We start from the raw sequence: 57,671 nt of genomic DNA on the forward strand, positions 1-57,671 counted from the left end.
GGTTTTACTTCGAAGGCAATGTACTGCCTCGCTTTTGCTGTCAAGCAGCATGGCCACGTGCGAATTTCGGTGGTACTGGGAGCTCCGAGGAAAAGCCTCATGTACAGCGAGACACGGAGACTGTTGCAGTGGTCAAACAAAGTCATTCCCAGAAATTAAAACATCGCCCGCCTGAGAGTAGTTGAAAATTTTTCTATTTCATGCAGACGAGCTGCCGATGCATATCCTGCAGCAACAAGTTTGATTTTGCAGGAGGATGAAATGGATGCAGCGATCTGTCGCCTTGGCGTACGTATTGTGGTTCTTTCTCGGCTATTTTGGGATACACCGGATATATTGTGGACGTGTAGGCAGCGGACTTGCTATGCTGGCATTGACGGTACTCGGGTCGATCACGTTTGTCACGGGCATCGGTCACTTGTTTTTGTTCATCGTTGGCGTGTGGTGGCTGATTGATTTGTTTCTCACCGCGAATATGGCTCTGGGCAGACGCTGAGAGGTGTGCAAAGGAGGATCTTTTGCTGCGAATCGGACGGGGTGAGAGAGTCATCCTGGTTTTCGAAAGCATCATTGTCATCCGACCAGTTTTTTGATAGCCTACCGGGAGATGTGGATACGACTTTTTGTACTTGAGGAGAGTCTGGACATGCTGAACATTGGGGACGTGACCCTGGACAATCCGGCTATTCTGGCACCGATGGCCGGCGTATGCAATCCTGCTTTTCGCATTCTCGCCAAAGAACTCGGCGCAGGGATGGTCTGCGCAGAAATGGTCAGCGACAAAGCGCTTGTGCATGGAAACGAAAAGAGTCATCGGATGTTGACTGTTTTGCCAGACGAGCATCCTGTATCGCTACAACTGGTAGGGTATGATAAGGAATCCATGGTCCAAGCTGCGGAAATGGTTGGAGAGACGAACGCAGATATTATCGACATTAATATGGGATGTCCAGTGCTGAAAATATATAAAAATGGCTCGGGGGCTGCGCTTGCGCGCAATCCGGACTATGCCGCTTCGATTGTGCGAGAAGTTGTGGCGAGAGTCGATAAGCCGGTGACCGTCAAGTTTCGCAAGGGTTGGGATGATGATCATGTCAATGCTGTGGAAGTTGCCAAAGCCGTCGTGGATGCGGGTGCAGAAGCGGTGACGGTGCATGGTCGTACGGCTTTACAATTGTATAGCGGAGTGGCCGATTGGTCCATTATTCGCGAGGTCAAAGCGGCTGTTTCAGTCCCGGTGATTGGGAATGGTGATGTTGCCTCTCCGGCAGACGCCCTGCGGATGATGGAGGAGACGGGCTGTGATGGGGTGATGATTGGTCGCGGAGCCTTGGGATATCCGTGGGTTTTCCGGGAAGTCGCGGAATTTTTGAAAACAGGACAATTGCTGGAAGGCCCAGGAGCGGATGAACGTGTTCAGGTGGCCATTCGCCATCTACATCTGTTGGTAGAGTTAAAAGGTGAAGTTATCGGTGTGAAGGAAATGCGCAAGCATGCCGCTTGGTATCTAAAGGGCCTACGCGGCAGTGCAGAGTGGAAGCCAAGAATCAATGAGCAGACGACGTTACGGGGTATGGAGAGTACCTTGCAACAGTTTCTCTCAGAATTCGAGGCTGTCGTTTGACTGTGGCGAAACGTTCAGCGGGTGGTTTGCGCCACCTGTAGAGCCGCTCTGCGGTTATGGGACGGCACTCTGCGGACGACCCGCGACCCGAAGCGCAACGCTTGTGGGTTGTGAGTATGGCCGAATGAGTCTCTTGACACAAAGTTAGTGGTAGCCAGATGGCAGTATGCCATCCGGCTCTATCTGCATTTCTGTAACTTTTGACCTGACTGTATGGCTGCTAAAAGGTTGCTTCCAAAAGGTTGCTTCCAAAAGGTTGCTTCCAAAAGGTTGCTTCCAAAAGGTTGCTTCCAAAAGGTTGTTTCCAAAAGGTTGTTTCCAAAAGGTCCTATAAGGTCATGCGACAGTCAGTCGATGCTTTGACCTATCGTCTCACGCCCCAGTATCAAGACAACAAGGAAACCGACCAGTGTGACTGCAAAGAAGAGACCAAAAATGATGGGAAAACCTACGCTGTGGGCAATCATCAATCCCGTGACAAATGGGGCCACAATGGCACCAATGCGGCCAAAACCAGCGGCCCATCCCATCCCTGATGCTCTCGCTTGCACGGGGAATTGTTCGACGGTAAAGACGTATGTGGACGCGAATGCAGCGAGCATGAAGAAAGACAATAGCAGTCCAAAAATTAGCAATGAAGCGGTCGAGTGCGCAAAACCAAAACCGAGAGCCGAGCCAGCAGCGAGGAGCATAGACGGAACCAGCGTCCACTTCCGCCCAATCTTTTCCACGAGCCAAGCTGCTACTAGATAGCCCGGCACTTCTGCGAGAGTCATGATTAGAACATATCCAATGGAGTTTACCAAGGAGTATCCGTGCAATGCCATTACGGACGGAAGCCAGAGAAACATGCCATAAAATGCGAAATTCATCACAAACCAGAGAACCCAGGTTACGACGGACTGTTTTGCGAGGCCTTTACTCCAGATAAGACGGAAGGATTCTCCCATCGACAGGCGCTTCTGAATCGACCGGTATTTTGGTGTCTCTGGCAAACTCCTGCGCAGAACCAACGTGTACAGTGCCGGAATGGCACCAATTAAAAAGACAATTCGCCAACCCCAGGTCGGCAAGACGAAGAACGAGATGAGGGCTGCGACAATCGAGCCGAATGCATAAAACATTTCGAGAAAAATGGTACGTCTGGCGCGTACTGCCTCTGGCGACATTTCCAGCACATATGTTGTGGCCACCGGCAATTCACCACCGAGACCAAGTCCGACAAAGAAACGTAGCACGAGAAATACGGCGATACCCATGGCCAGGGCGGACAAGCCTGTTGCAAGACTGTATACCAGAAGCGTGATGAGAAAGATGGATTTGCGGCCGAATCGGTCCGCGAACGCTCCGGCTAATGCGGAACCGACCGCCATTCCGACAAAGGACATACTGCCGACAATACCAGTCATCGTCGCAGACATGTGCCAGACTCGAGCCAAGGACACCAACACGTAAGACAGAAGACCGATATCCATAGCGTCAAACAGCAGTCCTAACCCGGAAGCGACGATGACTCTCTGCGCGCTTGGCGCGCCGCGGCCAACTGCATTGGCTGTGGAGCTTTGCACGGTGGACCTCTCCTTTTGGTGAGTTTCTCGCGGGCGGGCGATAAATCGCCGAAACCCTTAAAATTGTGGATAATCCGTCTATATGCCGCCCGGGATGATTCGGTTCCTAAAGTGGAGAGAGGGATTTTGATGAGGGTAACGAATTTTCCCAAGGACAGTCCATGGGCGGGACAGGTGCGACACACGGTTCGATGAGGAGATGCGAAGAGAAATGGGGAAAGCGGAAATTTGGGTGGGTCCGAGCGGCTCAGAAAAGTCGCAAACGATTGCACGAGAGATTCGACAAGCATCACTGCAACAGCCGTTTGGCCCTCCAATATACTGGGTGACACCGGCAAGTATTGCTTTTTCTGTAGAAAAGCGATTGCTTTCATGGCTTCCCTCAACCATTCGGGTGCAAGTTTTGCCGCTTGAGAGATTTGCAGAACAAATTCTTCTTCAAAGCGGTCAGGTTCTGCCTGAACTTAATCGGACCGGCAAGCGGTTTCTACTCGGACAAGTCTTCGAAGAAGTTGCTCCGAAACTCTCTGTATTGAAGCGAAAACGGCCATCGGTCTCTTTTTTAGACAGTATTCTTGAGGCATTTGAGGAGTTTGCGAACTATGCCGTTCCGGAAGAACAACTGCAGACGATTGTGGAGTCGGCGCCCAGTGTTGCAGAATTGGTGCGGTTCTTGGACTCTCCGGGAACTTCCGAGGATGTGCGCCGTATGTCGAAAGTGCGCGACTTGGCTCTGCTCTATCTGTCGTACCAATCCAAACTACGCATTGCACAGTGGAGAGATGCATCGCAAGTGGTGGCCGATGCCAGTCTGCATCTGAAATCTTCAACCGTGCTCGACAGTGCGACCGTCTATTTCGACGGTTTCGTGGAGTTGCCGTCGACGGGTTTATTCTTTGTGAAGAGTGTCGCAGAGGCAGCAGCGCGAACGGTGGTCACGGTGCGCGCCAATCGGGATGTTATTCAGCATCCTGAGTTTCAATTCTGGTGTGGAGAATACCATGCAAAGCGGGTTTCACCCTACTCTGTGGTCGAATGTGTCGAACGAATGCGAACTGAGCGTGCCGACCTCTATGCCAGCGGACTGAGGTTATTTGCGAATTTAGAACAAATGTTCACAAATGCTACCACTCGATGGTTTTTTCGTTCCGGTACAGAGTGGGACGCCAGTTGCCGTCCGCAACTGGTAGTGAGCGCAAATCCATTCGATGAAGTGGAAAATGCCGCACGATATATCTTTGCCCTGCACGTTCGTAAACGAGTGCCGTATGACCAGGTGATGGTCGTGGTGCCGTCTATTGAAGAATATCGTCCACACATCGAAGAACTTTTTCGTGAACTAGACATTCCGATGTATTTGGAGGAATTTCCATCTCTGGCTACCCATCCTTTAGCTCGTTTCTTGTTGTCGGTGTTGCGCGTAGTTCGAGACGACTTCTCACTGAATGCCATGAGGTGTCTCGGGCCATCGCCGTTTCTTCAAATGGCAGACGCCGAGTGGGATGAACTAATACTTTACGCTGAGCGGCATGAATTGTCCGGACGGGTAACGTGGTTGGGAAAAGAGGCGTGGTCTTATGCTTTGCGGGCGCTGGACACGGATGCCGGGCAGGATGTTCTGGACAGAGCGGTCGCGGAGGACCGGCGTATCGAGCGTGTCCGACAGAGTCTGGTTGGGCTGTTGTTGCCATTTGTCGAGAGTATGGAGGAAGACTTGTCCATAGAGGTCTTTTCGAATGCTGTCTGGTCTTTATTTGAGTCAGCGCGTGCACCTGGCATCATGGCGGAATGGATCGTCGATGCGGGTGGGCAAGGCGGACCGCAAAGTGCAAGTCGTCACGAGCAAGCATGGGATAAAATTGTCGCATTATTAGATAATCTTTCCCAAATTGGAGCTTCCCAATCCATTTCCCGAGATATCCTCTTTCAAATCGTTGTCGAAGACATTCAGCAGGAGACCGTAGCCAGCGTTCCTGCAGGGCTTTCTCAAGTGACAGTGACTACGGTCTCGCGAGTTGCAGGGATGCAGTCTGAATTCCTGATGGTCCTCGGTGCAATTGATGGAAGTCTGCCGAAACACGTGCGGCGCACCGTGCTCTTCGATGAAGACGATCGGGAGTGGTTTTGGAATAATTTATACATTCGAATCGGTCTGTCTGAGGAAGAGTTGCGGATGGACGAAGAAGAGCATGTTCTGGAGTTGCTGAAAATGCGAGGTTCCCAGGTCATCTTGTCTGTTCCCCGCGTCAGCGGGGACGGGCGCGAGACGCGACTATCGACTTTTGTTCAGCGACATCTGTCGACGTGGTCACGCATACCAGAAAAGGCATCCCATGAACTGTCTCAGCGGATGGACGGTGATTTAGAACTTCAGGATTTTTCAAGTCTATCGGTTTCGGACGGAAAGTTGACGATTACCTCCGCCGTGGCCACGCGTTGGCTCGTACAGTCGCTGCGCGACGTGGTCGAAATGAAATCTGCACGGTATTTTGCGCCGCTCATGAAAGCCGTTCATACGGACGCTGGTTTTCGCCAACTGGCGTTGCCCTCCTTGCAAGGATTCCTACACCGAGTAGAGCGAGAGGCTTTACCGGCCGATTTGGCTGAGAAAATGTATGGAGAAGTACTCAGTACGAGCGTTCATTTGCTAGAAGACTATTACAGTTGTCCGTACCGTCACTTTTTGCGAAAAGGACTCGCCATTTCTGAGACGTCGCCTGTTTGGCAAGCGAGTCGCGAGCGCGGAATTTTGATGCACGAGACTTTGGCGACGTTCGCTCGTTACTATATAGAACGGCCCGACCAGTGGTTTCGATTGTCCGAGCCAGAGGCGGTGCGGCAGATGCGGTCTGCACTGGATGAGACGCTGCTTCAGTCGCGGTTTCAACGCTTTGCGAACTCCCCCACTCGCCGGATGGAAGTAGCGAATACTGCGAGGCTACTGGACTTTATTGCTACAGTACAAGCAAACCATGCGCAGAACAGCGCCTTTATTCCGTCACTGGTTGAGGTGTCCTTTGGTTTGGAAGGAGACTCGCGTCAACACTTTCCAGCTTGGACGGTAAGCGATGCAACGGGCCGCGCGGTACGTGTGCGCGGTCGCGTCGACCGCATTGACGTACACTCAAGTCTCCCGATGTTTCGCGTTATCGATTACAAGAGTAGGTCGCGGCCTTTGGATTTGACTCGCATGTTTTATGGACTCCAAGTGCAACTTCCTTTGTACGCAAACGCTTTAACAGAACTATCACCCGACTGGGGAGGACGTTCTCTGGAGGCCGTGGCGCTTCAATATTTCCCAATATCTCTGTCACCCACGTTAGAATTGGCGCCGCCTACAGAGGCTGAGAGTCGGGCTCTCGTGCGCAAGCAACTTCGTCCTTCCGGCCTTGTACTCCAGCGTGCATCCGTCGTGGAGGGGCTTGATGCGCGGCTTAGCCAGGGCCAAGAGAGCGACTTGTATGCGCCGTTCTACAACAAAGACGGCGAGTGGGCCAAGAATGCGCCAGTGGTTTCCAACTCGGATTGGAAGATGATTCAGCGAAAATCGGTCGAACATGTTCAGAATTACAGCGATGCCGTTCGCAGTGGTGATATAGCCGTCGCTCCATATCGCTTAAAGAACGGAGAGATGCCCTGCCATACCTGTGACTTTCAAGCAGTGTGTCATTTTGACATAAAGCACCATGCGCCACTCGCGCGGCGCTTGCAGCCAGTGACGAAAAATCAGTTTTATTCGCGAACAGAGTTTTCAGAGCGGGAGGTGACGGAATGAGGAGCTATCGACCCACACATTATTCGGAGACGCAGCGCATGGCCATGGATACGTGTGGCATGGACGTACTCGTGTCGGCAGGAGCGGGGTCAGGAAAGACATCGGTATTGGTCGAGCGAGTCGTGACGTGCTTGTTTCGTGAGATACCGGTCGACATCGACCGGATGCTTATTGTCACGTTCACGGAGGCCGCTGCGGCCGAAATGAGAGAGCGCATTCTCACGCGCCTGACGGAAGTTCGGAGCATGGCCTGGGCGGCTTCCGATGAAGAGGCGCTGCGACGCGTAGACAGAGTTTTTAGCTTGTTTGACCGCGCCCAGATTTCCACTCTACACGCCTTTTGCATGGATGTTGTACGTAGGCATTTTCTCTTTCTCGGCCTCAATCCCGACCTGCGCCTGATGGACGACGCAGAGCAGTCTGCCATGCGCCGACACGTGGCGGCCCAAACGGTGGCGGCTGCTTTTGATGATGACCAAACCGCGCTGATGCTGGTTGCCGACGCGCTTCATGTGCGTTCGGAGGACATCGGTGACCTACTTCTGCGGCTCGATGAATTTGCTGGTAGCCAGCCCAATCCTACCGCCTGGCTGCAGTCGGCAGCCAGTACGTTTGGAGCGGCGGATCGTCTCTCCAGTGAACCATGGTATGCGGACTTTCTCCACTTTATAGAAGACCGAGTGTCGTTTGTCCGGCAGCTTTTCGACGAAGCGCTCCATCTCGCGGCACAGAACTCACTGTTAGACCCTTATCATCGGTCGCTTGCGCAGGGATGCACACTTCTGGAGGACGTCTTCACTGCGCTGTCCGAGGGTAATCTCCCGAAAATGGTTGCAGCGATTCATCGCGTTGTGGCAGAGAAAGGTAGGCCTGTGGTACGCGGTGAAGTGGAAGGAAAGGCGGAAGTTCAGCGGCTTCGAACGGAGGCCTATCACGAGCTTACCGATTTAAATTTAATTTTATCTCGCGGAGAACTCGCTCTACATGCCGATGTCCTCGAATTACGACGGCCAGTTCAAACTGTGTTGAATCTTGTTCAAAGCTTTCGGGACTCGTTTCAGGATATGAAAAAGTCGCGTTCGCTGCTCGATTTTTCAGATTTGGAGCACTTTGCCCATCGTGTTCTCAGCGACGCTAGTACCGGAGAGGCAGAGCGGCTGCGAGCGCGGTTTGAAGAGATTTTTGTGGACGAGTATCAGGACACCAGTCCGATTCAGGCGACGCTGCTCAATTCTTTCCGGCGTCCGCAGGGAAATTTGTTTCTCGTCGGAGATGTCAAACAGAGCATTTATCGTTTTCGCATGGCCGAACCGACTTTGTTTTTGAATGCTTACGAAACCTTGGGAGTCACTCGTCCAGGGACAGTTATTCCATTGTCAGACAATTATCGCAGTCGGCGAGAGGTCGTCGATTGCATCAATTGGCTGTTTGAATACCTGTTTCAATACGAGACGGTCGGCTACGTCTACGATGAGCGCGCCAAGATGAACGTCAGCGCTCCTTATCAGACTGGTCAAGGCTCCGTCCAGTTGCACCTCTTAGACGGCAGGATGGAGGAGGTAGATGCGGTCGATCCGCCATTGATAGAGACCTACGAGGATATGACTTCGTTTGAGAGGGAAGCCAATTGGCTGGCAGACCGTGTCTTCGAAGCCCTCGGTCATGGAGAACAGCCTCCTTTGCAGGTTTGGGACAAAGCCATCAAGTCCATGCGCGATGCTAAGCCTTCCGACATCGTCATTTTGTTGCGGTCGATGCAGGGCAAAGCAGATGTGGTTCTGGAGGCTCTGCGTGCCCGCGGTATTGCCGCAGAAGCAAAAACATCGGGCGGTTTTTACCAATCTCTTGAGATTCGTTGGTGCTTTTCACTGATGGGTGTTCTTTCAAATCCCCGGCGAGACCTCGACTTCGTCACGCTCATGCGGTCTCCTTTGGGTGGGTTTACAGATGTACAAATCGCGACTCTCCGCACCTTCGCTAAAGGCCCATTCATTGAGGTGCTGCGGAAAGTGGTGCGGTCGGCGGTGCGTTCGGACAAACTTTCAGAGGATGGGGCATCCCTACATCCATCCCTTGGCAATCCCGATGCACTGCGCTCATTCGCCACGTTTCTGGAGCGGTTGGAGCGCTGGCGAGTTATGGCCCGCGAACGTACTGCAGGCGAGACATTGCGACAGATATTTGCGGAGATGCAATATCTCGACTACGTGACGGCCATGCCCGGTGGTACGCTTCGACGAGCCAACGTGAGACGCTTGCTGGAGCGGGCAGATGCCTTGGATTCGTCAGACAAAGGGGGGCTAGTCGCTTTTTTACTGACGGAGGAAGCACTCATGGAGTCGGCTACTCTGATTGGAGAGGCGAGAGATGTGGGAGATGAGAATGCCCCCGTTCGTGTGATGTCTGTGCATGCGAGTAAGGGATTGGAGTTTCCCATCGTCTATTTGCCGGACCTCGGACGGGCCTTTCGGCGTGAAGGCTCCAAACAGAACATTCTCATTCATCGTGAGCTCGGAATGGGGCCGAATTTTTCCAATCCGCAACACAACCAACGCTGGCGGACGGCGATAGCCTTAGCTATTGCGACTCGCGAAGATGCCGACGCCTTGGCGGAAGAGGCGCGCATTTTGTATGTTGCGATGACGCGGGCGAAAGAGCATCTGATTATGAGCGGATCGTCCAGAGATTGGCAGCGCATTGCGGCGCGCCAGCTGGCAGGCACCTCGGTTTCAGGAGGAATGACGGGGACGCTTTTTCGGAGCAGTCGGTCCATGATGGATTGGCTGCTCCGGGCGTTGTCTTCAACGAAAGAGGGATTTGCTTGGTTGGAGCGCGTGGCGGACGGGTGCAGTGAGGGGCAAGTTGCCGTTCGAGCCATGGATGTGTCCTTGTGGCTCATGAAAGATATCGCCAACGCGGTGCCCGCCCGGGACATGGCGGCGGATTCGTCCGACGCCAAGGCTGAGTGGGTAGTTTCAGATATTCCGCAATTTCTCGAACGCATGTCGCAGCGCATTGAGGATAGTCAAGGACGAAATCAGCTATCATTAGAGATTTTTCGACCGCTATCGAGGCCATCGATTCCGGCCAAAGTCTCTGCAACAGAACTTCGGCGCTTGTGGGTCGCTGCCAAAACGCCCGGCACCGCCGTGAAAAATGCGGAAGATGCCAAGGAATTTCAACCGAGCCAGAGAGCTACGGAACGTCTGCTGACGATACCAGCGTTTGTGGACAGTGGCCAAATGGCAGGCAAGCAACGGGGTAGCGTGATGCACCGGATTTTTCAGCATTTGCCACTCAGTGTGGAACCTACGCAGGATAGTGTGACCGACGCTCTGTGGCAACTCTGTGAAGCGGGTCAAGTTCGCCGAGACGATCTCTCGAAAGTCGACACGGAACTTTTGATAGGATGGTTAACATCCGACTTGGCAAGCAGAGTTCGCAGTGCCCGTCGCATTTGGCGGGAACAGCCCTTCTTTTCGCGACTGATGGTTCCCCACGATGCTGTGCAGAGTGACCGTACAGACGTGCGAATGGACAACCACTCGCGATTTGTCACGTTGCAAGGTGTCATAGACGTACTTGCAGAAGAGGAACGTGGCTTTTTAGTGGTCGATTTTAAGACGGATGCGGTGTACAACTCAGATGTGAAGAAGCTTACTCAGGAGTATGAGGCTCAGATTGCAGCGTATCGACAAGTGGTCGAGTCGCTCGCACCAGGAAGACCTGTCTCTGCTTTTCTGTATTTTGTAGAGGTCGGCCAAGCCGTTGAAGTCGGTCGAGTGCCTTTAGAATTGCTGTTTCAACCGGGGGGTTGAACCAATCGGGTGGATGGGGGAAGAAAGGCTGGGTCAACTGCACTCTATGTCGCCTCAGCCACGTCCTTGGGGCCGATGGCAGTGTTCACCAACCGCCCCAAGGAACTTGATTAAAATGCTGCTAAGTGCGTTCGAATGTGCTCGTTCTTTTGTAATTCGTCTAAGATGTTTTCTGCCAACTTGCTGTCGTCCATCGCAAAGGACAGATTGGCTATCAACCAACCTTCCAAATTACCAATGTCGTGCCGCCGGCCGGTAAATGCGAATGCGTCCACGCGACCGTCTCGGGCGAGTACTTCGATGGCATCTGTGAGTTGTAATTCTCCTCCATGGCCGAGTGGAGTTTTCTCCAATGCTTCAAAGATATTGGGAGGCAGGATGTAGCGTCCGAGCACCGCCAAGTTGGAAGGTGCTTCCGACTCAAGCGGTTTCTCGACGACCGTTGCGACCGGTACGCGTGACCCAGTCCCGAGTGCGCCAAGGGGTTGCACAATGCCGTATTTGGATACGTCTTTCTGAGGCACGTGTTGAACACCCAAGAGGACTCGCGTAGGGTCCTCGTACTCTTCAATCAATTGAGCTGTGACTGGAACGGTCGACTGAATAATGTCGTCTCCGAGCAGGACGGCAAAAGGTTCGTTGGCGATGAAAGACTTGGCGCAGAGGATAGCATGCCCCAATCCCAAAGGGGTTTTTTGACGCACATAGTGGATGTCCACCATGTCCGAAATTTTTTTGACCTCGGTCAACATACTCGCTTTTCGATTTTGTTCTAAGTGAAACTCGAGTTCTGGAGAGCGGTCGAAATGGTCTTCAATCGCTTTTTTTGTTCGCCCCGTAATGAGCAGAATCTCTTCGATACCCGCGTAGACTGCTTCCTCTACAATATACTGAATACACGGCTTGTTCAGGATGGGGAGCATTTCTTTAGGCACAGCTTTAGTTGCTGGAAGCATTCTCGTTCCAAAGCCGGCGGCAGGAATGACGGCTTTTCGCACCTTCACGCCTACGTCACCTCCATTTCCATAGCAGACAGGGTCCATTATACAACGACAATCTGCTCGTACCTATCTTTTCGGATATCAATTCCCTGTCTATATCCACAATTCGCGATGCATTTGCAGGATTCCTCTTTCTTTCACATGAACTTCCATGTGAAGACATTGCCATGGACATAGGCGTACCTCATGTAACTCTAAAACGCATCAAACAGAACAGCGACGGGGCCCTCGCTGGTGTTGAGAACCTGCTCGACGGTGTTGCCGCAGTACAGCTCGCCTTCGGAAAAGCGCCAGTCGGCGTGCATCATGATGAGGTCGAAGTGTTCATCGCGGGCAAAGTCGCAAATCGTTGTGCCGACCTGGCCGCGAGAGTAGAGGACCTTTCCTTGTACAGCCATGCCGAGACCATCAGCGAGGGCACAGACGTATTGAGTAGCAGCCTCTGCCTGGGAAGTTTTGCGGTCGAGCTGTTCACGCAAGTCTACTCCGAACGGATCCGACAGTGGATTCGATTCAATGACATGAAGTACGGTGACACTTGCATCACAATTTCGGGCTAAGGCGAAAGCCAGTTCGGCGACACGTTGGTCGCGTGGTATGCCCGTTGTCAACAGGAGGATGCGCTCTGGGTTTCCCGTAAACGCTGTTTCAGGGGGCATGCTCCAGACCCATGTTGGACACGCCGCATGGCGAACGATGCTGTCGACGACTTGGCCGAACAACCCAGCGTGAGCAGGACGTGCAGCAGAACCTAAGATGAGCAAATCGTAGTCCTTTTTGGACTCGGCAATGATGGTCGACGCAACGCTCTCCGTATCCGCTGCTTCGCGAACCTGCCAAGACACTTGTGCGGAAGTTGGAGTGATGAGGGGGGCGATGTCAAACTTGTCCCGTGCCTTGCGCCCTCGGGATGGCCCCACATGAAGGGCGGTGGCGTCAATACCTCGCTCACCAGCTAGGTGGCTCGCGACCCTTGCCGCAATCATCGCGTTGCGGCCGTCGCGAATCGGCACGAGCATCTTTTCAATGCCGTGCAGAAAACTGCGTTCGCGGCGTACTTCTTGCTTCAGACGTGCTTCTTCCTGTGGATTGACAGGAGCTCTTTTCAGAGACCAGCGCAAAAGAGGAGGGGCCATCATGGACGTCGCCACGGCCATAAGGACAATAATCGAATACATTCCAGGGGTCAGCACGCCAATCTGGAGACCGACCGTGGCGACAATGATTTCGACGGCTCCGCGGGCATTCATTCCAGAACCGAGCGCCACGGCTGTCCATTTCGGGATTTTGACCATTCTAGCGCCGATATAAGTGCCAACGAACTTGCCGGCACACGCCACTACAATGACGAGAACCAAGGTCGCCAGATAGATAGGCGACAAAAGCGGCAAAATGTTCACTTTGAGTCCGGCCACGGCGAAGAAAACGGGAGCAAAAATGCCCAGCGTCATGGTCTTTAACTGTTCCCTCGCAGCCCTTTTGACACGAGGGATGCGCGATAACTGGACACCTACGATAAAGGCGCCTAAATAAGCTTCGACGTGCAGAGCTTCGGTAATGGCGGCGCCAATCAATCCGACGACAATAACGGCAGCAATGGTGGCGGTACCATCGCCAAAGTGGTCGTCGACGTAACGGATTAGCGCGCGGATGAGCCAGTACCCAACGGTAAAAGCGAATACTGCAAAGGCGAGCGTTCCAAAGATGGAAATGGCAATCGATGTCAGAGGTAAGGAGCGGGCTGTGGCTAGGCCTGCGACAATCGACAATAAGAACCATCCAGATGTGTCGTTGATGACTCCTGCGGCGACCGTCAATTGTCCGATGTCCCGCCGCATTAAATCCATGTCCAAGAGAATTTTCACAATGACAGGGATGGCGGAAATAGACATGGCTGTCGCCAAAAAGAGGGCGAAGACCGGCCGATTTCCCACTCCTCCCATAAGGGTTGGAGAGAGAACTTGTGCAAGACCATAACCTCCGATAAACGGAACAAATACGGAGGCTAACGCGATGACCGGCGCAGATTTTGCCTTGCTTCGGACGATGGGGATATCGACTTCAATCCCGCTGAGCAAAAGCAGGAAGATGACGCCAAGGTCTGACACGAGTTGTAGCAGCAGGGATTGTGTGGAACTGTTTGGGAAAACGCTCTGATAGGCGCTTGGGAATATCCACCCGAAGAGTGACGGGCCGAGCAGGATGCCAGCGAACAATTCGCCAATAACCTGCGGCTGGCCCAGCCGCCGGGCCAGTTCGCCGAGTCCGCGCGCGGCGATCAAAAGGAGTGCGAATTCCAGTAGAAATCGCAAAATCTCGATGGACGTCATGCGCGCACACCCCGCTCTGCGTAAATTTTAACTTTGCCTAGATTCGTGTTTAACGGAGGCATCCCTGCTACCGCTCTCCGTCGGCGCTTGTTTCAAGGTTGCGCTTCATCGTCGTGGAGTGGAGGAAGCGTAAATTCAGCAAAGCGTGCGCGGATTCCTGGACTTAAAGAGAGAGTTGGTTTGGGTAGTCGAAGCGCGTGAACGTCGTCTCTCTCGACTCGTTGGCCGAACCATTCTGGCGGTACTTTCGTGAAAACTTGTTCGATTTGAGCGACAAAATCGGGTATGCTGATTCCACTGTAGAGTGTGCCAGACTGTGCGACGTAGTCAAGGAGATACTTGCGTGCCCTTGTCCACATGCGCCTGGCCCCACGGACGTTTCCTTTTTCAAGATGATACAGACAGACCGCGCCTTGAATAAATCCTTTGAGGACGGTGTTGCGCCCGGTTGAAAGCCACAGAGACTCGCCATATTCGTGGCAGAGAAAATAATCCCGCAAGACGCAAAAGCAATAGAGGTAGGCGAGAAAGCGGTCATCCATGTCGCTCAAATCGTTGTCTCTGTGGTTCATGGCGGGACTCCTTCGCTTCGTTGTCAGATGCCAATAGGCTAACATGTTTGTCATGGCAATATCGAGTTCCTATCGTATGAGTATGGAGAATGAGCGTCCTTGAGGATAAGAGCGTGCCATTGGTTGAGGAGGTGTTTTCAATGGGGGAATGGACATGGTTGGACCACAAATTCCCATTGGCTGATTTGGAACTGATGTCGCCACCGATTCCAGCTCAAGTAGCCAATGTATTGGTGCGCACGATTCGCGCCTTGCCGCGGACGGCCGAGACAGAATCGGTTTTCTATGAGGTGCGGGTAGCTCCTCATAATGTCGCCAAATTTCGTGGCGGTCCGTGGTTACATGTCTTTGACGAGGACGCCTTGCAGAATCCGGGAGCTGAGGTTGATGCATTTCGCGAGGCGCTGTGGACAGCTCTGCAAAATTTACAAGAACAGTCGTGATCGATGCGGTCACTATTCGGTCACAACTGATTTATACCGCAATATAATGCTAAAAATCAGTGGATTTACGTCAAATAGTATGTCATAATCGTGTTGCATAGGACCGATTTTCGTGGAGGGTGAGGATGCTCGTGGAGAATTCGAAATGCTTACAGCCAGCGGAGCTGGTGGAGGAAGCCATCGTGCGCCGGGAAGGTGTGCTGTTGGCAAACGGCGCATTTTGTGCCGAGACAGGGCAATTCACGGGTCGCTCACCAAAAGACAAGTATTTTGTGCGGTCCGCTTCGTTTGATGTTCAGAGTGAACAACATCAGTGGTTGAGCGAGGCTTCCTTTCAACATTTGTTCGAAAAGGTAAAAAACCATCTCCGCAAGACGGGCTCGTTTCAGTTTGATGCCGTTGTCAATCAACATCCGGAATACGCGGTTCCCATTCGCTTTTATACAGAGTTCGCTTGGCATAATTTATTTGTTCAGAGCCTATTTCAGACTGGGAATTCGGCGGATACACCAAAGTATACCGTCTATGGAGCACCAACCTTGAAAGCCCTTCCAGAAGAAGATGGTACACGCACTTCCACGTTCATTGTTCTAAATCCGGGGCGAGGAATCATTTTGATTGGTGGAACAGAATACGCAGGTGAGTTAAAAAAATCAATTTTCACATTAATGCACCACGACTTGGCGCGGCGGGGCGTATTGCCCATGCATTGTAGCGCGTCGGTCGGTGAAGGCGGAGATGTGGCACTGTTCTTCGGACTATCGGGAACTGGAAAGACGACTCTCTCGGCAGACCCCGCTCGATTTTTGATTGGAGACGACGAACACGGTTGGGCACCGGAAGGTGTCTTTAACATGGAAAACGGATGTTATGCTAAGTGCATCCACTTGAGTGAAGAGCGGGAGCCGGATATTTATCGTGCCATTCGCTTCGGTGCCGTGTTGGAAAACGTGGGTTATGACAGTCGGCGCAACCCACAATATGATGACGACAGCAAGACAGAAAACACGCGCGCCGCATATCCCCTAAAGAATGTGGCGAACGCAGCAGCGGTTTCGCGCGGCGGTCATCCGAAAGCTATCGTATTTTTGTCTGCCGACGCCACCGGAGTCCTTCCTGCGGTCGCGAGGCTGCGGCCTGAGGATGCGCATCGACACTATATGCTCGGATACACCAGCAAATTGGCTGGGACGGAACGCGGAGTCACCGCTCCAGAACCTACGTTTTCTGCTTGTTTTGGAGCTCCTTTTTTGACGGATCGACCCTCGGTTTATGCGGACATGTTGATGCAGCGAGTTCGCCAGTATAACGTGCCTGTCTATTTGTTGAATACGGGCTGGGTTGGCGGCGGCATTGGGCGCGTTGGCAGGATGCCGCTAGCCTGGACGCGAACGTTGGTAGAGAAAATTATTCGCGGTGAGTTGGAAGGGGTTCCGACGCGCCGGGATGAAGCGCTGTTTCTCGATATCCCAACAGACATACCGGGATTCCCAGAAGAGTATCTCTATCCAGAACGAGGTTTTCCAAGTCCGGAAGATTATGAGGCCAGTCGAGATGCCTTGGCGAAATCTTTTTCAGAAGAACTGCAAGCACACGCGGTGGCAGACAAAGTATTGTATCTTCGGGCGTAGAGAAGCAGACGATGCGGTAGACGAGTACGCGTTCACTCGTGTCCACGATTCGACCAAAGGCGACGAAGAAAGTGGGAGGGTGCCAAGACGGCACCCTCCCATTGTTATCTCGAGTTGGCTTTCACTTGCGTCGTCCGATGTTGACGTGATAGCCAGAGAGCCGAGCGTCCGTCGAATCCCTGTGTCGCAGATGCAGAGAAACCGACGCAGGTCAGAAGTCATTGCGAAACGAGGAGACCATTTGTACCGAGAGATGTTGCCCAACTTCGGCGTGGTGACTGTCCATGCGCACAATGGCGTTGGTGTGCGCTAGCCCTTTAATCAAACCGGGGGATTGGTCGCGTGCGCAGTGGACTACCAGTTGACCTTCTTCGATTGCGGCGCGCGCGCGCAAAAAGCGCGTGTGTTTGACGGGTTTGTGTGCAACGTGATCCGCCAACTTTGCAGTCAGCGCAAAGGGCTGGTAGGGCCGTCCTGCCATCGCGGATAAAGTGGGACGCACTAATGTTTCGAATTGAATGAATGCGGCCGCTGGATTACCGGACATGGCAAAAAATACGGTGGACTGGTGGGTCGCGGCGACAAAAGGTGCTCCTGGACGCATCCACACGCGCTCCATCGCCAACGTTTTGCAGATGCGGCGCAGCGTCCCGGGAACATAGTCGTAGTCTCCAGCGGACACTCCACCCGTCAGCAAGACCACATCCACTTGACCAGCCACAGAGCGAACCACGTCTTCCAATTGCTGCGGATCGTCCGGAACGTGTTGGACCAGAGGAACCTCGCACTGCTCGTCCCGCAACGCCAATTGCAAGTAAACGCCGTTTGAGCCGTAAATCTGACTTGGCTCGAGAGAGGCGTCGAGGTTCGTTACGATTTCCGATCCGGTTGTGACAATCCCCACGCGTAACCGCTGGTGCACCGCGACTTGGCGAACGCCAAATGCGGCCAAGACGGCGATATCCTGTGCTCTCAGACGAGTGCCCGAAGTCAGTAAGGGGTCGCCAACGCGACCGTCCTCGCCTCTTTGTTGGACCGACTCGCCTCTTTGCACAGACTCCAAAAATGTGACACTGCGTCCATCGGGCGACGTTTCACACCACTCTTTGCGGACGACTGCCACCGTTCCGTCGGGCACAGGAGCGCCCGTCATGACTTTGACTGCGCTCCCTGCGTCAAGTTCGTAACACTCGGTCTGCCCAGCCCCGATGACTCCGCGAACAGGTAGCGTCTTTCCGGACAAATCAGAGATATCTGCCTGGCTGATGGCGTACCCATCCATCATCGCCCGGTGAAACGGGGGTACGGTCACGCTGGCGAGTGCCGGCATCGCCAGGGTTCGGTAGAGGGCCTCCGTGGTTGGCACCATCTCCGTGCGTGATGGTGGCCTGAGACGGTCGAGTATGGTCAGTGCTTCGTCGTAGGTGACCGTCTGAACCGTAGACATCGTCAGGCGCTGAGAATCCGGTCGATTTTCTGGAGAATCTCTTCACTGAGTGCAACGCCGACACCTTTGACATTCTCGATAACCTGCTCTGGGCGCGAAGCACCAATCAGTGCTGAACTTACGCTCGGCAAGCGGAGGGTCCAGGCGATGGCGAGTTGCGACAGACTTAGGCCGACTTCAGACGCAACGTCCAGCAATCCTTCCACTTTTTTGAGCGTTGCTTCGTTCAAATAGCGTTCCACGAAGTGCTTGACACGTTCGGTATGGGCGCGTGAACCCTCCGGTATCGGCCGACCCAAGCGATATTTGCCGGTCAACACGCCTTGTGCGAGCGGCGAGAAGACAACCTGACCGATGCCCGCGTCGTCACAGATAGGAAGGACGGCGGTCTCAATGTAGCGCTGGAACATGTTATAGACAGGCTGGCTCGCGGCAATGGCGTGCAGGCCGAGTTGCTTCTGTAGAGAAGTCGCTGCCGCAATTTGATTCGCGGGCCACTCACTGATGCCAGCGTAGAGAATTTTGCCTGCTCGAACGAGATCGTCCAAGGCGCGCAAAGTCTCTTCCAAGTCGGTCTCGCTGTCGAATCGATGGCAATAGAAGATATCGAGATACTCTGTACCGAGCGACCGCAGGCTTTCGTCGACCTGCGCGAAGAGGTGCTTTCTGGACAGGCCGCGGTCGTTCGGACCCTCACCGACGGGCCAAAAAGCCTTTGAGGTCAACACATAGCTCTCGCGCCGATAAGGGCGAAGGGCTTCTCCAAGGACCACTTCCGCAGCGTGCGGTGTAGCGCCATAGACGTTTGCACAGTCAAAGTGGTTGATACCCAGCTCGTAGGCTTGCTTGACGCACGCCATCGAGGCTTCCCGTTCCGTCACTGTCCCGTATGTAAGCCAACTGCCAAGCGCAATCGCGGACACTTTCAGACCGCTCTTGCCAAGTCTGCGATATTCCATGTCAAAACACCTCCTCTGTCATTGTAGCGAAGCTCGGGGAGCTAGCGCAAACGACGGAAGCGCGCGGATTTTGCGCGGTGCTTGGGCATGTGGTAGTGTAGGCCATGGAAGCTTGAGGTATCTATGCCCAAGGAGGTCGAATAGCTTGGCAAAGAAGTACAGTGCTGCACCAGCGATGCAACTCCAAGAAGGGTCTCGGTATGAGGCCATTGTGAAAACAAATAAAGGAGAGTTCACCCTGGAGTTGTTCGCCAATCGCGTGCCGCAGACCGTGAACAACTTTGTCGCGCTCGCTCGCGATGGATTTTATGAAAATGTTCCGTTTCACCGAATCATTCAAGAGTTTATGATACAGACGGGCGACCCCACAGGGACAGGTGCGGGCAGCCCAGGTTATCGCTTTGCGGATGAATTGCCGCCCGTTGAACCGTACGCCCCGGGAGTGGTAGCGATGGCTAATGCCGGGCCGAATACCAACGGATCGCAATTTTTCATCTGCACCGGAAGCCAGTGTCAACATTTGAATCGGTCGCCCAACTACACGGTCTTTGGTCGGGTCATTCAAGGCATGGATGTCGTCCTTGCGATAGCCGCAACTCCTGTGGGCCGGTCTCGGTCGGGCGAGATGAGTGAGCCGAAGGAACCCGTGCAGATGAATACCGTCGAAATTGTACAGATGGACGCTTGACTCTGCGGAGGTGCCTCTGTGGACAAAGAGACTTGCATCGCAGACCTAGAGCGTATGCGAGCATCCGGCCTTTTTCTCGATCCGCTCTTGGCCCGCGGCATCTATCTCCAACTGGATGATGACTGTGTTCAGGCTGTGGACCGCTTTGTCCATCGTCTGGAGCTCCGCCACGTGCGCCTGCAAGCACTGGGTGACCATCTCGGTCAACTGCCATACTCCCCGTCTATCGCTTCGCGCTGCCTGCTTGAGGCGTTGGTCAGCACGGCTTGCCAGGTCGCGTATCACCGCTCTGGACAAGCTCGTCCAGAGCTCGAGGACATCCGCGTGGCGCACTCGCGCACCGCGGCCTGCCTCCTCGAACACGGGATGGCTTGCCTCTACAAATTATATTTTCTGATTGCAGGTTATGATTTACTGACGCCGCTTCACTATCATCGGCCAGTGTCCGAGGACGAATTTCTCCAAGGCGCCTGGCATCATCCGTATCCGCCGGACGGATTGGAACAATGCCTGATGATTGCGCTCGCGCACGGAAGCGTCCGCTACAAAGCGTCGTCAACCGAAAGGTTCGAGCGAACCATTCAATTGACTCGAATTGGACAGACGCGATACGAGTGGATGACGGAGGTGCTTAAGGAGTCTGGCTATTTGGAAGAACGGCTGGAGATGTCTCATACATATTTGTTCGATCACGCTTTAGACCTCGAAACTCTGTTTCATACGCTGGAGCCGAACTCGTTGCGATACTACCGAGAGTTTGTCGACTGGATGGATATTTCCGAAGGTTCACAACTTCTGGAGGTGCGTTGCGGAACAGGAACACTCACTTACGATGGCGAACTGTATCGGAAAGTGGGCGAACATGGACGAATCTGTGCTGTGGACGAGTCGGCTGGCCTACTGCAACAGGCAAACCGCAAGATTGCCGCAGTCGATGCTGCGGAGCACGTCCAGTTGTTTCGCGCTTCTGTCTTGCAATTGCCGTTTCAGGAAGGCGTCTTCGATGCGTGTCTTGGGGTTGCTGTTCTGCAGGGCGAACAGCCGCTTAGCGCGCTGGCGGAAATGGCTCGCGTCGTTATGCCCGGAGGCACGATTGGCTTGCTCGAGGCGCTGCACGTAAACGCCGTCACGACGGCGTTTCAAGACTGGTTTGGCCCACTCTTTGACGTCTTGAAGCGGCGCAATGAAAGCTATAAGATGAATATCTTGCCAACAGAGACGCAGGTGTTTCAGTGGCTCCATGAAGTCGGGCTACATCATTTTGAAACCAAGCGTGCCATGACGACATGGGTCTATGAAAGTGCGGAAGAGGTGGTGCAGTTGGCTCTGCGCGCCATTCCCTATCTGCAGCGAGAATTTTTGCGCCTGCCGTGGGATGACAGACGGTCCATCGCGCTTGAATTGATTGACCGTGGGCGTGATGTCTGCAGGCGCTGTTCACTCGCGGAACGAACACTGACGATACCCATGCTGTTTATCAAAGCGCGTCGTCCTGTGGGACGCTGGGATGCACGGAGACGAGGAGGAGCGGAAGAATGAAAGGAAGTCCTCGAGTCGCTTTTATCACGAGTGCCGCCAAGGGTCTTGGCCACGCCACCGTGCGCTGCCTCTTGGCGGCCGGCTACGATGTCTGTTTCACGTACGGACAGAGCCGCGCCGAAGCGGAGGCTCTGGTGACCGAGGGCGAGCAGAGGGGACGGCGTGTTTTCGCACAGTCAGTCGATTTAATGAACCGCGAGGCGACACTCGCTGCGGTCGATGGAGCTATGGAGCGGTTTGGACGAATCGATGTATTTGTCCATAACTTTGGACCGTATGTCTTTGAGCGCATTGCTTTAGCCGAGTATGATGACGAGCAGTGGGCGCGGATGATGACGGGCAACTTAGAAAACTTTTTTTGGATTTATCGCCGAGTCATATCAGGCATGCGGGAACGGGGGTTCGGGCGAATTGTGACCATGGGTTACGATGGTGCTGAAGTGGCCGCAGGTTGGCGCTTTCGAGCGCCGTATGCGGCGGCCAAGGCGGGCCTCGCTTCTTTGACGAAGTCGATTGCAAGGGAAGAGAGACAAAACGGGATTACCGCGAATATGGTCTGTCCTGGAGATGTCCGCGGAGACAACAAAGGTCGCTTGATTTCTGAGGTCAAAAATCCGGACGATTTGTTGGGGAGACCACCCGTTGGAGAAGATGTCGCGCGTGTTATCGTCTTTCTCTGCGCCGAAGACAGTGGACAGGTGAACGGAACTGTGACCGAAGTGACAGGGGGATATGATATTCTCGCTTATGACGACGGAAAAGATGTCTTGGATGAGAACTGTCAGTATCGTGCGGGAGATACGGTTCATGTCATTCCCTGGGGCACCACGGCTCACGTGGTGGACGTGATTCAGGTCAAAAATCGCAACCTCATGTACGTTGTGCAAAATCGCCTTCAGCAGGGACAGTTTACCGCATATCAGTTGGCCCACCCACGAGGAGAGTGAAACACGTATGGCACATGCAGACACTCTGCGCCGTCTTTTTCCGGCAGTGCAGGACCAAGTCTATCTCAATACTGGCTCTTATGGTGCGTTGCCGACGACCACTGCCAGTGTCATGACGTCGACGCTAGAGGCGTTGCTTACGAACGGTCGTCTGCACCATTCTTATCTTGACTCGATTCGCGAAGTGCAAGAGAGCATTCGCGAATTGCTTGGTTCTCTGCTGCATGTGCCACCCGATTCCATTGCGCTGACAGAGAGCACAGGTCATGGACTAAACATTGTCCTTTGGGGCATTCCGTTTCAGCCAGGTGATGAGGTGATTGTCACAGACGTCGAACATGAAGCGGCATTGCTTCCTGTCTTTGTGCAGCGCGAGCGCCGCAGTGTCAGTGTTCGATTAGCGCGAGGGGGCAGAACCACCGAAGAGTGGTTGGCGTCGGTAGAACGCGTGATGTCGGCCCGAACGCGACTGCTGGTTGTGTCTCATGTTGCCCATGGGACTGGCCAGCGATTACCCATCGAGGCATTGACGAAGTTGGCGCATGACCGCGGAGTGTTGGTCATGGTGGATGGTGCGCAAGGTGCGGGCGTTGACCTGGTTGATTTAGAGGCGGTGGACTGTGACTTCTATGCGTTTCCCGGCTATAAGTGGCTGTGTGGTCCGGATGGAACGGGAGCACTTTACATCCGACCGGAACTACACTCGCTCCTCTTACAGACGTTTATCAGTGGCGCATCGCTGGTGTCCCATGACCCGGCCTACACGCTGTCCGGGACGTACTTGACAGCGCCGGGGGCGGCACGTCATGAGCATGCCCGAACGGACCTCGTCAAGTGGCGAGGACTACTCGAAAGCCTCAAGTTGCTACATGTTCAAGCCGGATTTGACTTTATGTCGGCGCGGATTCGTGGATTGACGGCGGAGGTATACGACGGTCTGCTGGAATATAGCGGAGTGGAAGTGACCACGCCGCGGGAAGCCCGCGCCGGACTCATTCACTTTCGGGTACGAGGCCAGCGAGACGTGACGGCATTAAAAAAATTGTTTACACGCCGCAATATTGACGTCAAGGCCTGCGTCGATACCGCGACGCTGCGCGTTTCACCGTCCTTTTACAACAACAGTGAAGACATCCGACGTTTTCTGAATGTGCTGGAAGAGGACTTGCAGCTAGCAAATCCGCCAAAACTTGAGGGGGCCTCGCCCTGATGAACGTTCACCTCAGAGTATTCAAGGTCGTGGTATGATTTGAAACAAGGGGTGGTGCGGCAGACCAGAGTCTGGAAAGCCGCACCGCGCACAGTCAGTCTTCGAGGTGAATGTTTCCGTTCTTTGTCTCGCAGTATACCTCGGTTCGCTCCGTGTCGACGGCTGTACCCAGAGACATAAACTGCGCGACATTCTTCATCTTACCGTCCGGAAACTCGGCGCTGAGCGCTGTCTCACTGATGTGAATGGTGCCACAGTCCGTTTTTGCTGTCCCGCGCAATGCAGCGACCGTCTTTAAACCCGTCACTTCGATGCGCCCATTTTTCGTGGTTAAATAGACACTCTCCGTCTGGTTCTCGATGCTCTTTCGCAGGTCGATCCGTCCATTCAACGTAGTGGCTCTGAGCTTGTGGACGCTACTCTGTTGTACTGTGATGTGTCCGTTTTGTGTGTCAATATCGAGCACGTTTGCGATGACGCCGTAGACGCTGACAGGTCCATTCTGGCTTTTGACCTCGACGCGGTCCATGGTTTGCGGGAGGTAGACGTCCACGTGGCACTCGCTCATCCAGTGTTTTCCACTCGTATCTGAAATACGCAGACTGTACGTACTGTCTGCTTCCGTTGTATCGATGCACTCGAGCAAGTATTCTTTCGGGTTGTCTCCCGCGGCCGTTCTCATCTGAGCTCGGATGTAGACACGAGCGTAGGATTTATCCCACGGCTGCAAATGGACGTTTCCATTGCTGACAAATAGCGCGATGTTTCGAACCGTCTGTGGTAATTCGATTTCGTGTGCTGTCGGGGTGGTCGGCTCGACACCTTTCCATACTCCCACTTGGGTTTCCATGCTGCGACGAACATCTGCGACCGTCTGAGCTACCATAGAGCTCAATTGATTCTTTACAGATTTCCACTCGTTGGCTGCACGATTCCAATGCGGACCGACTGGCGGAATGGGTGGTATGCGTCTCGCACTCGGAGATTCCAATGCACTGAGCAGACGGTGCGCCTCCTCCGCGGAAATTTTACCAGACTCGAGAAGTTCCAATACTTTCATGCGTTCGTCATGACCATTCATCGTTCGTTCTCCTTTCTTAATCGATGGAGCGCTTCTTCTACAGTCAGTTGCCCCGCTTCTAAAGATGTGAGAATTTCCATCGGCTCTGTGGTCTCAACGTCGGAACCTTCTTCGTCAGACAGTCCCATGTCGCGCAAAACTTGATTTAAGCGGGCGCGTACCGTTGGATAGGAAATACCGAGTTCTTTCTCCACTTCGCGAATATTGCCACGGCAGCGAAGAAACACTTCCACGAACTGTAGTTGCCGAGCTTGCAATTGCTGCAAGCCGCTCGCAACAAATTGTCCGCTCACCTTGGTGGAACACTCTGGACACGTCAATTCCGTCACGACCATTGCATGCTGGCAGGCGGGACACTGATGCGGCATGGGATAAGACATGGCCACACCTCCTCCGTGAAACTAAAGGCTATATTTACTTTGTTGACATCATCATAAACAAATTCAATGCCGAGATCAAACTATATCATACACTATTTTAAAGTTCCGCGAAGGTCGTGACTCACTTCTGACTCGACCGCGCCCCAGAAACCTGTCATAATGTCGACGAGGTGTGTGGCCAACGGTTACACCTATAGGACGGTAACCCAGGGAGTTTACGAAAGCCCCGCATGGGCTCGTCCGTGGAGGAGGATGAAGTGATTGACGGGAGAACCTGTTTTCTTAGTGGAAGGTGCACGCACGCCCTTTGGGTCCTTCGGAGGCCGATTGTCTGCTCGAACTGCGACGGAACTAGGAACCTACGCGGCGCGAGGAGCACTTTCGAAAGCGGGCGTGAGTTCCGATAAGGTCGACAATGTTGTTTTTGGTAATGTCATTCAGACCCATGACGGGTCCGCTTATATTGCCCGACACATTGCGCTCGATAGTGGGGTGTTGCAGGAAGTACCAGCACTGACGGTCAATCGACTCTGCGGTTCTGGCCTTCAGGCTGTGCTGTCGGCGGCACAAGATATTCAGCTTGGCGACAGTGACATTGCGCTCTGTGGGGGGGCTGAATCGATGAGCATGACGCCGTACTTGCTGCGCGGAGCGCGTTTTGGGATGCGCATGGGAGACGGTCGCGCCATCGATATGTTGAGTGAAGTTTTGACGGATTGCCGCGGTCATCTGCCCATGGGTATTACTGCTGAAAACTTGGCCATGGATTATGCCATCTCTCGAGAGGAGCAAGATGAGTTTGCTCTGTTGAGCCAAGTCCGCGCTGCTGCGGCATCGGCCAATGGCCGATGCCGCGAAGAAATTGTCGGCGTTCGCGTCATCGAAAAGCGTGACGAGGTATGGGTTGAAGAGGATGAGCACATTCGCAAGGATGTCACACCGGAGGGCCTGAAGAAGTTGCGTCCAGCGTTTCGTGCCGACGGTACCGTCACGGCGGGTAACGCATCGGGAATCAATGATGGAGCAGCGGCCGTCGTGCTCGCTTCCGGACGTGCCGTGGCATCGGGTGGGATGAAGCCGCTGGCGCAGTTACTTGGGTTTTCGGTCGCTGGGGTCGACCCGTCGCGGATGGGTATCGGTCCGGTACCTGCCATTCGCATGCTGCTGCAGAAAACCGGGCTGAGTCTGGACGAGATCGACCTATGGGAAGTGAACGAAGCCTTTGCGGCGCAGTACTTGGCCGTGGAAAAGGAACTAGGTCTTCCCCGCGACCGTACGAATGTCAACGGAGGCGCCATCGCCTTAGGGCATCCGGTGGGAGCAAGCGGTGCGCGGCTTTTGTTGACGTTAGCTTATGAATTGCGCCACCGGGGCTTGCGCAGAGGCATTGCTTCTCTGTGCATCGGCGGGGGTCAAGGCATTGCTGCCTTACTGGAAGTCTGCTCATGACGCGCCCAGGTGGGGACGCGGATCTCACTCAAGATGGTCTGTGCGCAAACCCTTCGGATAGAGATTGTTGATGCGGTCTGCAGTCACTTTGCCAAATCCGAGGGGCAGACAGTCGTTCCATGTCAACAGGGCGATGCCATTCGCTGCCCGGGCGTGGTTCGCGAGAGCGTTTCCGTGAAGATATTCGCGAGCGTCCGCGAGATTTAGAGGAATGTGTCTCGCTGCAGCGCCACAAGCCAACGCCCGGGCCAAAGCGTGGTGCGGCAGCAGACGTTGGTGACGATAGGTGGCGATTGGCAGGCCCTTGCGGAGAATCCGAATAGGGGCCTCTGGCTCGGGTAACTGGGGTGCGGTAAATGCTACGTCGCCCTGCCACACGACTCGGCTGAAGTCTTCGGTGAATGGAGTCGCGACCATCTCGTTCCAGAATTCTTTCCATGCGGTGGCGGGCACTGGCGGTGATGAGTGGACCGCCTGGGCCTTTTTGGGTTGCGGTTTTCTGCTTGGATGCTTTCGTGAGGCTTGTGCCAGACCGGTTTCACCGTGCCGAATTCGTGATGTGCGTGAATCGGGGATGGTCTCGGACGGCGGTGGCACGCGCAGTAAGGCGACGTAGTGGCCTTCGCCACGCGCTCGGTGCGGCCACAGACGCTGCGTGAAGCGGAGTTGTGGCAAGCCATTTGCAAAGTCTGGACGGCCCTCGGACCATCCTGGCAACGACAATGGAAGAATTTCCAGTTCGAATCGCTCCACCAACCATGTGACAACCTGTTCATTTTCTTCGGGGCTAAACGTGCAAGTGGAGTAGACGAGTCGAGAACCCGGGCGGAGAAGTTGGACCGCGCTTTCGAGAATTTCGAACTGACGTGCTTGACACGCCAAAGGGGCATCAGGATGCCATTCCTGCCTCGCCTCAAACGATTTCCGGAACATTCCTTCGCCACTGCACGGTGCATCGACCAACACTGCGTCGAAGAGACCTGACCAAGCGGTGGCTAACTCGGCTGGACTCGCTTGCGTAATGGTCGCTGGTATGCCGCACCGCTCCAGATTTTCCGCCAATGTGAGCACGCGAGTAGGGTGAATCTCGTTGCACACCAACGTCGCTCCGCCGGCCGCTGCTTGGCCCAGTGCGACCGATTTTCCGCCTGGTGCAGCGCACAAGTCAAGAATGGTTTCTCCGGGTTTCGGCGCGACGACAGCGGCCACCGCCATGGCAGATGGTTCTTGTAAGTAGATGCTGCCGATGTGGTGATAGACCGATTTGCCGAGTCGACTGTCTGGTGTGATGTAGTGGCCGTGAGGGTCCCACGGCACGGAATCGCCCAGTTGTTCCGCTAAATCTTCAGGCACGGGAACTTGCTCTTCCTGACATCCTATCCAGAAGGGACTGTGCGGTGGCCCACTGTGCGGCGTTCGTCGCGGCGGACATTGGTTATTGGATGCGCCTTCCGGCGCGGTGGGCAGCGGCGCGAGCAAAGAGGCGTGCGCACGATGGGTTTGAAACCGGAGTACGCGCACCGCGCGCGTGGCTGGTTCGTCCAAACTCTTTAGAAATTGTGGGAATTCCGAGTCGAGCTGCTGCTCCATTCTTCGCAAAAACTCTGCAGGGTAATCCACTTGCATCCTCCCGAAAATGGTTCCGTCGTGATTGTTCTGGCCATTGTTCTGGCCATTGGTGGTGCGTCTCGATGTTTCCAGCCTTGATAAGCGACATTCAGTTGTGCCCTCTTTTCCCTGCGTGTATGATGATGCCGGAGGGATGGACTTGTTGACACAGCCGAGTCGAGAATTAGTCGTGGTACCCAATCCCCATGCTGACCGCATCTACACGGTGGATATGGTGTGTTCGGAATTTACCACGTTGTGTCCGATGACGGGACAGCCGGATTTTGCAACGATTTATATTCAGTATCAACCAGGGCCGCACTTGGTGGAACTAAAATCGCTCAAATTGTATCTCTGGACTTTTCGCAATGAAGGGCATTATCACGAAGATGTCACGAATCTCATTTTGAATGACTTTGTTGCCGCAGCCAAGCCGAGATACGCACGAGTGATAGGCGATTTTCTGATCCGTGGGGGCATCAGCACCAAAGTCACTGTGGAATATCCTGAGCCGTAGTGTTGTCAAGGGACGAGGGCAGTCGAGCCCTCGTCCCTTGACCATAGTGATGCGGTTTTTCGCGCGCAACTCCGTCTTCGCCGAGAGACCACGCGGTTTATGGTTGGGCGTGCGAGCCGTCAACCTCTGACTCAGGGGGCCACGGATGGTGTTTTACAACCGATTGGATGTTGTTTTTTTCATCCACGAAGACAACCTTAGCCTCCAAGGAACTCCACTCGTCGTCGGAAATCCAGGCGGTGGACAGGACGATGATGGTGTCGCCGGGCTGGAAGTGGCGAGCTGGCGGTCCGTTTAGGCAGACCGTACCTGAGCCTACCGCACCGGGTAGAGCGTAGGTGTGCCATAGGGTTCCGTTTTGAAGATTGGTAATCTGGAGCATTTCGTGCGGGCGAATGTCGGCGGCCTCCATCAAAATTGGGTCAAGCGTAATCGACCCCATGTAGTTTAAATCAGCCTGCGTGACGGTGAGTCGATGCAGTTTTCCTTTGCAGACGTGTCTTAGCATCATGTGTTCCTCCTCTGGAATTGGTCGCCCCTCGAGGACGCACCTGCATAGCATAGAGTGCTTGCAGTGGCAGTGCTTAGAGAGATGAGGAGTGACGCACTTGAATCAACAAAAACAGACCATTGGCGTGGCCACCACAACCACGGTCAAAGACCGCGGGGGCACGGAACGGCCCGTCAGATATTACTGTGAAATGGCACAGCATGCAGAGCGCGCGGGATGGAGGTTGGCCATTTTCGACCCGTCTGACGTAAACTGGAAAAGCCAGCGCATGAGCGCATGGGTTCCAATCGCCAGCGACCGCGCCTTTGGACCGTGGCAACGTGAAGAACTTACTTTGCCTAGTGTAGTTTATGAGAATGTCTTTGTCCACCTGAACATTCAGGGCTATTCTCAGGCATTGAGACGAAATGCGCATCGTTTGGGGATCCCGCTCTTTAACCCGGCCCTACCCAACAAATGGAGACTGACGCAGTGGTTGCAGACAGGCGATCTTCGGGCGTTTCTACCGAGCACAGAGCGCCTGCAAAGCACGCATGGGGCGTTGGCTCATCTTGACGATTGGGGAGTTGCTTATGTCAAACCCATCGGAGGGTACGGCGGACGAGGCGTCGTGCAAATTTGCTCTCTGGGACATGGAGCGTATCGAATTGCCTGGGACCGTTCTCTTCACTCTGTGCAGAGGGTGCGCAAAACCGTCAATAAGGAGCAGTTGATGCGTTTTTTTGAACAGAAATTACGCACCCCTCATCTTGTTCAGCGCGGCATCCCGCTGCTCGAAGTAGGTGGCCGAAAAGTCGATTTTCGGGTTGTCGTGCAACGTGGAGCCAAGGGCCAGTGGCACTCGGTTGGAGTCGTTCCCAAACTGGCTGCAAGGCATGGCGTGGTGACCAATTTGGTGGCCGGAGGGGAGCGCTGCTCATTGGAGCAGTTGATCACCCGTGCTGCACTCGAGGGGAAGTCGGTTCCGGCGGGGGATGTGGAAAATGCGGCGCTCAGAATTGCAGACTTTATTACGCGCCGTTGTCCGGACGCGGGAGTTTTAGGATTTGACATGGGACTTGAAGACAACGGAGATATCTATATGATTGAGATGAATCCAAAGCCTGCTCGGAGTTTGTTAACTGCTTCCATGCGTCGAGAGTCGGCAAAGTACAGTACCGACTTTGCTCGCTGGTTGGCACATCATCACTGAGGAGATAAAGCGTTTGAAACCTGTGCTCGGTTTGAGAAAAATGGATGATGGAAGACTCGTCCGAAAACGGCTGAGACTATGGTTATCAGCGTTGGCTGGACTGCTTGTGCTGAGCGTATTTGGCATGACCATCGCCGAAGCTAAGCCACCCGCGGATGTGGTGACCCTCACGGCATCTGTTGGTTTCTCTGGATACTATGCGAATGAAGATTGGGTGCCAGTCACCTTGCACATTCAGCATCGAGGTCCCACGGTGCAAGGCGTGATTGCTGTTCAGGTCGATCACTCTATTGGCCAAGCTGATATCGCGTCAGGAAGTTTGCAGTGGCCAATTCGGTTGCCGCACAATGCAGGGTTGACCAAGCAAATCAGTCTCCCAGGTCTGATGGTGACGGGGGCTGACGTAACCATCTACGTCGGAGGTAATGCCGTCGCCACCACGACATTGTCCGGCAACGCTTTGGGACACGTAGCCTTGGTCGCGGTTATTTCTAATACATTACAAAAAGCCGCTTACCTCACGGGTAGCAGCGATGGTACCAATCCAGTACAGCCCGTGGCCGTGTCTGTCACGAATTTTCCCCAGTCCACGGGAGCACTTGGCGGTCTCCAAGCAGTCACGGCCACGCCGAGAGACTTGAGCCAACTGTCCGCTCAACAATCGACTGCACTGTTAACTTGGATTCGCTTTGGCGGCATTTTGGTCGTGACGGGAACTGGCCAAACTGAACCTACTTCAGTGTGGAGAGGCTACATGCCCATCTTGCCTGGGCCGCAAAAACGCCTGCCCGGGGCGGCCTTGAGCGCCTTCGCCAATGTCACGGATTCGCCTGGAGACATTGTTGTTTCGGCAAAGGGCTTGTCGAAACGGGCTGAGACGTTCGCAAGTGAAGGCAACACGCCTTTGATTGCCAGCATGCCCATCGATCGAGGGGTTATCTGGCAAACGTCCTTTTCCCCAAATCAAGGGAGTCTATTAGAGTGGTCGGGGAATCCGGCTATGTGGACAACCCTCCTACGCAACAGTTCTGGCCATGGGCGCAGTGCCTTAGTCCAGCCACTGAATCCGAGTGGCGTATTGACTCTCACTGCGGTGCGAGATGCGTTGTCACCTCTGCGCGTGCCGTCCTTGAAATTTTGGGCGCTGCTGTTTTTTGCCTACTTGCTGTTGATTGGCCCCGGTGTCTTCACGTTGCTGCGCAAATCGGGTCGTGCGACTCTAGCATGGGTGCTTTTGCCCACGCTGTCGGTTGTCGTGACGGTCCTCATATACTCGTTCGGATTGGCGGTGCGTCCACCGGGATTGCTGAGTGATGCCGTGGGTGTCCTGGAGTTAGCTGGGAATGGGACGGGGGAGTCGTACGGGGTTCAGGCGTTTATGTCGCCCTTCCGCGGAGGATTGACCTTTCGCATGCCTCCAGGCACGTTCGCGTTAACGCTCGATTCAAAAGGTGCTTCTGCCGACAAAGCGAATTTTATTGTACATCGGGCTACGGGAACTGTGGCGTCGTTTGGCACCGCTCCGCGCTGGAGCGTGCGGTATCTTTACGCGGTCAGTTCTCTGTCTGGTCAGGGGCGATTGCACTGTGAACTTTCATCCTCGTTTGGGCTGTTGATAGGAGAGGTGACCAACAGCACGCCATATCCGCTGCGTCACGTGTCGCTGTTTTGGCAAGACCGCATGTACACTCTGGGGAACCTCAATCCAGGCCAAACGGTCGAAGTCAACCGTTCCGTCGGACAAGCCCAGTCGTATCACAGTTGGTTGGCTGCTTACGGAGGGTACAATCACGACATCACACGCGGCATTGGCAGAAATCTCGCGGCTTTCGCGTCCACTGAGGGATGGCAGAATGACGAGGTGGGGGACAACGGTGCGATGTTGGTGGCCACGACGGATGCCCGTATTCCCACCCTTCCACCTGTTTCTGGGTCGCAAAAAATTGCTTCTTCGCAAAGCCTCGTGTTGGTGCGGGAGTTTACGGCGGTAGTCAACGATTCAGGGGGGCCGTTCGTATGATTTTCACGCAACATCTGACGAAGAAATATGGTCGCGTGACGGCAGTGGATCGGCTCAACTTGTCGATTCGCGAGGGGACTGTCTTTGGTATGGTTGGAGAGAATGGTGCGGGCAAGACGACCACCTTGTCGATGCTCTCAACGCTGTCCACGCCCACATCAGGCCATGCTGTCATCAATGGCTACGATGTTGTCAAAAACCCATCGGCGGTCCGTCACTCGATTGGATTTATGCCAGACAGTTTTGGCGTCTATGATGACTTGAGTGTCGACGAGTACCTGGAATTCTACGCCGACTGTTACGGGGTGGACAAGCGCGTTATCGCCACGCGTCGAAGTGACCTTTTGGAGCGAGTCGGGCTGTCCGACAAGCGGTCGACCTATGTCAATGCACTGTCACGGGGTATGCAACAGCGGCTTGAAATTGCCCGTTGTTTGATGCATGACCCTCCGGTCTTGATTTTAGACGAGCCGTCTTCTGGTCTAGACCCGCGCTCCCGCATGGACATGCGGGGGGTCTTGCGGGGCTTGCGGGAGGCAGGAAAAACGGTCATTATCTCGTCACACATTCTTCACGAGTTGGCGGAAATTGCCGATGAAATCGGCATTTTGCGGCGTGGAAAAGTGGCCGCTGTCGCTGCCGTCCAAGTGATGCTTCAACATTCTTCTTCGCAGCGGACTCTCTGGTTGGAATCGAGATCGGACCCGTCTCTGGTTGAGTCGGTGCTCGCAGCAGACGGACACGTGACTTCGATGGAGTTCCGCGACGGGGGTGTGGAATTCGTCTACATGGGGACGTACGAAGGGCAAAGCGAATTGCTTGCTGCTTTGGTGGCGGCAGGAGTAAAGCTGACGCAACTAACCGAGCGCGCGACCGATATTGAGGCGCTGTTTTTGCGTTTGACGTCCGAAGTGGGAGGGTCGTCTCATGATGCGTAATCCAATTTTGCTCAAAGAATTTCGCCAACGGATGCGCACTGTGCGAGCACCGATGGTGGTCACGGGATATGTGGCCAGTATGGCTGTACTGACTTTCTTGTTGTTGTACGAAAATGTGCAGGGCCAGTTGTATCTCATTCAGCCGTCGCGCAGTGAACAAGTCTTTTTTGTGCTGTCTCTGTTGCAAATGCTTGTCGTCGCCTTTTTGACGCCAGCCTTTTCTGCCGGTTCGATGAGTGGCGAACGTGAGCGGCGCACGTTGGCGGTTCTCCTGACCACCCCTCTGTCGCCATTTTCCATTTTATTTGGCAAAGTGCTTGCGTCAAGTGCGCTGCAATGCCTACTCTTGATGGCATCACTTCCACTCTACAGTCTGGTTTTCTTATTTGGCGGCGCTGTGCCTCAAGAGGTTGTTGCTGTGCTATTGTTTCAATTGTTCACCATTTTTATTGTGGCGACCATTTCTGTTATGTGGTCGACGATAGCGCTTCGCTCCGGTTGGAGCACGGTACTTTCTTATGCGACGGTATCGTTCATGATTTTGGTCACGGGCACCGTTGGATTAGGATTGCAGTCGTTGGCGAAAAATCCAGTAGACGGGTTTGCCGCTTCATGGGGACATACACTACTGTCACTGAATCCACTCTGGGTTGAGGCCGCATTGGAGAACGCGGTCCACGGCGGAACGCTTCCCTGGGTGACTTTTGCATTGTTTTATGTCATTATCGCACTTATTTTGACTCCGTTTTGCCTGTGGCGGCTTCGACCGCAATGGCTCAGACGCATCCCCGGCGCAACGCGAATGAATGAACGAAATTACCAGTAACAGACTTGGAATGCGCAGGGAGAAGTCAGCGTTTGGTGTTCGCCGGTTAGGGGTCTGAGAATGGATGGCAGAGAAAACTTTTTTGCATCCGCGTGCGCGTACGTGGTGAATGGGGGAGCCAAGTGCATTTAGGATTCTTTTATGTTGCTGGAGGGATAGTGGTCGTCGGTGCCCTGTGGATAGGAATGAATGTTGCTATTGTCTCGTCTCGCCGCCGGCGCACAGTGACTGGAGACACAATACCTTCGAAGCACGAGGCACAGACAGTGACAGTGCCTTCTTCGGCGCAGATGGAAGAGGCGGAGTCTGCGCCACTGCGCCCAAGTGGCAAAGCGGCGGAGCACCGTTCTGCGGCATCGTCTGCTTCAAGAGCGGAGCAGAGTACTTCCCGCGTGGCTTTGAAGCCAGCGTATCTGGCGCTGCATCCAGAATTCCATGCCGAGCCGTGGCGAGTCCGCTTGAATCATTTGCGGGAGACGAAAGGCGTTCTTGGCTGGGTCATTTTCCGAGACAATAAAGCACTGGCCGCTGATCGGTCTTACGAAGACGCGTTTCTCTCCACGCTTCGTCAGTACTATTTAGCTTCGCTGCATGTTCGCCGGGAGCTCGGTCTCGCTTGGATAGAGGAGGCAGGTGTGTTTGGCTCAGAAGGTGGCGTGCGGATTTTTGGCGGTGAGCAGGGAGCCTGGATTGCTGTCTTCGTCGAGCCTGGAGCACACCTGGAAGCTTGGCTTCATGATGACTGGAGGGCTCCGCTCCGTTTGCCGTGATGTGAGGTCTTGACACGAGCGATGGCATACTGGCGCTTACCTTGTCGTAGACATGAAGGACAGGTCTTCGACAGGGGTGAAAACATTGAGCACGGGCGTGGCAATTTTGTTCGCGTTGATGCTGATTTTGTTTGGGGCGGAGCTCTTTACGAACGCTGTCGAATGGCTCGGAGAATTGCTCGGTCTAGGTCAAGGTGCCATTGGGAGCGTGCTTGCCGCCATTGGGACCGCGTTACCCGAGACGGCCGTGCCAGCCACAGCCATCCTCTTTGGTACCAGTAAAGATGCAGAGAATATCGGGGTTGGTGGAATTCTCGGGGCTCCCTTTCTGCTTGCCACGATGGGTTCTCTCGTGATGGCCATGGCGCTGCTGCTAGCACGGAAACGCCCTTCCGGTCCCACGCTACAGCTGGGCAAATCGGGTTATGGGCGAGACATGAAATTCTTTCTCATAGCCTATGCTTTGGCCATGGCGGCTGGCTGTCTCGCGAATCGGCGAATCCATCATGTCGTGGCTCTTGCGTTGGTGGGTATCTATCTTCTCTTTGTCGTCGTTACTGTGCGGGACAAGTCTGACCTTGGCACCGTCGAGAAACCTCATCACCTCTACCTCTCGTCGGGCAACTCAGAGCGGCCACGTCCCATCTTGGTACTCCTTCAACTAGCCATGTCGCTTGGCATGATTATTGGCGGAGCGCACATTCTCACGGGAGCGGTCGAGCGTCTGTCCGGAAATTTACAGTTACCAGCATTTGTCGTTTCAGCGCTGCTCATCCCCCTCGCCACAGAACTCCCAGAAACGCTCAACAGTGTGGTCTGGATTCGCAAGTCGCGTGATTCTCTCGCTGTTGGCAATATCACGGGTGCGATGGTCTTTCAAAGTACGCTCGTGCCTGCGCTAGGCATCTGGCTCACACCATGGCAACTCACGCCGGATGCAATTCTCACAGGTACGCTCACCATCGCTGCAGCAGCCTTCACACTAGGCGTGGTTCAGCTCACTGGGCAACTCACACCGTCGATGCTCATCATGGCATCCACACTCTACTTTGTTCTTCCGATGATCTCGCTGTCTGCCGCCTCTGGCAAGGTGCTCTATGTTGCGATTTTTGCCGGAGTGATTCTCCTACTGCTCGTGCTCGCCAGCAGGTCGCGGCAGTGGCGCGCGACCTGACGCGTGGCAATCGTCCTCGAGGCGTGTGATTGGGGTTTCGAGCAGAGAATGCGACGCGCTGTGGCGTCCGTTTGTACCGTTCACTCGGTCATCGCTTGAAATGCCGAATCGACTGCCTCCAAAGTTTGCGCAATGTCCTCGTCAGTGTGAGCTGCAGAGACAAACCAAGCCTCGTACTTAGACGGGGCGATGAAGATGCCGCGGTTGATTAGCTCACGGAAGAATCGCGCAAAAGCCCCGCTGTCCGTCTGGACGGCATCGTCGTATTGACGTACCGACCCGCTTCCAAAAAAAACGGTGAACGCACCGCCGATCCGCTGAATGACCACGTTCTGTTGATGCTGTCGAGCGAGATGGTCGATGCCGTCTGCTAGCTCTTTGGCAAGTCGCTCCATGTGCTCGTACACCCCTGGCTGTCGAAGGACTTCTAAACAGGCCAATCCTGCTTTCATCGACAACGGATTGCCAGCCATCGTTCCAGCCTGATACGCGGGGCCAAGAGGTGAGACAAGTTCCATAACGTCGCGCCTCCCGCCATAGGCGCCGATTGGAAGACCTCCGCCGATAATTTTCCCCAGCGCAAATAAGTCCGGATGAACCTTGTAACGCTGTGCAGCCGTCCCGTAGTGAAAGCGAAAAGCCGTGATGACTTCGTCAAAAATGACAAGTGCAGAAGCAGCATGTGACATTTCAATCACTTGACCTAGATAAGTATCGTCTTTGGGAGCGACAATCCCGAAGTTTCCCACAATGGGTTCGACCAGCACGGCGGCGACTTCTTTGCCGTGAACGGACAGCGCACGCTCCAAGGCGTCCAGGTCGTTGAAGGGAACGGTGACAATGTCCGCCGCGATGTGCGCAGGAACGCCTGCGCTGTCTGGCACGCCGAGCGAAGACGGACCAGACCCCGCGGCCACCAACATGGCGTCGGAATGTCCGTGATAGCACCCCGCGAATTTTATGATTTTCGTTCTTCCGGTCGCTGCGCGAGCCACGCGAAGGGTCGTCATGACGGCCTCTGTTCCGGAATTGACAAAACGCAATCGCTCGAGGTCTGGAATGGCGGCCCGGAGCGTCTCTGCGAATTCAATCTCAGCAGGGCACGGAGTACCGTAGAGAATGCCGTGTTCGGTCGCCGCGCGAATAGCTTTCATAACGTACGGATGGGCGTGTCCGAGAACAGAAGGCCCGTATGCTGCCAGGTAGTCGATGTATTCATTGCCATCCACGTCTTCGAAGCGACTTCCGTAGCCCCTTTTCATCACAATCGGGGTTCCTCCACCGACCGATTTGAAGGAACGGGACGGGCTGTTGACTCCCCCTAAAATGCTTGCCTCTGCGCGCTGAAACCATAAGTGCGACTGTGTTCTTTCGCTCGTGTTCATGCCGTGCCACCCTTTCTCTCTCTTCGTCTGCTGAATGTACTATGCCAAAGCGTAGGAAGACAAGTCCAATGGATGAGGGCTCGCTTGGTAAGTTGAATGTACGACACTCGACTGCTTGGGACCAGTCGCAGCCGAGTCGCTCCAGTTTTTAAGTCGACTGTGCGCTTGCGGATGGTCTCTCATTTTCCTACAATGGGCAGGATAGAGACGATGTGCGGAGCGGAGGTGCCAGGCGACGGTGGACAAAACAGATGTATTGCGCCATTTGCCAGCGGTCCATCGCTTGCTCGCCGCAAAGGAAGCGAAAGTTTTGCTCGAAGAGTACCCATCGACCGTCGTGCGAATTGCCTTTGGGGAAGAATTGCAGCGCTTGCGGGAGTACATTTTGGCATTGGAGCCACAAGCAGACAGCGAGATCGACGAGAGGACTTCTGAACGGTCAGGACGTAACCATCTTGGGCCAGTGCCGCAGTGGGTGTCGTCTCAGATTGACATTCCCGCTATCGTTCAGCGCGTAGCCGAGCAATTGGCAAGAAAGTATGCTCCTTCGCTGCGCCCTGTGCTCAATCTGACGGGAGTCGTGATTCACACCAATCTCGGTCGGGCTCCACTGTCGGCGCGAGCGCTGCAATCTGTCGTCGAGGTTGCGCAGGGTTACAGTACGCTGGAATTTCAAGTGGAAGAAGGGGCTCGTTCCTCTCGGCATGTCCATGTCGAGCGGCGCATATGCGACATGACAGGCGCAGAAGCTGCTTTGGTGGTGAACAACAATGCGGCGGCCGTGTTCCTCGTGCTGCAAGAGATGGCCGAGGGCGGCGAAGCCATTGTCTCGAGAGGGCAATTGGTGGAAATAGGCGGCGCTTTTCGAGTGCCTGACATTATGGCACAAAGTGGAGTCGAGTTAGTGGAAGTAGGAACAACGAATAAAACACGGTTGAACGACTACGAGCGCGCCATGAGTGAGCGGACGCGTCTTTTGGTCCGCGTGCATACGAGCAACTTTCGCATTGTCGGTTTCACAGAAGAACCCGATTTAGTCTCTCTCGCTCAGTTGGCCCATCGCTACCAAATACCACTCTTTGAAGATTTGGGTAGCGGTGCCCTTTTCGACTACGCAGAGAGGGGGATTGGTGATGAGCCTACCGTTGCGGCCAGTATCGCCGCAGGAGTCGACATTGTGACTTTCAGCGGAGACAAGTTGTTGGGCGGAGCACAGGCTGGCATCGTGGTCGGTCGGCGGTCGTACATTGACCGGATGAAGAAACACCCTTTATTGCGCGCTCTGCGCCCGGACAAAATGACGCTGGCCGCCTTAGAAGCGACGCTCATCGATCACCAGCGCCCCCATCCGGAGACGGACATTCCGGTTCTGCGCATGCTGACGGAGAGCGTGGATGACTTGCTTCAACGTGCCAATGCCGTGATGGATTTGTTGGAGGAGCATCGGCAATGGCTGACAGCCCTTCACTTTGAGGTCTGTGAAAACACCGCCAAGGTCGGTGGTGGTGCTCTTCCCTTGGTCGAATTGCCATCCGTAGCGATTCGCATCGCTTCAGAAAAGGTGGGGGCGACAACTCTCTCGCGACTACTTCGAACTGTGCCGGACGTTCCCATCATTGCCCGCATTGAGGATGATGCAGTCTGGCTGGATGTACGCACCCTACTGCCAGGTCAGGAGTTTCTGCTTGCAAAGGGACTCGCAGATGTGGGCCAGTCCCTCGTCAGCAGGGAATTGACATGACCTATACGGGCACGTAGAATTCTCCGACATACGTCGGTCGCTTTCGTCGCAATATCCTTGCAAAATAAGCGGACAGGCACAGTTCGTAAATGAAATAGTTTTTACTCGTCAGGGTCGAAAGGAGGGCGCATGGATTGGACATTCAAAGGCCAAGAGGCACTGCCGATTTGTTGCCAGAGGCGCTCGGCTTGTGGAGTGCCTTCGAGCGCGTCGCGCTTCGCGAATTTGAACGAGCCAACTACCGAGAAATTCGCACGCCTCTGTTTGAACACACCGAACTGTTTGTGCGCGGCGTGGGGGATACCACGGATATCGTGGAGAAAGAGATGTACAGTTTTCAAGACCGTGGGGGCAGAAGTCTGACCTTGCGTCCCGAGGGTACGGCAGGAGTCGTTCGCGCTTACGTAGAGAACAAAAGGTACGGACGTGCGGACATTGACAAGCTGTACTACTTAGGGCCGATGTTTCGCTATGAGCGGCCGCAAAGCGGACGGTCTCGGCAGTTTCATCAATACGGATGTGAAGTGTTTGGCGCAGAGGCACCAGAGTTGGACGCCGAGGTTATTGCGCTGTCGTATCGAATTCTCTCCGAATTTGGTCTGACCGGACTCACCGTCGAAGTGAATTCGGTGGGCTGTGATGTGTGTCGCCCGCAGCACAAAGCTGCCATGCTCCGTCTCGTACAACCCCATGCTGAGGAGTTTTGTGGGGACTGTCAGCGCCGCATGGAACGGAATCCGCTGCGCATGTTTGACTGCAAGCACGAGACTTGCCAGCGCCTCTTGACCGAACTGCAAGTGCCACGCATCTCCGATGTACTCTGCGCCGACTGCCGCGAGCATCTCGAAGCGGTCTTGCATCACACCGCGTTACTTGGCATTCCCTGCGAACGAAATCCCAATTTGGTTCGCGGTCTCGACTACTATACTCGAACTGCTTGGGAAGTGACGGTGGCGGGCCACAGTACCGTCTCCGGCGGTGGCCGGTACAATTCTTTAGTCGCGGAGCTTGGCGGTCCGGAGACACCGGGCATCGGCTTCGCGGGAGGTGTGGAGCGAGCCGTTCAACTGGCTATCGACCAGAGTCTAACAGCGGGAGAGGATGAGCGCCTTGACGTCTATGTCGTGACCGCCGATCAAACGGCGACAGACCAAGCCACGTCGCTCGTCGATACCCTGCGCCGGGCTGGATTTATGGCCGATCGCGATTTTCAACGACGCAGCGTGAAGTCGCAGGTTAAGTCAGCGGATCGACAGCATGCTCGCTGGATGGCGGTGCTCGGAGAGACGGAATTGGCGAGCGGGACGGTCACTGTCAAAGACATGGACTCCGGTGAGCAGGAGATTTGGCCGTTTCTGGAGGTTGCCGAGCGCATGCAGGAGCGCAGGACAAAGCAGGAGGGGGAAGGCAAGTGATAGAGAAAATTGCCGCAACGGCAGATACGAGGACACACTTTGTAGTAGAAACGCTGTCGGTGGTACCTGGTACGCGAGTGACTTTGGCGGGGTGGGTACAAAGACGCCGCGATTTGGGTAGCGTGGTATTTTTGGATTTGCGCGACCGGACAGGCATTTTGCAGTTGGTTTGCGATGTCAGCCGGGGGACAGCAGAGGAGGCCATGAAAGCGGCCGATGCGGCGCGCAATGAGTACGTGGTAGTGGTCACAGGCACGGTCGTGACGCGCGAAGAAAAGTCGGTCAATCCGAAATTGGAGACGGGGCAAATTGAGTTGCTCGTGACCGAATTGACCCTTGTGAACCGGGCGAAGAATCCGCCATTTTACATTGAGGACGACATTGATGTGGACGAACAGGTTCGTCTCAAGTACCGATATTTGGACCTGCGGCGTCCCGAGATGCAACGTATGATGCGTCTGCGCCACGAAGTCTTTCAAGCATTTCGGAACTTTCTTCATGGCGAAGATTTTCTGGAAGTGGAAACGCCCATCTTGACTCGCAGTACGCCCGAAGGCGCTCGCGATTATATTGTTCCGAGCCGCTTGCAGCACGGTGCGTTCTACGCCTTGCCACAATCTCCGCAAATTTTCAAACAGTTGCTGATGGTCGCTGGCTACGAGCGATACTATCAGATTGCGCGCTGTTTTCGCGATGAGGACCTGCGCGCAGATCGACAGCCAGAGTTCACACAGCTTGACATCGAGACTTCGTTTCTGTCGATGGATGCCTTGCTATCCCTGATGGAACGGATGTTTGCGTCGGTGTTTTCGACGGTGCTCGGCGTTTCGTTGGAATTGCCGTTTCAACGTCTGACGTACGAGGAAGCGATGGACCGTTATGGTTCGGACAAGCCGGACCTGCGCTTTGACCTGCCGTTGGTCTCGTTGAATGATGTCGTCGCAAAGAGTAGCCTGCCCGCGTTCCAGACGGCGTTGGCTGAAGGCGGAGCAGTCAAAGCACTGGTTCTTCCTGGATGTGCCCATTATTCGCGGAAACAGCTCGATGACCTTGCGAAATACGCCATGTCCTATGGGCTCAAAGGACTCGCCACCCTTCAGTTGGGCGCAGATGGAATGAAGTCCTCCCTAGGGAAGTGGATGAGCGAGGACGAGTTGAAGCGAATGGCCGAAGTGAGTAACGCTCATCTGGGCGATCTCGTTCTGATCGGTGCTGGCCCGAAAAAAGTGGTTCGCCAAGCGATGGGTGCGCTGCGTCTGCATGCGGCATCGCTGCTTGGTCTGGTCGACTCCACCGCGTTTCGCTTTTTGTGGATTGTCGATTTTCCACTTTTCAGCTTGGACGAGGAGACAAAGCAGTATGTCGCTGAGCACCATCCTTTCACCATGCCTCGACTGGAAGATTTGGAGTTGCTCGAAACGAATCCAGGTGCAGTGCGGGCCCAGGCATACGACTTGGTGCTGAATGGTTTCGAATTGTCGTCCGGTTCGATGCGCATTTATCGCAGAGATATTCAAGAACGGATGTTTGCAGCACTTGGCTTTACGCCGGAGGAGGCAAAAGCGCAGTTTGGATTTTTGCTGGACGCGTTTGAGTATGGGACTCCGCCTCATGGGGGCATTGCTTTTGGGCTGGACCGCCTGGTGATGTTGATGGGCGGGGGAAAGTCCCTGCGCGACTGCGTGGCTTTTCCGAAAACCGCGAGTGCGACGGACCTGATGATGGATGCTCCTGCTGCAGTCGCCAAAAGCCAGTTAGATTTCCTCGGAATTCAGGTTGCCGAGCGGTCGAAATCGTGATACCATCCTCTTATCGATTCGCCCTGCGGTGTGCGTGATGCCCACTGTGTTTTGTTCCAACACTTTTTTGAACGGGAGTTCGATGTCTCTCCCACCTTAGCAAATGCCCGTCTGAGATGGGACTTGCGAAGTGGATGAGCAGGGCACCCACCTGCGCGAGCAGGATCAAAACCTCGGGTGACACGGCAATGGCGGGGCGTTGATAAGAAGGACACATTGGGGAGCCTTGGTGAAGGTTCCCCATTTGCGTTGGGAGCGTGATAGGATGAGTCAAATTTCAGACTTTCGCAGCGATACAGTGACGAAGCCGACGGACGCGATGCGAGACGCCATGCGAGAGGCTGTGGTCGGCGACGATGTCTACGGTGAGGACGAAACGGTCCGACAGCTTGAGCAACTTGCAGCCGAGTTGATGGGCAAAGAAGCCGGACTGTTTGTCACGAGCGGCACGCAGGGCAATCAAGTGGCCATCGCGACGCATGCTGGCCGTGGCGACGAAGTCATCGCGGAGAGTGAGTCTCACGTTTTCTACTATGAAGCGGGGGCTGTTGCGGCCATCGCGGGCGCGCAACTTCGGCAGTTGCCGGGCAAGCGTGGGGTGATGGACCCAGAGCACATTCGTGAAGCCATCCGCACTCCCAACATTCACCATCCGGTCACAAAGCTCATCTGTGTTGAAAATACTCACAATCGCGCAGGAGGAACGGTCATCCCCGAAGCGGCTCTGCGGGAGACCGCTAACATTGCCAGGGAACACGGCGTGGCAGTGCACATGGACGGAGCGAGGTTGTTCAATGCAGCAGTTGCAATGAATGTGCCAGTTGCAGAATTGGCCGCACATGCGGATTCCGTCCAAGTTTGTCTATCAAAAGGGTTGTGTGCGCCCATCGGATCGGTCCTTGTTTCCAGCCGCGAGTTCATCGAGCGCGCACGCGTTTGGCGCAAACGCCTCGGAGGTGGGATGAGACAAGCTGGGGTGATTGCAGCGCCGGGTATTATCGCACTATCCACGATGGTGGAGCGACTGGAGGAAGACCATCGCCTAGCCACTCGCTTGGCGTCCGAACTGGCGAGTCTGCCGGGTCTTGAGGTCAATCTCAGCTTGGTGGATACGAATATCGTCCTCGTCGACATTGCCAAGACAGGCTACACCGTGGACGAATTCCTCGCGGTGCTTGCAGAAGAAGGATTCTTGGCCACTTCATTTGGCAAAACCGTGTTGCGTTTTGTGACGCATCGCGACGTCAGTGATGTCGATGTGGACCGTCTGATTTCGTATCTGTCATCTCACCTACGGCGGCCGAGCGAGGTGCACTAATGGACCTGTTTGAGCGCGCCAGTCAGTCCAAAGTCGCAGAACAGGCACCGCTTGCCTACCGCATGCGCCCGGTCACATTAGATGACATCGTGGGCCAGCCTGACGTGGTCGGCGAATCGAGTGCGCTTCGTCGCGCCGTTCTCGCGAAACGCCTCATGTCGGTATTGCTCTATGGACCGCCCGGTACTGGCAAGACGTCGCTCGCGCATGTGATTGCAAGGGAATCGGGTGCCGTTTTTGTGGAACTCAATGCGGTTTCGGCGGGTGTGGCGGACCTTCGCCAAGTCGTCCGGGAGGCAACGGAGCAGCGCGCGCTCTATGGTCAGAAGACGCTCGTGTTCATCGACGAGATTCATCGGTTTAACAAAAATCAGCAAGACGCCTTGCTCCCCCATGTGGAGGCGGGACTGTTGACGCTGATTGGTGCGACCACTGAAAATCCATACTTCGAGGTCAATCCGGCCTTGCTCTCACGGTCGCTCCTGTTTCGGCTGCAACCGCTTGACGACGCCTCGGTTCGCCTGCTTCTCGGACGTGCTCTCGCGGACGAGGAGCGTGGTTTGGGGTCGGTTCGTGCCGAGGTCACGGAAGCGGCATTAGCGGTCTTTATTCGTCACGCGGCCGGAGATGCAAGGCGCGCACTGAACGCTTTGGAACTCGCCGTGTTGACGGCACCGCTCGGCGCAAAGGGAACTCCGGTGGTCGGTGAGGCGGACGCCCTAGCTTCCTTGCAAACGACGCCTGTTCTTTACGACAAGGCGGGAGACGAACATTACGATACCATTTCTGCTTTCATCAAAGCGGTGCGTGGTTCGGATGTGGATGCCGCGCTGTTTTGGCTGGCGAAAATGGTCGTGGCTGGGGAAGATCCGCTCTTTATCGCACGCCGTCTCATCATCCTTGCCGTGGAGGATATTGGGCTTGCTGAACCTTACGCCCTGACCGTCGCCGTCTCTGGACTGCATGCTCTTCAAGCCATCGGCATGCCGGAAGGACGCATTGTTCTCGCCGACGTCACGGCGATGTTGGCAAGAGCGAAAAAGTCGAATGCTGCTTACAAAGCGCTTGATGCGGCGATTGCGGATGTTCGGGCGGGTGTCACCGTATCGGTGCCACTCCACTTGCGGTCCACCGCCTATGCGGGGAGTGCCAAACTCGGCAACGGGATCGGCTACCTATATCCTCACGATTTTCCTGGACATAGGGTGGAACAGAGTTACTGGCCGGAAGGATTGCCGCCGAAAAAATACTTAGAGGAAGAGGAGCTCGACGGTTGAAAATCTCAACAAAAGGACGCTACGGACTCATGCTCATGGTCGATTTGGCGATGAACGATGCGGGCGATCCGGTCTCCTTAAAATCGATTGCGGCAAGACAGGGATTATCGGAGCATTATTTAGAGCAACTCATCTCCCCCTTGCGCAATGCTGGCTATGTTCGCAGTGTGAGAGGGGCTTATGGTGGGTATCAGCTGGCTAAGCCGCCGACAGACATCAGCGTGCGGGAGTTGTTTGTGGTCTTGGAAGGTCCGATTGACTTTGTTGACACGGACGTGGACGACGGCTTGGCTAAGCTGTGGAGTCGCATGCAGACATCGCTGTCTGATGTGTTGGAGTCCATCTCACTTGCCGATTTGGTCCAAGACCGTCAGTCGGATGCCGCGGGCTATATGTTCTACATCTAGGGCCTGATTTTGGCCCTGATGTTGCACAAGAGTTTTCTCGAGACATGCAAAGAGCGGATGCAGCTTCTCGGGAGGCTTTCTGCAGTACCGCTCTGTCGAGGAAGGAAGATGGCCATGATTTACTTCGATAATGCCGCAACCACGCCAGTGGATGAGCGTGTCGTGCTTGCCATGACTCCTTACCATTCGGACATCTACGGCAATCCGTCGAGTCTCCATGCGGCTGGTCGGGAGGCTCGCAGGGCTTTGGCGTTGAGCCGCGAGTCGATTGCCAAATGGCTTGGTGCAACCCCTGCGGAGTTGGTCTTTACGAGTGGGGGTACGGAGGCGAATCATCTGGCACTGTTCGGTAGTTATCTGGCAGCCCGGGAGACCGTGGAGGTACCGCACTACGTCGTCAGTCAGGTCGAACATCATGCGGTGCTCGACACCATGTCCCTGCTCACGGCACTGGGTGCCAAGGTCACCTTTGTGTCTCCAGACCCAGCAGGACGCATTGCCCCGGAGGACGTGGTTGCGGCAATCCGTCCGAATACCGTGGCCGTGTCTGTGATGGCCGTCAACAATGAGCTGGGGACCGTCCAACCCATCGAAGCGATTGCTCTGCGTGTCAAAGAGGTCAATCCGCGCATTGCTGTGCACACAGATGCCGTGCAAGCCCTCGCCTGTGAACGCTTGGATATGTCCCACTCGTTGGTCGATCTCGCTGCTTTCTCAGCGCACAAAATTCACGGGCCGAAGGGGATTGGCCTGCTCTATGTCCGAGCGGGGACAAGGCTGACAGTCGGTCACGTTGGCGCCAGACAAGAGCGAGGTCGGCGCCCTGGTACCGAGAATGTCGCAGGGATTGTCGGCTTTGCCAAAGCGGTTGAACTGTTGGAAGCGGAGTGGGAGAGCCGGCAAGCACAAGTGTGCGCCGTGCGGGAAGCATTTCTGTCACGAGTACAAAGTCTTCCAGGCGTCACTCTGCTCAGTCCACATGATGGGGCACCGACCATTGTCAATCTCTCACTGGCAGGCACCGAGAGTGAGACCACACTGATGCGGATGGATCTCGCAGGGATGGCGGCATCGGCAGGTTCTGCCTGTACGGCGGGAACGGCAGAGCCAAGCCATGTGTTGCTCGCCTGCGGGTTGGCGGACGACGTAGTGCGCGGCGCCATTCGGTTCAGCTTCTCTCATCAGAATACCGTGGAAGAGGCCGAAACGGTTGGTGTTTGGATGGAGCGGTTGCTGACTGGACACGCTCCAGCAACTTTGTCTAGACAGTAGCGTGAAAATCGAAGTGACTAATGAATTTTGTGTGTCTTATCCAATTTCTGCATTGCGGTCAGTCAAGCTCCGGCGTATGATAATTGTGACGACTGGAAGAGATTGAAACGGATTATTTCGAGTTCAGCAATGTTACGGCGTGTAATTTTGTTCGTTTCTAGTCGATGTTTATTTTGGTTTGCATGTTTAAGGTTTTGGATATCTTGTAAGTACATCCGCGTAGCGACATTCTTCGTCGGTCTTTGCCGATAAACAAAGGAGTCCTGTCAAATGAGATGCCCCCACTGTCAGTGTCGTGACATAGGGAAAATTGGCGCCAATCAGTTCTATTGCTGGAATTGTTTTAAGGAATTCAACGTATCCGGCGAAGAAGTACGGGTGTTCGATGTTGCGGAAGATGGTTCGCTCGTCTCCGTTGAGGCGATGGCGGAAGAACTGGAATACGGTACCGGGGCTTAGGGTTTAAAATCGGTGCGTGAACAGGCCAGTCTTCGGACAAGCCCCCAGCACATGGGGGCTTTTTTCTGTTCGGCGCTAGACTGGTGAAAGATTACGGCAGTCCGAAGAGGCCAATAGCCGCCGCCGCAATGCCAAATACAAGTGAGAACCCAACATAAAGCAATGCCGCTGCGATACGCTGCTCGCGCAACAAAGTCGTCGTTTCGTAAGAAAAGGTGGAAAATGTCGTATACGCGCCGCACATGCCAACGCCGAGGATGAGCATTGGGGCGTCTCCCAGTGACGGAAAGTAGCGCGCAAGTGAAGACGTGAACCAACCCAGCAAAAACGCGCCGGACACGTTGATGAGCAATGTAGGGTAAGGAAACGTAAAGGAAAATCGCTCATTCAACCATTGCCCAAGAGAAAATCGCAAGAGCGCTCCGACCACTCCGCCAAATCCGACGAACAAGAAACTCATGATGGAGCACCTTCTCGTCGCCACGGTTGCTCTGCTAATAGGACGCCGAGATAAGCCAAACAGGGTCCGAAGATGGCAGACAGAGCCAGGTAGAAAAAGCTGTCCCACCACAATCCGGACTTCCACAAATTCCACAGTTCTACCGTGAATGTAGAGAATGTTGTGAAAGCGCCGACGAGTCCGGTTCCGAGACCGATTCGAATCGTTGGGTGCACCTTCCACTGCTTGCTCGTGGCTGTGTAGAACCACCCTAAAAACAGGCTTCCACTCCAGTTGATGAGCAGCGTGTCGAGCGGAAAGCCGGACACGGTTCCCATCCATTCCGAGATACCATAGCGCAAACAAGCTCCGAGAAAGCCGCCTGCGCCAACCGCCAAGTATTTCACGAAAAGTCCTGCCTTTCCGCTTCTGCATTGGCTGCTTATCGCCAGCTCGCTTCGCACGTCAAGTAGACCATTCCGACATTGGGACATGCATTCGTAGTATAGGACGAATGCCGTAGGTACACAAATGAACTAGAGGACAATCGCATAGACTAGTCCCATGAAGGCTTGGAGGTCGAGACACATGCGCATCCGATTGTCTCGCTACACAGAGGCAGCACTGGCAGTTCTGCTGACGCTACTTTGTGTCTATTTACTGGGGCAACTGCGAGGTTTCTTTCACGATATTTGGATGGTTGCTAGGGCGGTGTTGTTTCCGTTCCTCGCGGCCTTGATTGTTACGTACATCCTGCAGCCGATTGTTCAAGTTCTGTCCAAGCGAAAAGTTCCTCGCACAATCGCCATCTTGCTCATCTACGTGGTTGCAGCGCTACTGATTGCGCTGGCTCTCTCGCACACGGTACCTACGATTACCCGACAGTCCAATCAGTTGGTCCACAATCTTCCGTCCATGATGGCTTTTGTCAACCAGTGGGTAGACGACATTGTTCGCAGAAAACAATATCTTCCAGACGCTTTGCGCGTGGGGATGGAAAATGCTTTGAATCGGCTGGAGTCGCAAGTGACCGGGTGGTTCTCTGGCTTGTTCACGGTGGTGTCGGGGGTCTTGAACACCGTATTTATGGTGTTTCTCGTGCCGTTTTTAGTGTTTTACATGTTGAAGGATGGCCGAGGTATTGGCAGGGCAGTCGTCCGCTTGTGGCCAAAGAGTCGAAGAGAAGAAGCGAAATCCTTGCTGCTTGGCATTGACGCTACGCTTGGCCGTTACATTCGCGGGCAGTTGTTGGTCATGCTGGCGGTAGGCATTCTTGCCTACATTGGCTATCTGGTCGTCGGCATGCCCTATGCGCTGATGCTCGCTTTGTTCCTTGCGGTCGCCGACATCATCCCTTATATTGGCCCATTTATCGGTGCAGCGCCTGCACTACTTCTGGCCTTGCCCCTCGGATTTGGAATGGTCGTGAAAATTCTCATTGTCAACGTGATCGTCCAGCAGTGCGAGGGCAATCTCATCTCCCCGCAAATTATGGGACGTTCGTTGCGCCTGCACCCCATGGCTATCGTCGCCGTACTTTTGCTCGGCGGAGAACTGGGTGGCATCCTCGGGTTAATTGCCGCAGTGCCGCTTTTGGCTGTCGCCAAAGTCATCTGGTTGCACGTTCGGCCCGGAGAGGACACGGAGCAACATTGACAGTGCGTTCACCGCTTCGGTACAATTTCGCAGATACGCAAGATGACACAAGTCCTCGAATCATCAGCCGCAGTGGCGGCAGACGGTCGTTTTCGAGGAACCGGAGCTGTGAGATTCCAGTCCGCTGCTTGCAGGTGGCTATTTGGCGAATAGGAGTGGGTAGGGTGAAATCGCGGAGCGGTCAAGACATTCGTCGCTTGTACAAGCAGTTTTTTGCGGAGCGTGGGCATCAAGTGGTGCAGAGTGCCAGTTTGGTCCCTTATGACGACCCGACTTTGCTATGGATTAACGCAGGCATGGCGCCGCTCAAACCGTATTTTGATGGTCGGGAGATTCCAGACAATCCGCGCATCGTCTCGTCGCAAAAGTGTATTCGTACAAACGACATTGAAGAGGTCGGGAAAACTGCGCGGCATCAGACGTTTTTTGAGATGCTGGGTAATTTTTCATTTGGGGATTATTTTAAGAAAGAGGCTATCGGATGGGCGTGGGAGTTTCTCACAAAGTCTCTCGAGATGGATGCCTCGCGCCTGTCGGTCACGGTGCACTTTGAAGATGAAGAGGCGTTTTCTATTTGGCACGAACAAGTCGGATTACCGGAAAGTCGGATTTATCGCGGTAAGGAAGATAATTTTTGGGAAATAGGAGAAGGGCCGTGCGGACCCTGTTCCGAAATTTTTTACGATCGCGGTGAGCACTTTGGCTGCCACTCGACCACTTGTCAACCGGGCTGTGATTGTGATCGCTATTTGGAAATTTGGAACTTAGTCTTTACGCAATTTAACAAAGAAGCGGATGGTTCGTATACGCCGCTGCCGAAGAAAAACATCGATACGGGCAGTGGTCTGGAACGCTTGGCGTCCGTTTTGCAAGATGTGCCGAACAACTTTGAGACGGACTTGTTCATGCCCCTGATGCGGGCGGTTGAGCGCGTATCGGGACGGACTTACGGTGAGCGTGCGGAAGACGATGTGCATTTTAAAATCATTGCCGACCATTTGCGTACGGTTTCATTTGCCGTCGGGGATGGTGTGTTGCCAGGGAATGAAGGACGCGCTTACATCATTCGGCGGTTGCTGCGCCGCGCGGTTCGAAGTGGGCGAAAGCTGGGAGTAGAACGACCATTTTTAGCTGAATTGACGACTGTGGTCGCGGCGATGATGGGGGACGACTATCCGGAAGTGCGCGAGAAACAGAGCTTCATCGAGCGCGTGGTGCGCACCGAGGAAGAGCGGTTTCAGGAGACATTGACGGAAGGCGAGCATCTTCTTGAAGCTCGCATTCGAGACCTGAAGCAGAGTGGACTGACTGAGTTGTCTGGCGAAGATGCATTCCGGCTCTACGACACCTTTGGCTTTCCCATCGATTTGACGATTGAACTAGCGGCCGAGAGCGGCATCTCGGTTGACCGAGCCGGGTTTGAAGCTGAGCTGGAAATTCAGCGGGAGCGTGCTCGGTCTGCCCGCCATCAGTTTGACGGCATGCAAAGCGACCGAACCGAGGTTGAGAACATCACGGTGCCGTCTCGCTTCGTAGGCTACGAAGAGACGACCGCTGCTGCGACAGTCGTGGCCATGCTTGCCGACGGGAAGACGGTAGCAGAACTTCACGCCGGACAAGCCGGTCAACTGCTCCTCGATGTTACGCCGTTTTACGCCGAGAGCGGCGGTCAGTTGAGCGATACTGGAGAAATTCGCACGGAGACGGGCACGTGCCGCGTCACGGCGGTTACGAAGGCGCCCCATGGTCAGCACCTACACTCAGTGATGGTCGTTCAGGGTAGTCTTCTGCTCGGGCAGCAAGGGTATGCGGCTATTGACGAGACGGCACGCCGCGACATCATCAAAAATCACACGGCAACGCACCTTCTTCATAAAGCTTTGCGACAGGTGCTCGGAACGCATGTCGCACAAGCGGGTTCTCTGGTTGCACCAGACCGACTGCGTTTTGATTTTTCGCACTTCGGGTCACTGAGTTCAGAGGAACTGTCCGAGGTGGAGCGGCTGGTCAACCAAGACATTTTCGCGGATTATGAGGTGCATATCGAGGAAAAGAGCTTGGAAGAAGCGAGAAAAACAGGTGCGATGGCACTGTTCGGGGAAAAGTACGGTGAGCGGGTGCGCGTGGTCACAGCAGGAGACAGCGTCGAGCTCTGCGGCGGGTGTCACGTTGCGCGAACTGGACTCATTGGACAGTTTCTTATTCTCTCGGAAACGGGCATTGGCTCTGGCGTGCGCCGAGTAGAGGCGGTCAGCGGGCGCGGGGCGTACGAATATGTCTGTGAACAGAGAGGACGGCTCGAACAGGTAGCCTCGATTTTGAAGTCTGGTGTCCACGATGTGGTCGACCGAGCCACGCGCTTGCAAGAGGAGCACCGAGAGTCCCTTCGCCAAGTCGAGTCTCTGCGGGCGCGGATGACGCACGCGCGGGTCGAGGACTTAGCGCGCGCTGCGGAAGACCTCGACGGCATCCACACGCTGTTGCAAGTCGTCCCAGATGCGGACGCTGCACTGCTTCGCGAAATGGTCGATGGACTGAAGCAAACGTGGCATGGCGCTAGTTACGTGATTGTTCTTGGATCTTCTTCGGCAGAGAAGGCGGTCTTTGTGGCGGCTGTCTCCGAAAATCTTCAACATCGAGGATTCCATGCTGGCAAGTTGGTCAAAGCGGTCGCAGAGGTTGCAGATGGTAGCGGTGGCGGTAAGCCCGATTTGGCGCAAGCCGGAGCTAAGTCGCCGGAAAAAGTATCCATGGCCATTGCGAAATCCCGCGAATTTGTTCTACAAATGAAGGGGAACTAGTTCGTGCCGACGAATTAAAAAAAGACCGAGTGTTGTCGGCGTTCGAGAGGAATGAGGTGTAGAGGGTGGAACGGCACTTTGATGAGACCATGCACTTTCCGTCGCGAACGGAGAATTCGGACGTGAAAGCCGCTTTTCAATTGGCTTACCGTGCCTTATCTGAGAAGGGATATAATCCAATTTATCAAATTGCTGGTTACTTGATTTCGGGCGATCCTGCTTATATCACAAGCCATCTGGACGCTCGAAATACGATTCGGCGCATGGAGCGTGACGACCTTATCGAAGAATTAGTGCGGGTATATGCGGAGATGGTGCTGAATGAGAGTGCTCGGAGTTGATTATGGGACCGTTCGAATTGGCTTGTCGCTTTCTGACCCCACGGGTTGCATTGCGCAGGCACATGGCTTTGTGGCCGGCGGGAATGACAAGAAAGCGGCAAGTGGCCTGCTGAAGATGGTTCAGGACTTTCACGTGGAGCGGATTGTGGTCGGCGTGCCACTTCACATGAATGGCTCGGAGAGCGAGTTGTCGGCGAAAGTTCGTCAATTTGGGGCTCTGCTTGAGCGAGTGTGCGGCGTGACGGTGGTGTATGTGGACGAGCGTTTGACCACCGTCACGGCCGAGCGTATGCTTGTTGAGGCAGATGTGCGGCGGAGCAAACGAAAAGGGGTTGTTGATTCCGTGGCTGCGACGGTATTGCTGCAGTCCTACTTAGATAGTCCCGCTGCTCGAAGATAAAGACTTCTGCGGGTGCGAGTCTACAAGAGTATCATAGGAGCGGTGAGTTTGAAAAAGCATCTGGCTTTACCCCCGCCGGAGGGCAGTCGACGGCGGGCTTTTCGATGGCTTCTTGGATTAGGTGCTGTAGTTGTTTTGATGGGAGTTTCGCTCGGTTGGTTTTTTGAATCGCTGCAACCTGTCGTCACAGGGAAAGCTTCGCGAGCCATTCCTTTTGAAGTGAAACGCGGCGACACTCTGCGAGACGTTGCGACACGGTTACGCCAACATGATTTGATTCGAAATGCTTGGACGTTTTTAATCTATGCGCGCTTTCTGGCACCGCATGCCCCAGTCCAGGCTGGGTTGTATAAAGTTTCCGCGGCGGATACTCCGGCTAGCATGTTGTCGATTTTTCAACAAGGTAAAATCTACGTGCCAGTCATCAAGGTGACCTTTCCTCAAGGTTTTACCGCGGAACAAATGGCGGAGCGCCTTCAATCAGAAGGCGTGTGCTCCGCCGCGTCGTTCATGAAAGCTGCGCAGAGTACGGATTATAACGAGCCGTTTGTTCGGCAAATTTCGAAGAGCCCGCTCGTCAAGACGCGTTTGGAAGGGTATTTGTATCCAAACACGTACGATTTTTACAAAGGCGAGTCTGCCCATGACATTGTCAATGAGCTATTGCAGGAGTTTGCTGTCATGGTCACGCCGAAGATGATGCGGGACATTCGGAAGGAAGGCGAAACCCTTCCCGAGATTATCACTGAGGCGTCTCTGATTGAGAAGGAAGCATACCTGCAAAGTGATAAACCACTGATTGCGAGCGTCATTGACAATCGATTAAAGAGAGGTATGCCTTTGCAGATTGATGCGACGTTGGAGTATGTTCTAGGCTATCATCGCACGTTGACCATTGCCGATGAACAGGCAAAAAGTCCGTACAACACGTATTTGCACTACGGTCTGCCGCCTGGTCCGATTGCCAATCCTGGAATTCATTCGATTGAGGCGGCCATTCATCCAGCGCATACAGACTATTATTACTATGTTGCCAAGTACAATGGCACGGGTGGTCACTATTTTGCAAAGACGTATGCGCAACAGCTTCGGAATGAGCAAAAAAGCGAGCAGAACTATCGGAAATTGATGGAGAAACAGGCGCAGGCGGATTCTTCCCATTAAAGCTCTCACAAAAAGCAGGCAGGTTGCAGAGATTCGAAGCATAAAATACTGCACGAAGTCTGCCGGAGGTGATGAGGTGACGGGGCTCTTCGCACTGCTTGCATTTTTGTTGCGTGATGTGTCCATCTTTGTATCCCACGTAAAAAACAACAATTTTCCGCAACCTCTCTCGTCAGAAGCCGAGTCTGAATTGTTAGAGCGGTGGTCATCCGGAGATACAGAGGCGCGCAATACACTCATTGAACACAATCTTCGGCTCGTGGCGCATGTGGCGAAAAAGTTTACGACTCGACCCGACGATACGGATGATTTTATTTCCATCGGTACCATTGGGCTCATCAAAGCAGTGGAAAGTTATCATCCGAATCGCGGGACGAAGTTGGCGACGTATGCAGCTCGCTGCATTGAAAACGACATATCAATGTCTAAAGGGTGCTGGAGATGATTCGGGCATACCAGGATCAATGCTTGCCATCAATGACCGTCCAGAGCCTCCAAAATGGCCTGCTTCCCTGCACGGGTGAAGAGCGAGTCTTACGATGTCATCGGGGCGGATGTTCGTCTTGGATAGATTCTTGTTCTTTGCGATGGACAGGGCAGATTTCAAGGACAATCCGTATCCATTGCGGTGATCGATTTTGTCTCACTGAAATCCATGTATGTCAGCATAGCCACTCCACTCTACGAGTGCAATGGCCGACGCTTTCAAACGGCGGTGTACACCATGTCCCTCATGGTGAATCCGTGCGTCACGGCTCGCGACAACCGCGAGCCGTGACGCAACAAGCCCCTTTGCAAGGGGAATCGAACTGCACCCGACGTGTGGCGGGCGGCGTCCGTTCGCCGTCAAAAATCCATCCCCTCGTGGTACTTTCGTTCCTCGTACGCCCAGTCGACTTCGCGGTCGTGAAAATCCTCAAAAACTTGTTCCACGATGGGCCGATATTTTGCCGCGGGCAGCCCCCCATCCCAACCACGATCGTAGTTGACCAGTGCATCCCGTACACCACTTCTCTGGCGTGGGGCGATGACCAGGGCAGAAATTCGCCCGTCGTTGATGCCGAACGTGGATGGCTCGTCAAACACGCGCGCGTACACGAAGTATCCGTCTACGTAGCCTTCGTACCATGTTCCGCCGAATTGACTGGGTTTCATGGTCCATTCCATGGTTTTACCCTCCTGGGGTTCGAAATAGGTCCCGAGTCGATGTGCAGCGTTAATTGTTTTCATCGACGACAATGCAGTACACGCTGTTGTGGTCACCGATCTGGAACCAATACCCATACACCATGTGCGCGTACGTGATGAGTTCGAACGCTTCAGCCTTGCTCTCGACCTTGACACGGCCTTCTTTGCGCACGCGTCTCACCTTGTCTTTCAACTCGGCGTCCTGCATGTTGCCGTCCTCCTTTCGCAGTGTGTCATCGTAGCTCTGTAGCCTCATGGAAGCAACGCGGAGACTTGGGTTATTGCTGTCTCCTTCGACCATGAACACGTATTTGCGATGCCTATGGTGCGTTCGTCGGTTGCGGCGCCATCGTGAGCGGCGGTGTGAGGGCCAGGTTTGGCGCAGACGGGCTCACAAACCACAGTACGGGCAATGGGACGCCCTGTTCCTCGATCGAGGCTGTGACGCCTCGTGTGGCGGCGATTCCGAGCGGTTCCCCAGCATGGACAACCTGCGCCATCGACAGGGTCGGGCGCAACCCCTGTTCGGTCACGGTGAGTCCGTTCCCAAGATCCAGCGTGACGCTCCTGCCTGTGACCGACGTGACGATGCCCGTGTGAATGGCGCGTACCGAGGCATCGGGTGGGCAGTGGATGGTGATACCGAGTGGTTCTCCGTCGGAACCCGCCACGGCTGAGAATGGCTCCTTCGCATCGGTCACAGGCCACACCCACTCGGAACCGAGCGGGTTCCACGTCTGGTAGATGGTCGCCAAACGCAGGACCTCGCGTACATAATCGGTCGAGTGGTTGTACTGAAAGACGGCTTGCACAGGATTCTTCGCCACCCCGGAGGCGGCCAGGTAGCGGGCGGCGGTGAAGATGGCGTCGACCGGATCGTACGGGTTCGCCTCCCCGTCGCCGTCCGCATCGACGCCGTACCTGGCCCATGTGGCAGGCTCAAACTGCATCCACCCGATGGCGCCGGCGGATGACACGGATAGGTTCCGTCCGAAGTCGGTCTCCACCCGGTTGATGCCCGCCAAAATCGCCCACGGCACATGGTACTTGGCCCCCGCCGCGTGGTAGAGGGGGAGCAACTGGGGCGGAATGGGCTCGACGGCGGCCGCGGACGAAAAGGGAAGAGCGTTGTCCCCCGAGGAGATGACGGCGCCGAGCGACACGAGAAGGAGCAGGAACAACAGAAGGATGATCGCGACACCCCAGATGCCAAGTGCAGTCACGACCCAGCCGAGGAGGATGCGGGTGGGCCGTTTCACGAGCCGTCACCGCCGTCGTCGTCGCGACCCTTGGGGCGGAACCGGCGGACTACGTTCTTGGCAAAATCGGACGTACGGCCCACGGACGTGGAGGTTTCGCGCCAGTGATCGCGCACATACACCACCGAGGTGCGCAGCATCTCGTGCGGCGTGGGTGCGCCCACCTTCGAGAGCACCGCGCCGAGCACGCGCTTGCGAAACAAAAACGCAAGGAAGAACAGGAGAGACACGAGAACCTGCTGCAGGAGCAGGAGCCCGGTGGTCTTTGTCACCACGTCGGCGAGCAGCAGGGTGAGGCCGAAATACAGGCCATACACCACCTTCGTTCCGAGCGCCCCGATGAGCCAGCCGAGCCATGCGCGCACCACGCCGAACCCGCGACCAGGCAGAACACCGATGAGAAACACCATCGGGGACACGAGGATGAGCGCCAGCGCCATCTCCTGTGCGGCGATGAGCATCCCGGCCACGACGGCGACAAAGAGCAGGAACGCCAGCGACGCGACCAGCGAGAAGAGCGCGATCACCATGCGCGGTACGACGCTTCCCGCGCCCAGGACATCCGGCATGTCCGCGTGTCCCGCGTGGTCGATGGACGGATTCCCGAGGGTCGTGGCGAGGATGGTGCGCTGCTGGGATCCGTCCGGGTAGGCGCGCATCAAAACCATCCAGTTCTCGCCGGGTGTGACGGGCAGGGAGAGGTTGTCGGCTGCGGCGGTGTTTTCGATGGCCGTCGCCTCCGCGGGCGTGACGCGGATCGGCTGTCCTTCCGTGCGGTCAAACTCCCCAATGATCCAGGGCCGGGTGACGAGCAGATCCCAGACCTGGTTGGCCGTCACGACAAGCTCCGTGTCGGCCGCTTGCGTCGGAGAAAGCGATGATGATGTTCCCTCAATTTGCTGAAACGGTTGTGCCAGCGCTCCCATGGTCACCTGCGACAGTTGGTCCATCGTCGTCGAGAGAAATCGGATGTCGGGGCCGCTGTTCGCCATGAAAAAGAGACCCCCGGCCAGAACGACGACGCTCGCGAGAAGGCCGGACCAGGCCCGCGCCGACTGGTTGTCGACCATCGCCTTTTTGACCACCCAAAAGCCGACCGCAATCAAGCTGAAGGGGAGGAAACGTCCGAACAGGCTCTGGCGCAGCCCGATGAGCAGCGGCGTGACGGCGGCGAGTTGGTCGTTGACGAGTTGCGTGTGAAACCCGAGTTCCGCCAAAAAAATGCCAAACCGGGTGATGAAGCCCGAGCCAATAAAAATCCAACTGGCGATCGCATTGCCAAGAAACGGGATCGGATCATTCAGGTTCGGTTTGAGACCGCCCCATTCCCAG

Annotated in this window: 51 protein-coding genes and 1 other RNA gene (2 of these 52 running past the window's edge); 34 read left to right on the plus strand and 18 right to left on the minus strand. The window is 54.8% G+C overall.

The window, feature by feature from the left end; translation table 11 throughout:
• The 3 genes from M4I36_RS12495 to dusB form a co-directional block, all read left to right on the plus strand.
• On the plus strand, positions 1-159 hold the end of the coding sequence (locus tag M4I36_RS12495; protein ID WP_258112079.1) for a D-alanyl-D-alanine carboxypeptidase family protein. The gene continues 738 nt to the left of window position 1, outside the view; the window shows 159 of its 897 coding nt (coding positions 739-897); the start codon falls outside the window, past its left edge; its stop codon occupies positions 157-159.
• A 106-nt stretch (positions 160-265) separates the two neighbouring features.
• On the plus strand, positions 266-496 hold the full coding sequence (locus M4I36_RS12500; RefSeq protein WP_258112080.1) for a TM2 domain-containing protein: 231 nt from the start codon (positions 266-268) through the stop codon (positions 494-496).
• Positions 497-646: 150 nt separating this feature from the next.
• Positions 647-1,624, plus strand: a complete 978-nt coding sequence (gene dusB / locus M4I36_RS12505; protein WP_258112081.1) for a tRNA dihydrouridine synthase DusB — start codon at positions 647-649, stop codon at positions 1,622-1,624.
• A gap of 347 nt (positions 1,625-1,971) precedes the next feature.
• On the opposite strand, the gene M4I36_RS12510 is transcribed toward dusB, so the two are convergent.
• Positions 1,972-3,192, minus strand: coding sequence for an MFS transporter (locus tag M4I36_RS12510; protein ID WP_258112082.1), 1,221 nt, complete (start codon positions 3,190-3,192; stop codon positions 1,972-1,974).
• Positions 3,193-3,403: 211 nt separating this feature from the next.
• Here M4I36_RS12510 and M4I36_RS12515 point away from each other — a divergent pair, with 211 nt between their 5' ends.
• Both M4I36_RS12515 and addA read left to right on the plus strand, forming a co-directional pair.
• A complete protein-coding gene (locus M4I36_RS12515) occupies positions 3,404-6,967 on the plus strand; it encodes a PD-(D/E)XK nuclease family protein (protein ID WP_258112083.1) in 3,564 nt (1,187 codons plus the stop codon).
• Positions 6,964-10,785: a helicase-exonuclease AddAB subunit AddA gene (gene addA / locus M4I36_RS12520; protein ID WP_258112084.1), complete on the plus strand. Its 3,822-nt coding sequence runs from the start codon at positions 6,964-6,966 to the stop codon at positions 10,783-10,785. Before M4I36_RS12515 ends, addA begins: the two co-directional genes overlap by 4 nt.
• A gap of 110 nt (positions 10,786-10,895) precedes the next feature.
• Here the strand turns inward: addA and galU are convergent, their stop codons facing one another.
• The 3 genes from galU to M4I36_RS12535 all read right to left on the minus strand — a co-directional run bounded on the left by galU (position 10,896) and on the right by M4I36_RS12535 (position 14,688).
• On the minus strand, positions 10,896-11,828 hold the full coding sequence (galU, locus tag M4I36_RS12525; protein WP_258112085.1) for a UTP--glucose-1-phosphate uridylyltransferase GalU: 933 nt from the start codon (positions 11,826-11,828) through the stop codon (positions 10,896-10,898).
• Between the two features lie 152 nt (positions 11,829-11,980).
• Positions 11,981-14,116 carry a cation:proton antiporter domain-containing protein gene (locus M4I36_RS12530; RefSeq protein WP_258112086.1) on the minus strand — a complete coding sequence of 712 codons (2,136 nt, stop codon included), beginning with the start codon at positions 14,114-14,116 and terminating at the stop codon, positions 11,981-11,983.
• A gap of 92 nt (positions 14,117-14,208) precedes the next feature.
• Positions 14,209-14,688: a DUF309 domain-containing protein gene (locus tag M4I36_RS12535; protein WP_258112087.1), complete on the minus strand. Its 480-nt coding sequence runs from the start codon at positions 14,686-14,688 to the stop codon at positions 14,209-14,211.
• 140 nt (positions 14,689-14,828) lie between these two features.
• Here M4I36_RS12535 and M4I36_RS12540 point away from each other — a divergent pair, with 140 nt between their 5' ends.
• Both M4I36_RS12540 and M4I36_RS12545 read left to right on the plus strand, forming a co-directional pair.
• A complete protein-coding gene (locus M4I36_RS12540) occupies positions 14,829-15,131 on the plus strand; it encodes a hypothetical protein (RefSeq protein WP_258112088.1) in 303 nt (100 codons plus the stop codon).
• A 131-nt stretch (positions 15,132-15,262) separates the two neighbouring features.
• Entirely contained in the window at positions 15,263-16,762 is a 1,500-nt protein-coding gene (locus M4I36_RS12545; RefSeq protein WP_258112089.1) for a phosphoenolpyruvate carboxykinase (ATP), read from the plus strand.
• A gap of 211 nt (positions 16,763-16,973) precedes the next feature.
• On the opposite strand, the gene M4I36_RS12550 is transcribed toward M4I36_RS12545, so the two are convergent.
• A complete protein-coding gene (locus tag M4I36_RS12550; RefSeq protein ID WP_258112090.1) occupies positions 16,974-18,209 on the minus strand; it encodes a molybdopterin molybdotransferase MoeA in 1,236 nt (411 codons plus the stop codon).
• A gap of 2 nt (positions 18,210-18,211) precedes the next feature.
• On the minus strand, positions 18,212-19,168 hold the full coding sequence (locus M4I36_RS12555; RefSeq protein WP_258112091.1) for an aldo/keto reductase family protein: 957 nt from the start codon (positions 19,166-19,168) through the stop codon (positions 18,212-18,214).
• 145 nt (positions 19,169-19,313) lie between these two features.
• On the opposite strand from M4I36_RS12555, the gene M4I36_RS12560 reads away from it, so the two are divergent.
• Genes M4I36_RS12560 through M4I36_RS12575 form a run of 4 tightly spaced genes read left to right on the plus strand, consistent with a single transcriptional unit; the run spans position 19,314 to position 23,552 of the window.
• The gene (locus tag M4I36_RS12560; protein ID WP_258112092.1) at positions 19,314-19,856 is read left to right on the plus strand and encodes a peptidylprolyl isomerase; all 543 of its coding nucleotides are present in this window, start codon (positions 19,314-19,316) and stop codon (positions 19,854-19,856) included.
• Between the two features lie 18 nt (positions 19,857-19,874).
• Entirely contained in the window at positions 19,875-21,395 is a 1,521-nt protein-coding gene (locus M4I36_RS12565) for a class I SAM-dependent methyltransferase (RefSeq protein ID WP_258112093.1), read from the plus strand.
• The gene (locus tag M4I36_RS12570; protein WP_258112094.1) at positions 21,392-22,342 is read left to right on the plus strand and encodes an SDR family oxidoreductase; all 951 of its coding nucleotides are present in this window, start codon (positions 21,392-21,394) and stop codon (positions 22,340-22,342) included. The genes M4I36_RS12565 and M4I36_RS12570 overlap by 4 nt, the downstream gene beginning before the upstream one ends.
• A 7-nt stretch (positions 22,343-22,349) precedes the next feature.
• Positions 22,350-23,552 (plus strand): aminotransferase class V-fold PLP-dependent enzyme, encoded by a 1,203-nt coding sequence (locus M4I36_RS12575; RefSeq protein ID WP_258112095.1) that lies wholly within the window; start codon positions 22,350-22,352, stop codon positions 23,550-23,552.
• A 94-nt stretch (positions 23,553-23,646) separates the two neighbouring features.
• Here the strand turns inward: M4I36_RS12575 and M4I36_RS12580 are convergent, their stop codons facing one another.
• Both M4I36_RS12580 and M4I36_RS12585 read right to left on the minus strand, forming a co-directional pair.
• Positions 23,647-24,633 (minus strand): SHOCT-like domain-containing protein, encoded by a 987-nt coding sequence (locus M4I36_RS12580; RefSeq protein ID WP_258112096.1) that lies wholly within the window; start codon positions 24,631-24,633, stop codon positions 23,647-23,649.
• Complete coding sequence (locus tag M4I36_RS12585) at positions 24,630-25,013, minus strand: DUF2089 domain-containing protein (RefSeq protein WP_258112097.1); 384 nt, start codon at positions 25,011-25,013, stop codon at positions 24,630-24,632. The genes M4I36_RS12580 and M4I36_RS12585 overlap by 4 nt, the downstream gene beginning before the upstream one ends.
• A gap of 261 nt (positions 25,014-25,274) precedes the next feature.
• Here M4I36_RS12585 and M4I36_RS12590 point away from each other — a divergent pair, with 261 nt between their 5' ends.
• Complete coding sequence (locus M4I36_RS12590) at positions 25,275-26,462, plus strand: thiolase family protein (RefSeq protein WP_258112098.1); 1,188 nt, start codon at positions 25,275-25,277, stop codon at positions 26,460-26,462.
• 24 nt (positions 26,463-26,486) lie between these two features.
• On the opposite strand, the gene M4I36_RS12595 is transcribed toward M4I36_RS12590, so the two are convergent.
• Positions 26,487-28,088 (minus strand): methyltransferase RsmF C-terminal domain-like protein, encoded by a 1,602-nt coding sequence (locus tag M4I36_RS12595; protein ID WP_258112099.1) that lies wholly within the window; start codon positions 28,086-28,088, stop codon positions 26,487-26,489.
• 136 nt (positions 28,089-28,224) lie between these two features.
• Here M4I36_RS12595 and queF point away from each other — a divergent pair, with 136 nt between their 5' ends.
• Positions 28,225-28,587: a preQ(1) synthase gene (gene queF, locus M4I36_RS12600; RefSeq protein WP_258112100.1), complete on the plus strand. Its 363-nt coding sequence runs from the start codon at positions 28,225-28,227 to the stop codon at positions 28,585-28,587.
• A gap of 97 nt (positions 28,588-28,684) precedes the next feature.
• On the opposite strand, the gene panD is transcribed toward queF, so the two are convergent.
• Positions 28,685-29,098, minus strand: a complete 414-nt coding sequence (gene panD / locus M4I36_RS12605; protein WP_374986205.1) for an aspartate 1-decarboxylase — start codon at positions 29,096-29,098, stop codon at positions 28,685-28,687.
• A gap of 97 nt (positions 29,099-29,195) precedes the next feature.
• On the opposite strand from panD, the gene M4I36_RS12610 reads away from it, so the two are divergent.
• From M4I36_RS12610 to M4I36_RS12635, 6 genes are all read left to right on the plus strand, one after another.
• Positions 29,196-30,290 carry a YheC/YheD family endospore coat-associated protein gene (locus tag M4I36_RS12610; RefSeq protein WP_258112101.1) on the plus strand — a complete coding sequence of 365 codons (1,095 nt, stop codon included), beginning with the start codon at positions 29,196-29,198 and terminating at the stop codon, positions 30,288-30,290.
• Between the two features lie 13 nt (positions 30,291-30,303).
• On the plus strand, positions 30,304-32,310 hold the full coding sequence (locus tag M4I36_RS12615) for a hypothetical protein (RefSeq protein WP_258112102.1): 2,007 nt from the start codon (positions 30,304-30,306) through the stop codon (positions 32,308-32,310).
• Positions 32,307-33,248 carry an ABC transporter ATP-binding protein gene (locus M4I36_RS12620; RefSeq protein WP_258112103.1) on the plus strand — a complete coding sequence of 314 codons (942 nt, stop codon included), beginning with the start codon at positions 32,307-32,309 and terminating at the stop codon, positions 33,246-33,248. The genes M4I36_RS12615 and M4I36_RS12620 overlap by 4 nt, the downstream gene beginning before the upstream one ends.
• Positions 33,238-34,074, plus strand: a complete 837-nt coding sequence (locus M4I36_RS12625; RefSeq protein WP_258112104.1) for an ABC transporter permease — start codon at positions 33,238-33,240, stop codon at positions 34,072-34,074. The genes M4I36_RS12620 and M4I36_RS12625 overlap by 11 nt, the downstream gene beginning before the upstream one ends.
• 122 nt (positions 34,075-34,196) lie before the next feature.
• Complete coding sequence (locus tag M4I36_RS12630; RefSeq protein WP_258112105.1) at positions 34,197-34,844, plus strand: hypothetical protein; 648 nt, start codon at positions 34,197-34,199, stop codon at positions 34,842-34,844.
• Positions 34,845-34,929: 85 nt separating this feature from the next.
• Positions 34,930-36,018, plus strand: a complete 1,089-nt coding sequence (locus M4I36_RS12635; protein ID WP_258112106.1) for a sodium:calcium antiporter — start codon at positions 34,930-34,932, stop codon at positions 36,016-36,018.
• 80 nt (positions 36,019-36,098) lie between these two features.
• Here M4I36_RS12635 and M4I36_RS12640 read toward each other — a convergent pair whose 3' ends face one another.
• Positions 36,099-37,403: a glutamate-1-semialdehyde 2,1-aminomutase gene (locus tag M4I36_RS12640; protein ID WP_258112107.1), complete on the minus strand. Its 1,305-nt coding sequence runs from the start codon at positions 37,401-37,403 to the stop codon at positions 36,099-36,101.
• A 238-nt stretch (positions 37,404-37,641) separates the two neighbouring features.
• Here M4I36_RS12640 and selA point away from each other — a divergent pair, with 238 nt between their 5' ends.
• From selA to M4I36_RS12685, 9 genes are all read left to right on the plus strand, one after another.
• The gene (gene selA, locus M4I36_RS12645) at positions 37,642-39,144 is read left to right on the plus strand and encodes an L-seryl-tRNA(Sec) selenium transferase (RefSeq protein WP_258112108.1); all 1,503 of its coding nucleotides are present in this window, start codon (positions 37,642-37,644) and stop codon (positions 39,142-39,144) included.
• A 134-nt stretch (positions 39,145-39,278) separates the two neighbouring features.
• Positions 39,279-40,559 carry a histidine--tRNA ligase gene (hisS, locus tag M4I36_RS12650; protein ID WP_258112109.1) on the plus strand — a complete coding sequence of 427 codons (1,281 nt, stop codon included), beginning with the start codon at positions 39,279-39,281 and terminating at the stop codon, positions 40,557-40,559.
• 8 nt (positions 40,560-40,567) lie between these two features.
• Positions 40,568-42,358 carry an aspartate--tRNA ligase gene (gene aspS, locus M4I36_RS12655; protein WP_374986222.1) on the plus strand — a complete coding sequence of 597 codons (1,791 nt, stop codon included), beginning with the start codon at positions 40,568-40,570 and terminating at the stop codon, positions 42,356-42,358.
• A 17-nt stretch (positions 42,359-42,375) separates the two neighbouring features.
• Positions 42,376-42,560, plus strand: a non-coding RNA gene (gene ssrS / locus M4I36_RS12660) — 6S RNA.
• A gap of 63 nt (positions 42,561-42,623) precedes the next feature.
• Positions 42,624-43,676 (plus strand): threonine aldolase family protein, encoded by a 1,053-nt coding sequence (locus M4I36_RS12665; protein WP_258112111.1) that lies wholly within the window; start codon positions 42,624-42,626, stop codon positions 43,674-43,676.
• Positions 43,676-44,953 (plus strand): replication-associated recombination protein A, encoded by a 1,278-nt coding sequence (locus tag M4I36_RS12670; RefSeq protein ID WP_258112112.1) that lies wholly within the window; start codon positions 43,676-43,678, stop codon positions 44,951-44,953. Before M4I36_RS12665 ends, M4I36_RS12670 begins: the two co-directional genes overlap by 1 nt.
• Entirely contained in the window at positions 44,950-45,360 is a 411-nt protein-coding gene (locus M4I36_RS12675; RefSeq protein WP_258112113.1) for an RrF2 family transcriptional regulator, read from the plus strand. The genes M4I36_RS12670 and M4I36_RS12675 overlap by 4 nt, the downstream gene beginning before the upstream one ends.
• A gap of 108 nt (positions 45,361-45,468) precedes the next feature.
• Positions 45,469-46,632: a cysteine desulfurase family protein gene (locus M4I36_RS12680; protein ID WP_258112114.1), complete on the plus strand. Its 1,164-nt coding sequence runs from the start codon at positions 45,469-45,471 to the stop codon at positions 46,630-46,632.
• A gap of 270 nt (positions 46,633-46,902) precedes the next feature.
• On the plus strand, positions 46,903-47,091 hold the full coding sequence (locus M4I36_RS12685) for a DUF2797 domain-containing protein (RefSeq protein ID WP_258112115.1): 189 nt from the start codon (positions 46,903-46,905) through the stop codon (positions 47,089-47,091).
• A gap of 91 nt (positions 47,092-47,182) precedes the next feature.
• Here M4I36_RS12685 and crcB read toward each other — a convergent pair whose 3' ends face one another.
• Both crcB and M4I36_RS12695 read right to left on the minus strand, forming a co-directional pair.
• Positions 47,183-47,551 carry a fluoride efflux transporter CrcB gene (gene crcB / locus M4I36_RS12690; RefSeq protein WP_258112116.1) on the minus strand — a complete coding sequence of 123 codons (369 nt, stop codon included), beginning with the start codon at positions 47,549-47,551 and terminating at the stop codon, positions 47,183-47,185.
• A complete protein-coding gene (locus M4I36_RS12695) occupies positions 47,548-47,937 on the minus strand; it encodes a fluoride efflux transporter FluC (RefSeq protein ID WP_258112117.1) in 390 nt (129 codons plus the stop codon). Before M4I36_RS12695 ends, crcB begins: the two co-directional genes overlap by 4 nt.
• Positions 47,938-48,118: 181 nt before the next feature.
• Here M4I36_RS12695 and M4I36_RS12700 point away from each other — a divergent pair, with 181 nt between their 5' ends.
• From M4I36_RS12700 to M4I36_RS12725, 6 genes are all read left to right on the plus strand, one after another.
• On the plus strand, positions 48,119-49,186 hold the full coding sequence (locus M4I36_RS12700) for an AI-2E family transporter (RefSeq protein WP_258112118.1): 1,068 nt from the start codon (positions 48,119-48,121) through the stop codon (positions 49,184-49,186).
• Positions 49,187-49,350: 164 nt separating this feature from the next.
• Positions 49,351-51,987, plus strand: coding sequence for an alanine--tRNA ligase (gene alaS / locus M4I36_RS12705; protein WP_258112119.1), 2,637 nt, complete (start codon positions 49,351-49,353; stop codon positions 51,985-51,987).
• A gap of 89 nt (positions 51,988-52,076) precedes the next feature.
• Entirely contained in the window at positions 52,077-52,328 is a 252-nt protein-coding gene (locus M4I36_RS12710; RefSeq protein ID WP_258112133.1) for an IreB family regulatory phosphoprotein, read from the plus strand.
• Positions 52,309-52,728, plus strand: coding sequence for a Holliday junction resolvase RuvX (ruvX, locus tag M4I36_RS12715; RefSeq protein WP_258112120.1), 420 nt, complete (start codon positions 52,309-52,311; stop codon positions 52,726-52,728). The genes M4I36_RS12710 and ruvX overlap by 20 nt, the downstream gene beginning before the upstream one ends.
• Positions 52,729-52,776: 48 nt before the next feature.
• Positions 52,777-53,892, plus strand: coding sequence for an endolytic transglycosylase MltG (gene mltG / locus M4I36_RS12720; protein ID WP_258112121.1), 1,116 nt, complete (start codon positions 52,777-52,779; stop codon positions 53,890-53,892).
• Between the two features lie 76 nt (positions 53,893-53,968).
• Entirely contained in the window at positions 53,969-54,337 is a 369-nt protein-coding gene (locus M4I36_RS12725; protein WP_258112122.1) for a sigma-70 family RNA polymerase sigma factor, read from the plus strand.
• A gap of 198 nt (positions 54,338-54,535) precedes the next feature.
• On the opposite strand, the gene M4I36_RS12730 is transcribed toward M4I36_RS12725, so the two are convergent.
• From M4I36_RS12730 to M4I36_RS12750, 5 genes are all read right to left on the minus strand, one after another.
• Entirely contained in the window at positions 54,536-54,742 is a 207-nt protein-coding gene (locus tag M4I36_RS12730) for a hypothetical protein (RefSeq protein WP_258112123.1), read from the minus strand.
• Positions 54,739-55,059 carry a DUF7678 domain-containing protein gene (locus M4I36_RS12735; RefSeq protein ID WP_258112124.1) on the minus strand — a complete coding sequence of 107 codons (321 nt, stop codon included), beginning with the start codon at positions 55,057-55,059 and terminating at the stop codon, positions 54,739-54,741. Before M4I36_RS12735 ends, M4I36_RS12730 begins: the two co-directional genes overlap by 4 nt.
• Positions 55,060-55,108: 49 nt before the next feature.
• Positions 55,109-55,288, minus strand: coding sequence for a hypothetical protein (locus tag M4I36_RS12740; RefSeq protein ID WP_258112125.1), 180 nt, complete (start codon positions 55,286-55,288; stop codon positions 55,109-55,111).
• 112 nt (positions 55,289-55,400) lie between these two features.
• Complete coding sequence (locus M4I36_RS12745) at positions 55,401-56,339, minus strand: lytic murein transglycosylase (protein WP_258112126.1); 939 nt, start codon at positions 56,337-56,339, stop codon at positions 55,401-55,403.
• Positions 56,336-57,671, minus strand: partial view of a hypothetical protein gene (locus tag M4I36_RS12750; RefSeq protein ID WP_258112127.1) — the 3' portion only. 119 nt of this gene lie beyond the right edge of the window; the window shows 1,336 of its 1,455 coding nt (coding positions 120-1,455); the start codon falls outside the window, past its right edge; its stop codon occupies positions 56,336-56,338. Before M4I36_RS12750 ends, M4I36_RS12745 begins: the two co-directional genes overlap by 4 nt.

It is taken from the genome of Alicyclobacillus sp. SP_1 (assembly GCF_024706985.1).
Taxonomy (GTDB): domain Bacteria; phylum Bacillota; class Bacilli; order Alicyclobacillales; family Alicyclobacillaceae; genus Alicyclobacillus_I.

Excerpts from the sequence above, each read along its gene's own strand:
- M4I36_RS12500 (WP_258112080.1), top strand. The coding sequence starts at position 266 with ATGCAGCGATCTGTCGCCTTGGCGTACGTATTGTGGTTCTTTCTCGGC.
- dusB (WP_258112081.1), top strand. The coding sequence starts at position 647 with ATGCTGAACATTGGGGACGTGACCCTGGACAATCCGGCTATTCTGGCA.
- M4I36_RS12515 (WP_258112083.1), top strand. The coding sequence starts at position 3,404 with ATGGGGAAAGCGGAAATTTGGGTGGGTCCGAGCGGCTCAGAAAAGTCG.
- addA (WP_258112084.1), top strand. The coding sequence starts at position 6,964 with ATGAGGAGCTATCGACCCACACATTATTCGGAGACGCAGCGCATGGCC.
- galU (WP_258112085.1), bottom strand. The coding sequence starts at position 11,828 with ATGGACCCTGTCTGCTATGGAAATGGAGGTGACGTAGGCGTGAAGGTG.
- M4I36_RS12530 (WP_258112086.1), bottom strand. The coding sequence starts at position 14,116 with ATGACGTCCATCGAGATTTTGCGATTTCTACTGGAATTCGCACTCCTT.
- M4I36_RS12535 (WP_258112087.1), bottom strand. The coding sequence starts at position 14,688 with ATGAACCACAGAGACAACGATTTGAGCGACATGGATGACCGCTTTCTC.
- M4I36_RS12540 (WP_258112088.1), top strand. The coding sequence starts at position 14,829 with ATGGGGGAATGGACATGGTTGGACCACAAATTCCCATTGGCTGATTTG.
- M4I36_RS12550 (WP_258112090.1), bottom strand. The coding sequence starts at position 18,209 with ATGTCTACGGTTCAGACGGTCACCTACGACGAAGCACTGACCATACTC.
- M4I36_RS12555 (WP_258112091.1), bottom strand. The coding sequence starts at position 19,168 with ATGGAATATCGCAGACTTGGCAAGAGCGGTCTGAAAGTGTCCGCGATT.
- M4I36_RS12570 (WP_258112094.1), top strand. The coding sequence starts at position 21,392 with ATGAAAGGAAGTCCTCGAGTCGCTTTTATCACGAGTGCCGCCAAGGGT.
- M4I36_RS12575 (WP_258112095.1), top strand. The coding sequence starts at position 22,350 with ATGGCACATGCAGACACTCTGCGCCGTCTTTTTCCGGCAGTGCAGGAC.
- M4I36_RS12580 (WP_258112096.1), bottom strand. The coding sequence starts at position 24,633 with ATGAATGGTCATGACGAACGCATGAAAGTATTGGAACTTCTCGAGTCT.
- M4I36_RS12585 (WP_258112097.1), bottom strand. The coding sequence starts at position 25,013 with ATGTCTTATCCCATGCCGCATCAGTGTCCCGCCTGCCAGCATGCAATG.
- M4I36_RS12595 (WP_258112099.1), bottom strand. The coding sequence starts at position 28,088 with ATGCAAGTGGATTACCCTGCAGAGTTTTTGCGAAGAATGGAGCAGCAG.
- queF (WP_258112100.1), top strand. The coding sequence starts at position 28,225 with ATGGACTTGTTGACACAGCCGAGTCGAGAATTAGTCGTGGTACCCAAT.
- panD (WP_374986205.1), bottom strand. The coding sequence starts at position 29,098 with ATGATGCTAAGACACGTCTGCAAAGGAAAACTGCATCGACTCACCGTC.
- M4I36_RS12620 (WP_258112103.1), top strand. The coding sequence starts at position 32,307 with ATGATTTTCACGCAACATCTGACGAAGAAATATGGTCGCGTGACGGCA.
- M4I36_RS12625 (WP_258112104.1), top strand. The coding sequence starts at position 33,238 with ATGATGCGTAATCCAATTTTGCTCAAAGAATTTCGCCAACGGATGCGC.
- M4I36_RS12640 (WP_258112107.1), bottom strand. The coding sequence starts at position 37,403 with ATGAACACGAGCGAAAGAACACAGTCGCACTTATGGTTTCAGCGCGCA.
- M4I36_RS12665 (WP_258112111.1), top strand. The coding sequence starts at position 42,624 with ATGAGTCAAATTTCAGACTTTCGCAGCGATACAGTGACGAAGCCGACG.
- M4I36_RS12670 (WP_258112112.1), top strand. The coding sequence starts at position 43,676 with ATGGACCTGTTTGAGCGCGCCAGTCAGTCCAAAGTCGCAGAACAGGCA.
- M4I36_RS12680 (WP_258112114.1), top strand. The coding sequence starts at position 45,469 with ATGGCCATGATTTACTTCGATAATGCCGCAACCACGCCAGTGGATGAG.
- M4I36_RS12685 (WP_258112115.1), top strand. The coding sequence starts at position 46,903 with ATGAGATGCCCCCACTGTCAGTGTCGTGACATAGGGAAAATTGGCGCC.
- crcB (WP_258112116.1), bottom strand. The coding sequence starts at position 47,551 with ATGAGTTTCTTGTTCGTCGGATTTGGCGGAGTGGTCGGAGCGCTCTTG.
- M4I36_RS12700 (WP_258112118.1), top strand. The coding sequence starts at position 48,119 with ATGCGCATCCGATTGTCTCGCTACACAGAGGCAGCACTGGCAGTTCTG.
- M4I36_RS12710 (WP_258112133.1), top strand. The coding sequence starts at position 52,077 with ATGCACTTTCCGTCGCGAACGGAGAATTCGGACGTGAAAGCCGCTTTT.
- ruvX (WP_258112120.1), top strand. The coding sequence starts at position 52,309 with ATGAGAGTGCTCGGAGTTGATTATGGGACCGTTCGAATTGGCTTGTCG.
- M4I36_RS12735 (WP_258112124.1), bottom strand. The coding sequence starts at position 55,059 with ATGGAATGGACCATGAAACCCAGTCAATTCGGCGGAACATGGTACGAA.
- M4I36_RS12740 (WP_258112125.1), bottom strand. The coding sequence starts at position 55,288 with ATGCAGGACGCCGAGTTGAAAGACAAGGTGAGACGCGTGCGCAAAGAA.